Annotated in this window: 70 protein-coding genes, 1 tRNA gene and 2 other annotated features (2 of these 73 only partly in view); of the genes, 15 read left to right on the top strand and 56 right to left on the bottom strand. The window is 43.1% G+C overall.

Going from position 1 to position 55502, the window contains the following annotated elements:
• The 48 genes from secY to ACPUYX_RS07975 form a co-directional block, all read right to left on the bottom strand.
• Window positions 1–470, bottom strand: the 5' portion of a protein-coding gene (secY, locus tag ACPUYX_RS08210) for a preprotein translocase subunit SecY (protein WP_426379210.1). The gene continues 817 nt to the left of window position 1, outside the view; the window shows 470 of its 1287 coding nt (coding positions 1–470); it begins with the start codon at window positions 468–470; the stop codon falls past the left edge of the window.
• Window position 471: 1 nt separating this feature from the next.
• Window positions 472–912, bottom strand: a complete 441-nt coding sequence (rplO, locus tag ACPUYX_RS08205; RefSeq protein ID WP_088228143.1) for a 50S ribosomal protein L15 — start codon at window positions 910–912, stop codon at window positions 472–474.
• Between the two features lie 18 nt (window positions 913–930).
• Window positions 931–1110, bottom strand: a complete 180-nt coding sequence (gene rpmD / locus ACPUYX_RS08200) for a 50S ribosomal protein L30 (protein WP_426379209.1) — start codon at window positions 1108–1110, stop codon at window positions 931–933.
• 12 nt (window positions 1111–1122) lie between these two features.
• Window positions 1123–1623 carry a 30S ribosomal protein S5 gene (gene rpsE / locus ACPUYX_RS08195; RefSeq protein WP_426379208.1) on the bottom strand — a complete coding sequence of 167 codons (501 nt, stop codon included), beginning with the start codon at window positions 1621–1623 and terminating at the stop codon, window positions 1123–1125.
• A gap of 27 nt (window positions 1624–1650) precedes the next feature.
• A complete protein-coding gene (gene rplR, locus ACPUYX_RS08190) occupies window positions 1651–2019 on the bottom strand; it encodes a 50S ribosomal protein L18 (RefSeq protein ID WP_088228145.1) in 369 nt (122 codons plus the stop codon).
• Window positions 2020–2072: 53 nt separating this feature from the next.
• Window positions 2073–2630, bottom strand: coding sequence for a 50S ribosomal protein L6 (gene rplF / locus ACPUYX_RS08185; RefSeq protein ID WP_047808640.1), 558 nt, complete (start codon window positions 2628–2630; stop codon window positions 2073–2075).
• Between the two features lie 24 nt (window positions 2631–2654).
• Window positions 2655–3053: a 30S ribosomal protein S8 gene (rpsH, locus tag ACPUYX_RS08180; RefSeq protein ID WP_047808639.1), complete on the bottom strand. Its 399-nt coding sequence runs from the start codon at window positions 3051–3053 to the stop codon at window positions 2655–2657.
• 29 nt (window positions 3054–3082) lie between these two features.
• The gene (locus tag ACPUYX_RS08175; RefSeq protein ID WP_083995860.1) at window positions 3083–3268 is read right to left on the bottom strand and encodes a type Z 30S ribosomal protein S14; all 186 of its coding nucleotides are present in this window, start codon (window positions 3266–3268) and stop codon (window positions 3083–3085) included.
• A gap of 20 nt (window positions 3269–3288) precedes the next feature.
• Window positions 3289–3828 (bottom strand): 50S ribosomal protein L5, encoded by a 540-nt coding sequence (gene rplE / locus ACPUYX_RS08170; RefSeq protein WP_426379207.1) that lies wholly within the window; start codon window positions 3826–3828, stop codon window positions 3289–3291.
• 20 nt (window positions 3829–3848) lie between these two features.
• Complete coding sequence (gene rplX, locus ACPUYX_RS08165) at window positions 3849–4217, bottom strand: 50S ribosomal protein L24 (protein ID WP_088228147.1); 369 nt, start codon at window positions 4215–4217, stop codon at window positions 3849–3851.
• Between the two features lie 13 nt (window positions 4218–4230).
• Window positions 4231–4596 carry a 50S ribosomal protein L14 gene (rplN, locus tag ACPUYX_RS08160; RefSeq protein ID WP_088228148.1) on the bottom strand — a complete coding sequence of 122 codons (366 nt, stop codon included), beginning with the start codon at window positions 4594–4596 and terminating at the stop codon, window positions 4231–4233.
• A 36-nt stretch (window positions 4597–4632) separates the two neighbouring features.
• Window positions 4633–4893, bottom strand: coding sequence for a 30S ribosomal protein S17 (gene rpsQ, locus ACPUYX_RS08155; protein WP_053006266.1), 261 nt, complete (start codon window positions 4891–4893; stop codon window positions 4633–4635).
• A gap of 23 nt (window positions 4894–4916) precedes the next feature.
• The gene (gene rpmC / locus ACPUYX_RS08150) at window positions 4917–5120 is read right to left on the bottom strand and encodes a 50S ribosomal protein L29 (RefSeq protein ID WP_426379206.1); all 204 of its coding nucleotides are present in this window, start codon (window positions 5118–5120) and stop codon (window positions 4917–4919) included.
• On the bottom strand, window positions 5110–5547 hold the full coding sequence (rplP, locus tag ACPUYX_RS08145) for a 50S ribosomal protein L16 (RefSeq protein ID WP_088187400.1): 438 nt from the start codon (window positions 5545–5547) through the stop codon (window positions 5110–5112). The genes rpmC and rplP overlap by 11 nt, the downstream gene beginning before the upstream one ends.
• Window positions 5548–6210 (bottom strand): 30S ribosomal protein S3, encoded by a 663-nt coding sequence (rpsC, locus tag ACPUYX_RS08140; protein WP_088228151.1) that lies wholly within the window; start codon window positions 6208–6210, stop codon window positions 5548–5550.
• A gap of 4 nt (window positions 6211–6214) precedes the next feature.
• Window positions 6215–6556 (bottom strand): 50S ribosomal protein L22, encoded by a 342-nt coding sequence (rplV, locus tag ACPUYX_RS08135; RefSeq protein WP_047808632.1) that lies wholly within the window; start codon window positions 6554–6556, stop codon window positions 6215–6217.
• 22 nt (window positions 6557–6578) lie between these two features.
• Window positions 6579–6860 (bottom strand): 30S ribosomal protein S19, encoded by a 282-nt coding sequence (gene rpsS, locus ACPUYX_RS08130; RefSeq protein WP_047808631.1) that lies wholly within the window; start codon window positions 6858–6860, stop codon window positions 6579–6581.
• An 18-nt stretch (window positions 6861–6878) separates the two neighbouring features.
• A complete protein-coding gene (gene rplB / locus ACPUYX_RS08125; RefSeq protein ID WP_426379205.1) occupies window positions 6879–7706 on the bottom strand; it encodes a 50S ribosomal protein L2 in 828 nt (275 codons plus the stop codon).
• 30 nt (window positions 7707–7736) lie between these two features.
• Window positions 7737–8024 (bottom strand): 50S ribosomal protein L23, encoded by a 288-nt coding sequence (locus tag ACPUYX_RS08120; RefSeq protein WP_088228153.1) that lies wholly within the window; start codon window positions 8022–8024, stop codon window positions 7737–7739.
• The gene (gene rplD, locus ACPUYX_RS08115) at window positions 8024–8647 is read right to left on the bottom strand and encodes a 50S ribosomal protein L4 (protein WP_426379204.1); all 624 of its coding nucleotides are present in this window, start codon (window positions 8645–8647) and stop codon (window positions 8024–8026) included. The genes ACPUYX_RS08120 and rplD overlap by 1 nt, the downstream gene beginning before the upstream one ends.
• A gap of 23 nt (window positions 8648–8670) precedes the next feature.
• Window positions 8671–9309, bottom strand: coding sequence for a 50S ribosomal protein L3 (gene rplC / locus ACPUYX_RS08110; RefSeq protein WP_426379203.1), 639 nt, complete (start codon window positions 9307–9309; stop codon window positions 8671–8673).
• A gap of 180 nt (window positions 9310–9489) precedes the next feature.
• A complete protein-coding gene (gene rpsJ / locus ACPUYX_RS08105; RefSeq protein ID WP_047808626.1) occupies window positions 9490–9795 on the bottom strand; it encodes a 30S ribosomal protein S10 in 306 nt (101 codons plus the stop codon).
• A 229-nt stretch (window positions 9796–10024) separates the two neighbouring features.
• The gene (tuf, locus tag ACPUYX_RS08100) at window positions 10025–11227 is read right to left on the bottom strand and encodes an elongation factor Tu (protein ID WP_047808625.1); all 1203 of its coding nucleotides are present in this window, start codon (window positions 11225–11227) and stop codon (window positions 10025–10027) included.
• A gap of 107 nt (window positions 11228–11334) precedes the next feature.
• Window positions 11335–13413, bottom strand: a complete 2079-nt coding sequence (fusA, locus tag ACPUYX_RS08095) for an elongation factor G (RefSeq protein WP_426379202.1) — start codon at window positions 13411–13413, stop codon at window positions 11335–11337.
• 39 nt (window positions 13414–13452) lie between these two features.
• Window positions 13453–13923 (bottom strand): 30S ribosomal protein S7, encoded by a 471-nt coding sequence (gene rpsG / locus ACPUYX_RS08090; RefSeq protein ID WP_426379201.1) that lies wholly within the window; start codon window positions 13921–13923, stop codon window positions 13453–13455.
• Window positions 13924–13966: 43 nt separating this feature from the next.
• The gene (gene rpsL / locus ACPUYX_RS08085; RefSeq protein WP_047808622.1) at window positions 13967–14386 is read right to left on the bottom strand and encodes a 30S ribosomal protein S12; all 420 of its coding nucleotides are present in this window, start codon (window positions 14384–14386) and stop codon (window positions 13967–13969) included.
• An 89-nt stretch (window positions 14387–14475) separates the two neighbouring features.
• Complete coding sequence (locus ACPUYX_RS08080) at window positions 14476–14727, bottom strand: L7Ae/L30e/S12e/Gadd45 family ribosomal protein (protein WP_426379289.1); 252 nt, start codon at window positions 14725–14727, stop codon at window positions 14476–14478.
• Window positions 14728–14795: 68 nt separating this feature from the next.
• A complete protein-coding gene (gene rpoC / locus ACPUYX_RS08075; RefSeq protein WP_426379200.1) occupies window positions 14796–18230 on the bottom strand; it encodes a DNA-directed RNA polymerase subunit beta' in 3435 nt (1144 codons plus the stop codon).
• 27 nt (window positions 18231–18257) lie between these two features.
• Window positions 18258–21632 carry a DNA-directed RNA polymerase subunit beta gene (gene rpoB / locus ACPUYX_RS08070; RefSeq protein ID WP_088187395.1) on the bottom strand — a complete coding sequence of 1125 codons (3375 nt, stop codon included), beginning with the start codon at window positions 21630–21632 and terminating at the stop codon, window positions 18258–18260.
• 474 nt (window positions 21633–22106) lie between these two features.
• Window positions 22107–22487: a 50S ribosomal protein L7/L12 gene (rplL, locus tag ACPUYX_RS08065; RefSeq protein WP_047808619.1), complete on the bottom strand. Its 381-nt coding sequence runs from the start codon at window positions 22485–22487 to the stop codon at window positions 22107–22109.
• A gap of 51 nt (window positions 22488–22538) precedes the next feature.
• Window positions 22539–23066, bottom strand: a complete 528-nt coding sequence (rplJ, locus tag ACPUYX_RS08060) for a 50S ribosomal protein L10 (protein WP_088187394.1) — start codon at window positions 23064–23066, stop codon at window positions 22539–22541.
• 24 nt (window positions 23067–23090) lie between these two features.
• Window positions 23091–23221, bottom strand: a sequence feature (ribosomal protein L10 leader region).
• A gap of 38 nt (window positions 23222–23259) precedes the next feature.
• Window positions 23260–23952 carry a 50S ribosomal protein L1 gene (gene rplA / locus ACPUYX_RS08055; RefSeq protein ID WP_426379199.1) on the bottom strand — a complete coding sequence of 231 codons (693 nt, stop codon included), beginning with the start codon at window positions 23950–23952 and terminating at the stop codon, window positions 23260–23262.
• A 49-nt stretch (window positions 23953–24001) separates the two neighbouring features.
• Window positions 24002–24430: a 50S ribosomal protein L11 gene (rplK, locus tag ACPUYX_RS08050; protein ID WP_088228164.1), complete on the bottom strand. Its 429-nt coding sequence runs from the start codon at window positions 24428–24430 to the stop codon at window positions 24002–24004.
• 34 nt (window positions 24431–24464) lie between these two features.
• Entirely contained in the window at window positions 24465–24992 is a 528-nt protein-coding gene (nusG, locus tag ACPUYX_RS08045; RefSeq protein WP_426379198.1) for a transcription termination/antitermination protein NusG, read from the bottom strand.
• A 42-nt stretch (window positions 24993–25034) separates the two neighbouring features.
• The gene (gene secE / locus ACPUYX_RS08040; RefSeq protein ID WP_047808614.1) at window positions 25035–25256 is read right to left on the bottom strand and encodes a preprotein translocase subunit SecE; all 222 of its coding nucleotides are present in this window, start codon (window positions 25254–25256) and stop codon (window positions 25035–25037) included.
• Between the two features lie 85 nt (window positions 25257–25341).
• Window positions 25342–25491: a 50S ribosomal protein L33 gene (rpmG, locus tag ACPUYX_RS08035; RefSeq protein ID WP_014825554.1), complete on the bottom strand. Its 150-nt coding sequence runs from the start codon at window positions 25489–25491 to the stop codon at window positions 25342–25344.
• A 170-nt stretch (window positions 25492–25661) separates the two neighbouring features.
• Window positions 25662–25737: transfer RNA gene (locus ACPUYX_RS08030), tRNA-Thr, on the bottom strand.
• Window positions 25738–25835: 98 nt separating this feature from the next.
• Complete coding sequence (gene sigH, locus ACPUYX_RS08025) at window positions 25836–26486, bottom strand: RNA polymerase sporulation sigma factor SigH (RefSeq protein WP_047808613.1); 651 nt, start codon at window positions 26484–26486, stop codon at window positions 25836–25838.
• Window positions 26487–26824: 338 nt separating this feature from the next.
• On the bottom strand, window positions 26825–27574 hold the full coding sequence (gene rlmB / locus ACPUYX_RS08020; protein ID WP_242976052.1) for a 23S rRNA (guanosine(2251)-2'-O)-methyltransferase RlmB: 750 nt from the start codon (window positions 27572–27574) through the stop codon (window positions 26825–26827).
• The gene (gene thyX, locus ACPUYX_RS08015; protein ID WP_426379197.1) at window positions 27571–28251 is read right to left on the bottom strand and encodes an FAD-dependent thymidylate synthase; all 681 of its coding nucleotides are present in this window, start codon (window positions 28249–28251) and stop codon (window positions 27571–27573) included. Before thyX ends, rlmB begins: the two co-directional genes overlap by 4 nt.
• A gap of 24 nt (window positions 28252–28275) precedes the next feature.
• A complete protein-coding gene (locus ACPUYX_RS08010; RefSeq protein WP_426379288.1) occupies window positions 28276–28680 on the bottom strand; it encodes a Mini-ribonuclease 3 in 405 nt (134 codons plus the stop codon).
• Window positions 28681–28697: 17 nt separating this feature from the next.
• Window positions 28698–30128 carry a cysteine--tRNA ligase gene (cysS, locus tag ACPUYX_RS08005; protein ID WP_426379196.1) on the bottom strand — a complete coding sequence of 477 codons (1431 nt, stop codon included), beginning with the start codon at window positions 30126–30128 and terminating at the stop codon, window positions 28698–28700.
• A complete protein-coding gene (cysE, locus tag ACPUYX_RS08000; RefSeq protein WP_426379287.1) occupies window positions 30025–30771 on the bottom strand; it encodes a serine O-acetyltransferase in 747 nt (248 codons plus the stop codon). The genes cysS and cysE overlap by 104 nt, the downstream gene beginning before the upstream one ends.
• A gap of 78 nt (window positions 30772–30849) precedes the next feature.
• Window positions 30850–31061: a binding site (T-box leader), on the bottom strand.
• 84 nt (window positions 31062–31145) lie between these two features.
• On the bottom strand, window positions 31146–32594 hold the full coding sequence (gene gltX / locus ACPUYX_RS07995) for a glutamate--tRNA ligase (protein WP_426379195.1): 1449 nt from the start codon (window positions 32592–32594) through the stop codon (window positions 31146–31148).
• Between the two features lie 22 nt (window positions 32595–32616).
• Window positions 32617–33102, bottom strand: coding sequence for a 2-C-methyl-D-erythritol 2,4-cyclodiphosphate synthase (ispF, locus tag ACPUYX_RS07990; protein ID WP_426379194.1), 486 nt, complete (start codon window positions 33100–33102; stop codon window positions 32617–32619).
• 10 nt (window positions 33103–33112) lie between these two features.
• Window positions 33113–33805: a 2-C-methyl-D-erythritol 4-phosphate cytidylyltransferase gene (gene ispD, locus ACPUYX_RS07985; RefSeq protein ID WP_426379193.1), complete on the bottom strand. Its 693-nt coding sequence runs from the start codon at window positions 33803–33805 to the stop codon at window positions 33113–33115.
• On the bottom strand, window positions 33798–34973 hold the full coding sequence (locus ACPUYX_RS07980; protein WP_426379286.1) for a PIN/TRAM domain-containing protein: 1176 nt from the start codon (window positions 34971–34973) through the stop codon (window positions 33798–33800). The genes ispD and ACPUYX_RS07980 overlap by 8 nt, the downstream gene beginning before the upstream one ends.
• 96 nt (window positions 34974–35069) lie before the next feature.
• Complete coding sequence (locus tag ACPUYX_RS07975; RefSeq protein ID WP_426379192.1) at window positions 35070–35546, bottom strand: CarD family transcriptional regulator; 477 nt, start codon at window positions 35544–35546, stop codon at window positions 35070–35072.
• 180 nt (window positions 35547–35726) lie between these two features.
• Here ACPUYX_RS07975 and ACPUYX_RS07970 point away from each other — a divergent pair, with 180 nt between their 5' ends.
• The 9 genes from ACPUYX_RS07970 (at window position 35727) to ACPUYX_RS07930 (ending at window position 40884) form a co-directional block, all read left to right on the top strand.
• A complete protein-coding gene (locus tag ACPUYX_RS07970; RefSeq protein ID WP_088228172.1) occupies window positions 35727–36119 on the top strand; it encodes a DUF1573 domain-containing protein in 393 nt (130 codons plus the stop codon).
• Between the two features lie 146 nt (window positions 36120–36265).
• Entirely contained in the window at window positions 36266–37015 is a 750-nt protein-coding gene (sigK, locus tag ACPUYX_RS07965; protein WP_426379191.1) for an RNA polymerase sporulation sigma factor SigK, read from the top strand.
• Between the two features lie 175 nt (window positions 37016–37190).
• The gene (locus tag ACPUYX_RS07960) at window positions 37191–37346 is read left to right on the top strand and encodes a hypothetical protein (RefSeq protein ID WP_426379190.1); all 156 of its coding nucleotides are present in this window, start codon (window positions 37191–37193) and stop codon (window positions 37344–37346) included.
• 303 nt (window positions 37347–37649) lie between these two features.
• On the top strand, window positions 37650–37856 hold the full coding sequence (locus tag ACPUYX_RS07955) for a DUF1657 domain-containing protein (protein ID WP_088228174.1): 207 nt from the start codon (window positions 37650–37652) through the stop codon (window positions 37854–37856).
• Between the two features lie 15 nt (window positions 37857–37871).
• Window positions 37872–38729, top strand: a complete 858-nt coding sequence (locus tag ACPUYX_RS07950) for a DUF421 domain-containing protein (protein ID WP_426379189.1) — start codon at window positions 37872–37874, stop codon at window positions 38727–38729.
• 11 nt (window positions 38730–38740) lie between these two features.
• Window positions 38741–39220 (top strand): stage V sporulation protein AC, encoded by a 480-nt coding sequence (spoVAC, locus tag ACPUYX_RS07945; RefSeq protein WP_426379188.1) that lies wholly within the window; start codon window positions 38741–38743, stop codon window positions 39218–39220.
• Window positions 39221–40225 (top strand): stage V sporulation protein AD, encoded by a 1005-nt coding sequence (spoVAD, locus tag ACPUYX_RS07940; RefSeq protein ID WP_426379187.1) that lies wholly within the window; start codon window positions 39221–39223, stop codon window positions 40223–40225.
• A 13-nt stretch (window positions 40226–40238) separates the two neighbouring features.
• Entirely contained in the window at window positions 40239–40592 is a 354-nt protein-coding gene (gene spoVAE / locus ACPUYX_RS07935; protein WP_047808600.1) for a stage V sporulation protein AE, read from the top strand.
• A gap of 88 nt (window positions 40593–40680) precedes the next feature.
• Window positions 40681–40884, top strand: a complete 204-nt coding sequence (locus tag ACPUYX_RS07930; RefSeq protein WP_088228179.1) for a DUF1657 domain-containing protein — start codon at window positions 40681–40683, stop codon at window positions 40882–40884.
• 169 nt (window positions 40885–41053) lie between these two features.
• On the opposite strand, the gene mutT is transcribed toward ACPUYX_RS07930, so the two are convergent.
• The 3 genes from mutT to acs all read right to left on the bottom strand — a co-directional run bounded on the left by mutT (window position 41054) and on the right by acs (window position 45035).
• Window positions 41054–41455 (bottom strand): 8-oxo-dGTP diphosphatase MutT, encoded by a 402-nt coding sequence (mutT, locus tag ACPUYX_RS07925; protein WP_426379186.1) that lies wholly within the window; start codon window positions 41453–41455, stop codon window positions 41054–41056.
• 27 nt (window positions 41456–41482) lie between these two features.
• Window positions 41483–42520, bottom strand: coding sequence for a threonine aldolase family protein (locus tag ACPUYX_RS07920; protein ID WP_426379185.1), 1038 nt, complete (start codon window positions 42518–42520; stop codon window positions 41483–41485).
• A gap of 205 nt (window positions 42521–42725) precedes the next feature.
• Window positions 42726–45035 (bottom strand): acetate--CoA ligase, encoded by a 2310-nt coding sequence (gene acs, locus ACPUYX_RS07915; protein ID WP_426379184.1) that lies wholly within the window; start codon window positions 45033–45035, stop codon window positions 42726–42728.
• Between the two features lie 298 nt (window positions 45036–45333).
• Here acs and ACPUYX_RS07910 point away from each other — a divergent pair, with 298 nt between their 5' ends.
• On the top strand, window positions 45334–46278 hold the full coding sequence (locus ACPUYX_RS07910) for a DUF4474 domain-containing protein (RefSeq protein ID WP_426379183.1): 945 nt from the start codon (window positions 45334–45336) through the stop codon (window positions 46276–46278).
• Window positions 46279–46341: 63 nt separating this feature from the next.
• On the opposite strand, the gene ACPUYX_RS07905 is transcribed toward ACPUYX_RS07910, so the two are convergent.
• Both ACPUYX_RS07905 and ACPUYX_RS07900 read right to left on the bottom strand, forming a co-directional pair.
• Window positions 46342–47412, bottom strand: a complete 1071-nt coding sequence (locus ACPUYX_RS07905; RefSeq protein WP_426379182.1) for an HD-GYP domain-containing protein — start codon at window positions 47410–47412, stop codon at window positions 46342–46344.
• A gap of 258 nt (window positions 47413–47670) precedes the next feature.
• Window positions 47671–48336 (bottom strand): HD domain-containing protein, encoded by a 666-nt coding sequence (locus tag ACPUYX_RS07900; protein ID WP_426379181.1) that lies wholly within the window; start codon window positions 48334–48336, stop codon window positions 47671–47673.
• A 200-nt stretch (window positions 48337–48536) separates the two neighbouring features.
• On the opposite strand from ACPUYX_RS07900, the gene ACPUYX_RS07895 reads away from it, so the two are divergent.
• The 3 genes from ACPUYX_RS07895 (at window position 48537) to ACPUYX_RS07885 (ending at window position 51607) form a co-directional block, all read left to right on the top strand.
• A complete protein-coding gene (locus ACPUYX_RS07895; RefSeq protein WP_426379180.1) occupies window positions 48537–49478 on the top strand; it encodes a LysR substrate-binding domain-containing protein in 942 nt (313 codons plus the stop codon).
• 55 nt (window positions 49479–49533) lie between these two features.
• Window positions 49534–50286, top strand: coding sequence for an alpha/beta fold hydrolase (locus ACPUYX_RS07890; protein ID WP_426379179.1), 753 nt, complete (start codon window positions 49534–49536; stop codon window positions 50284–50286).
• 157 nt (window positions 50287–50443) lie between these two features.
• Complete coding sequence (locus ACPUYX_RS07885; protein ID WP_426379178.1) at window positions 50444–51607, top strand: iron-containing alcohol dehydrogenase; 1164 nt, start codon at window positions 50444–50446, stop codon at window positions 51605–51607.
• 114 nt (window positions 51608–51721) lie between these two features.
• Here the strand turns inward: ACPUYX_RS07885 and ACPUYX_RS07880 are convergent, their stop codons facing one another.
• A complete protein-coding gene (locus tag ACPUYX_RS07880) occupies window positions 51722–51907 on the bottom strand; it encodes a DUF362 domain-containing protein (RefSeq protein WP_426379177.1) in 186 nt (61 codons plus the stop codon).
• Between the two features lie 262 nt (window positions 51908–52169).
• Between ACPUYX_RS07880 and ACPUYX_RS07875 the strand changes: the two genes are divergently transcribed.
• Complete coding sequence (locus ACPUYX_RS07875; RefSeq protein ID WP_426379176.1) at window positions 52170–52742, top strand: xanthine phosphoribosyltransferase; 573 nt, start codon at window positions 52170–52172, stop codon at window positions 52740–52742.
• 61 nt (window positions 52743–52803) lie between these two features.
• Here ACPUYX_RS07875 and ACPUYX_RS07870 read toward each other — a convergent pair whose 3' ends face one another.
• Window positions 52804–53469, bottom strand: a complete 666-nt coding sequence (locus ACPUYX_RS07870) for a hypothetical protein (protein WP_426379175.1) — start codon at window positions 53467–53469, stop codon at window positions 52804–52806.
• Between the two features lie 352 nt (window positions 53470–53821).
• Window positions 53822–54433 carry a DUF3786 domain-containing protein gene (locus ACPUYX_RS07865; protein WP_426379174.1) on the bottom strand — a complete coding sequence of 204 codons (612 nt, stop codon included), beginning with the start codon at window positions 54431–54433 and terminating at the stop codon, window positions 53822–53824.
• A gap of 462 nt (window positions 54434–54895) precedes the next feature.
• Here ACPUYX_RS07865 and ACPUYX_RS07860 point away from each other — a divergent pair, with 462 nt between their 5' ends.
• Window positions 54896–55502, top strand: the 5' end (the start) of a protein-coding gene (locus tag ACPUYX_RS07860) for a methyl-accepting chemotaxis protein (RefSeq protein WP_426379173.1). 1379 nt of this gene lie beyond the right edge of the window; only the first 607 of its 1986 coding nucleotides appear in the window; its start codon is at window positions 54896–54898; its stop codon lies beyond the right edge, outside the window.

Genomic DNA, 55502 nt, shown 5'->3' with positions numbered 1-55502 from the left:
GTTAAGACGAGAGCCACCAAAATGTAAATTGCCCACTTCCAAGAGGAGTTGGGAATCATTAAGGCGCTGCGAATCCCAAAGGTAAGACCAAAGGCCTGAACAAAACCCAAAGCAACGGTAGAATATCGTGTATATTGGGTAATTTTTTTGTGGCCATAATCGCCTTCTTTAGAGAGTCTTTCTAAAGATGGGATTACTATCGTCAGCAACTGTAAAATGATAGAAGCTGTAACATAAGGAGTAATGCTTAAGGCAAATACTGTCAGTCTTTTGAAGGAACCCCCTGAGAGCGTGTCCATAAAATCGAACATGCCCCCAGTTCCAAGCATATTCTTTAAAACTTCATGATTAACATACGGAATGGGAATATGTGCTCCGATACGGAAGATCAGGAACATAAGAAGAGTGTAACCGATTTTCTTCCTGAGATCCGCTACATTCCACGCATTCTTCAGGGAATCGAAAATCATACTACTCCACCTCTACTTTGCCACCAGCTGCAACTATCTTTTCTGCCGCGGCAGGGCTGACTTTGTCAATCTTGACGGTCAGAGCTTTGGTTAATTCCCCCGTTGCTAAAATCTTTACACCATCTTTTACAGCCTTAATCAGACCACTCTCTAAGAGGCTTTCAAGGGTGATTACCGTCCCGTTTTCAAAACGTTCTAGATCGCGTACATTCAGAGCAACAATTTCTTTTCTGGAAATATTTTTAAAGCCACGTTTCGGCATTCTGCGGTAAAGTGGATTTTGTCCGCCTTCAAAACCAGGACGGACACCTCCGCCTGCACGGGCATTTTGTCCTTTATGCCCTTTGCCGGCTGTTTTGCCATTACCCGATCCTATTCCACGCCCGAGACGTTTCGGGGCATGAGTTGATCCTTCAGCAGGCTTAAGATCATGCAGTTTCATACTCGCCCACACCTCCTTCTATTGAACTTGTTCGACTGTTACTAAATGCATACATTTATGAATCATCCCTAAAATGCCTGGGGAGTCTTCATGAACAGCACTTGAGCCAACTTTTCCCAGTCCAAGTGCTTGCAAAACTTTATGCTGCGCCTTTGAATAACCAATCGGACTCTTCGTCAGCGTCACTTTAATTTTCATGACCAACCCTCCTTAACCTAGAATTTCTTCTACGTTTTTACCTCGGAGTTTGGCAATCTCATCTGGACGCTTAAGAGATTTTAACGCAGCCATTGTCGCATTGACCATATTATGCGCGTTTGCCGAACCCAAAGACTTTGCTAAGATATCATGCACGCCTGCAGCTTCAAGAACCGCACGAACTGCGCCTCCTGCAATAACACCAGTTCCTTTGGAAGCTGGCTTTAACAAAACTTGTCCTGCGCCGAATATTCCTACAATAGGATGAGTAATGGTCGTACCATGCATAGGAATAGAAAGAAGGTTCTTCTTCGCATCTTCGACTCCCTTGCGGATAGCCTCAGGAACTTCACCAGCTTTGCCTAATCCTGCTCCTACACGTCCATGACCATCACCAACAACAACGAGGGCACTGAAACTAAAGCGGCGTCCGCCCTTTACAACTTTAGCAACACGGGCTATATGAACGACCCTCTCATTCAACTCCGACTTGTTTGCTTCGAATTTCGCCAATTTGATTTTTCCCTCCTTTACCCTAGCTTAAAAGCTGAGTCCAGCTTCACGTGCTGATTCTGCTAATGCAGAGATTCGGCCATGATAGAGATTGCCTCCACGATCGAAAACAACCTGCGTAATCCCTTTTTCAAGAGCTTTCTTTGCGATCATTTCGCCGACTTTTTGAGCCCCAGAAGTATTTCCACCGGACAGGTTTGCTGCTTTAAATTCCGGATCAAGGGAAGAAGCAGCTGCCAGTGTCACACCAAGCTCATCATTGATCACTTGAGCGTAGATATGATTCAAGCTTCGAAATACTGCCAAACGCGGACGATCTGCGACGCCGGTTATTGCTTTGCGGATACTCTTATGCTTTTTAATGCGAAGAGCCTTTCGATCAATGCGCTTAATCAAAGGGTACACACTCCTTTCAGAACTGCAAGAGATTTGGCCCTTGCTATTTTGGATTATTTCTTAGCGCCGCCCTTTTTACCGCCGGTCTTACCAACTTTACGACGTACAACTTCAGTTTCATACTTAATTCCTTTGCCTTTATAAGGCTCAGGCAGTCGTTCTGAGCGGACAACAGCCGCAAAAGCTCCGACAAGCTCCTTATCCATTCCTTTAATTAGGATCTTATTGGGAGCTGGAACTTCGAAATCAATACCTTCAAAAGGCACTAATTCCACAGGGTGGGATTTACCAACCGTTAAAACAAGCTTGTTACCTTGCTTAGCTGCACGGTAGCCAACACCAACCATATCAAGTCCTTTTGTGAACCCGTTTGTCACACCTTCTACCATATTGGCAATCAAAGTGCGAGACAACCCATGTAAGGATCGGCTCAAAGGTTCATCATCGGCTCGAGTGACAGTGACCTGTGAATTTTCTACTGTGACCGTCATTAATGAATGAATTTGTCTGCTCAGGGTACCTTTAGGACCCTTTACAGTGACCAAGTTATCCTCTATTTTGATGTCGACACCATTGGGGATTCCAATGGGACGCTTACCAATTCTGGACATTCACTGCACCTCCCATTGTGATAATTACCAAATATAGGAGATTACTTCTCCTCCAAGGCCCTCTTTACGGGCTTTCCTATCCGTCATAATCCCCTTTGAAGTTGAGATAATGGCAACTCCGAGGCCTCCGAGGACTTTGGGAATTTCATCCTTTTTCGCATAGACACGCAATCCTGGACGGCTTATTCGCTTAAGCCCAGTAATAACGCGTTCACGATTGGGACCATATTTCAAATACATCCGGATAACACCTTGTTTGTCGTCCGCAATATACTCTACGTCTTTAATATAGCCTTCGGCTTTAAGCAACTCCGCAAGCTCCCGTTTAATCCGTGATGATGGTACCTCAACCTTGTCGTGATAAACCATCCCAGCGTTGCGGATACGTGTTAGAAAATCTGCAATCGGATCTGACATTGACACTTCAGTCGTCCCCCTTCCTTACAATAGTTTTACCAACTGGCCTTCGTGACCCCAGGAAGTTCACCTTTGTGAGCCAACTCCCGGAAGCAAACCCGGCATATACCAAACTTCCGAATATAAGCATGGGGACGTCCACAAAGCTTACAACGGTTATGCGAACGTACGGCGAACTTTTGCCCGCGATTTTGGCGGACAACCATCGATGTTTTAGCCACGCTCTTGAACCTCCCTTTCTTTAATCACGATACGGCATTCCGAATCCGCGAAGCAACTCACGCGCTTCTTCATCGGTCTTTGCCGTCGTTACGAAAACTACATCCATGCCGCGGAGCTTATCGATCTTGTCATACTCAATTTCTGGGAAAATCAATTGCTCCTTGATCCCTAAAGTGTAGTTTCCACGTCCGTCAAATGCCTTACCTGAGATTCCGTGGAAATCACGAACGCGGGGTAATGCCACACTTAAGAGGCGATCCATAAATTCATACATTCTTTCACCGCGAAGAGTTACCTTGCATCCGATGGGCATACCTTCACGAAGTTTAAAAGCTGCAATTGATTTTTTAGCTCTGGTCACAATGGGTTTTTGCCCTGTGATAATCATAAGATCTCCTACAGCAGAATCAATCGCTTTGGAGTTTTGAACAGCTTCTCCCACACCCATGTTGACCACAATCTTTTCAAGTTTAGGGATTTGCATAACATTTTTATAAGCAAACTTCTGCTGCAGCGCAGGAGCTATTTCACTAATGTATCTGTCTCTTAGACGAGCCACTGGGGTCCCTCCTTTCGCGATTAGTGTTTATCGGGTAGATTCACTCCGCAATGTTTGCAGACGCGAACTTTTCCGTTATCCGTTAACTTGAAGCTTACACGAGTCACGGAATTACACTCTTGGCAATATAGCATAACGTTAGAACTGGCCATCGGAGCTTCCTTGGAAATAATACCGCCTTGAGGCATTGCTTGAGAGGGTTTTGTGTGACGTTTAACAATATTAGCCTTTTCTACGACAACGCGGCCCTTTTTCGGGAATACTTCGATTACATTACCTTTTTTACCGGCATCTTTACCGCTGATGACCATGACATAATCGCCTTTTTTAACGTGTAGTTTATTAGGTTGTACTTTATGCTTAGTAGCAGTCACTTTCTTCACCTCCATCTATCATGGGGTCTTAGATAACTTCCGGTGCCAGGGAAATAATTTTCATATAATTATCACGCAGTTCACGTGCAACAGGTCCAAAAATACGTGTTCCACGAGGACTCTTGTCATCTCTGATAATGACGGCAGCATTCTCGCTGAAACGGATATATGAACCGTCTGTACGTCGAATTTCTTTCTTGGTGCGGACAACAACTGCCTTAACAACGTCACCCTTTTTAACAACGCCCCCTGGCGTTGCCTCTTTAACAGAAGCTACGATAATATCTCCAATTGATGCATACCGACGCATTGAGCCCCCGAGCACCCGAATACACATCAATTCTTTTGCACCAGAGTTGTCTCCAACCCGAAGCCTAGTTTGTACCTGGATCATTCCCTTTGACCCCCTTCCGAACTAAATATCAGTAAATTAGAGCGCAATAGCCCTTTCCAGAACTTTAACCATGCGCCAGCATTTATCCTTGCTTAAACGGCGAGTTTCCATGATTGTAACAGTATCGCCGATATGAGCTTCATTATTCTCGTCATGAGCTTTAAATTTCTTCGTGCGAGTAAATGTCTTTTTATATAGAGGGTGGCTTTCAGTAATTTCTACAGAGACAACAATGGTTTTATCCATTTTATCGCTGACTACTTTGCCGATCCGAACTTTACGCTGGGCTCTTTCCACGCTAAAAAGCCTCCTTTCTCAACTTAAGAACGTTCAATCTTTAATTCACGTTCGCGCAAAATCGTCTTGCCACGAGCAATTCCTTTGCGGATTTCACGGATTCGCATCGGGTTATCAAGTTGTCCCGTTGCCAATTGGAAACGCAAATTAAACAGTTCGGTTTTGTAATCGTCAATCTGCTTAACGACTTCATCATCTGTCAGATCACGGTAATCCTTAGTTTTCATTTGCGTCACCTCCTAGTAAATCTGCACGGGAAGCGATCTTACATTTGATCGGGAGTTTATGCATTGCTAAACGAAGAGCCTCACGAGCGACGTCCTCAGCAACACCGTCGAGTTCAAACATGACACGACCTGGTTTGACAACGGCTACCCAATATTCCGGGGAACCTTTACCACTACCCATACGAGTTTCAGCAGGTTTAGCCGTAATTGGCTTATCCGGGAAAATCTTTATCCATACTTGACCGCCCCGTTTAATATATCGAGTCATAGCAATACGTGCAGCTTCAATCTGACGATTGGTAATCCAGCCGCTTTCCAGGGCTACAAGACCGTATTGACCAAAGGTAATCGTGGTACCGCGAGTTGCTTTACCAGTCAGCCGACCACGATGCTGTTTTCTATGTTTCACTCTGGTTGGGACTAACATTTAGTTTCCTCCTTCCACCTGAGCGACGACCTTCTTCGCTGGAAGAACCTCACCTTTATAAATCCAAACTTTGATACCAATTTTACCGTACGTGGTATTAGCTTCGGCAAATCCGTAGTCAATATCAGCACGCAAGGTGTGAAGGGGCACTTTACCTTCATGATACCATTCTGTTCGGGCGATTTCGGCTCCAGCCAGACGACCGCTGCATTGAATTTTAATTCCCAATGAACCTTGACGCATGGTCCTGCCAACCGTTTGTTTCATGGCACGACGGAAGGATACACGCTTTTCCAGTTGTTGGGCTATATTTTCGGCAACTAATTGCGCATCCAACTCAGGCTTTTTAACTTCAACAATGTTAACAGCAACTTGCTTGCCAGTCATGGCTTCGAGCTGCTTTCGCAAATTTTCAACTTCTGCACCACCGCGACCGATAACAATCCCTGGTTTAGCAGCATAAACTGATATCTTGATACGGCTAGCCGCACGTTCAATCTCAACTTTGGGACAACCAGCTTGTTTAAGCTTGTTTTTAACGAATTCACGAATTTTTAGATCTTCGTGAAGAAGTTCTACGTAGTTTTTATCTGCATACCATCGGCTTTCCCAATCACGGATTATCCCGATGCGGAGGCCTTTGGGATTAACCTTTTGACCCACAGCTTTAGTCCTCCTTCTTCTCGCCGACAACCACGGTAATGTGACTGGTCCGTTTCCGGATTTGATCAGCACGTCCCATAGCTCTTGGCTTAATGCGTTTTAAAGTTGGTCCTTCATCCACACAAATTTGAGTGATGATAAGTTCATCCGTATCCATGTCATAATTATGCTCTGCATTTGCAACTGCTGATTTGAGCACCTTTGTAACATCAGCACTTGATCCCTTAGCAGTAAATTGTAGAATGGCGAACGCATCACTAACCTTTTTGCCGCGGATCAAATTTACAACTTGGCGCACCTTACGAGGAGAGATACGTACGTATTTTGCCACTGCTTTTGCTTGCATGTGTCTTTAGCCTCCTCTCGAATTATCGTAGACCGCTGGACTTTTCACTGCCAGCATGGCCCTTATAGGTGCGAGTCGGCGCGAACTCGCCAAGTTTATGCCCTACCATATCTTCGGTAATATAGATAGGGACATGTTTCCGTCCATCATGAACTGCAATAGTAAAACCAATCATTTGCGGGAAAATTGTTGAGCGTCTGGACCATGTCTTGACAACGCGCTTGTCACCGGATTCGTTCATCGCGTCAACACGTGCGAGGAGACGAGCTTCGACGAAAGGTCCTTTTTTTACAGATCTGCTCATTCATGGGCCTCCTTTCGACTACTTACTGCGCCGTTTCACAATAAAGCGATTCGACAAATTCTTTTTCTTCCGAGTCTTTGCACCAAGAGCTGGTTTTCCCCAAGGTGTAACAGGGTTACGACCGATCGAGTTACGACCTTCACCACCGCCGTGAGGGTGATCGCAAGGGTTCATAACAGAACCACGGACCGTCGGGCGTATTCCCAGCCAGCGCGAACGTCCAGCCTTACCAATGTTAATGTTTTCATGGTCTAAATTCCCGACCTGTCCAATGGTAGCGCGGCATTCGAGCCGAATCATGCGCATTTCGCCGGAAGGGAGACGTAATGTGGCATAAGCGCCCTCTTTAGCCATTAATTGAGCCGAAGCTCCAGCTGTTCGAACTATTTGGGCTCCTTTGCCGGGTTTCATCTCAATGTTATGCAATAAAGTACCAACCGGTATATTTTGCAGAGGCAGTGCATTTCCCACTTTGATATCCGCCTCCGGTCCGGATACGATCATTTGATCGATTTCCAATCCATTGGGGGCAAGGATATAAGCTTTAAATCCATCTTTGTAATTGAGCAGTGCAATATTAGCAGATCGGTTAGGATCATATTCAATACTGGCCACCCGAGCCGGAATACCATCTTTATTCCGCTTAAAATCAATTTCGCGATACATTCTCTTATGTCCGCCGCCTTTATGGCGTACGCTTAGATGACCTTCGCTATTACGACCGGCTTTCTTGCGCAACGGCTTTAACAAGGAACGTTCCGGCTCAGTTCTAGTGATTTCCTCAAACGTCGAAACAGTCATTTGACGTCGACTGGCTGACGTTGGTTTAAATGACTTCAGTGCCATAGGTTTCTTTCCTCCTTTGCTTTAAGCTGCTTACAGGCCTGCGAAGTTTTCAATTCTATCTCCAGCTTTAAGCGTAGCAATCGCTTTTTTTCGGTTCGGGGTCTTTCCGGCATACTTGCCTACCCGTTTCATTTTTCCACGAACATTGATCGTGCGAATTTCAACCACTGAAACCTTGAACATTTTTTCCACTGCAGCTTTAATTTCGATTTTGTTGGCAGCCGGATTTACCCAGAAGGAGTATTTGTTTTCCTCAACAAGACCAACGGATTTTTCAGAAATAACCGGGTTTTTGAGGACCTCACGTGCGTCGCGCATTACGCAAACACCTCCTCTGTTTTTGATACAGCAGCCTTAGTCATCACTAGGACATCATGATTGAGCAAGTCTACAACATTCATTCCGGCAACATCCATTGAGATTACACCCTCTATGTTGCGAGCCGAACGAAATACTGCATCGTCAGCCTCATCCGTGACAATCATGGCCTTCTTGTTAACTTGAAGAGCCTTAAGGAGCTTGACGATTTCACGAGTCTTAACCTCTGCGAGGTTCAGATCATCCAAAACAATGAGCTGTTGCTCTATAACCTTCGAAGAGAGTGCCGAATGCAAAGCCAAACGACGAACTTTCTTCGGTAATTTAAATCCATATTTCCGTGGTTTCGGCGCGAATATAACACCGCCGCCTCTCCAAACCGGGGAGCGTGAGCTTCCAGAACGCGCACGGCCAGTTCCCTTTTGACGCCAAGGTTTACGTCCGCCTCCGCGTACTTCACCACGCAGCAGAGCAGATTGTGTTCCCTGCCGAAGAGAAGCTAATTGGGAAACTACAGCCGAATGAAGAACATGAACATTTGGTACTATTCCAAAGACATTATCACTAAGTTCAATTTCACCAACGGGTGCGCCTTGCATATTTACTACTTGAACTTTAGGCATTGCTTATTCCTCCTTTCTCAGTGCTACTTCGCCTTGTTCGCCTTGACAGAAGGCTTCAGAATGAGCAATGATTTTTTCGCTCCCGGGACAGCCCCTTTGATCAAGATCAAATTTTTATCTAAGTCAACTCGGATAATCTCCAAGTTTTGTACTGTTACACGTTCGCCGCCCATTCGGCCTGGCAAAACACGTCCTTTAAATACTCGAGCCGGACCCTTCGCGCCAAGGGAACCTGAACGGCGATGATACTTAGATCCATGAGCCATCGGTCCGCGACTGGCACTATTGCGTTTGATCATGCCTTGAAAACCTTTACCTCTTGAGGTACCAACGACATCCACTTTATCGCCGACTGCAAAAAGATCTACATTAACTTCTTGGCCGATTTCATAATTGTCGATGTCATTAACTTTAAATTCCCGGACATACCGCATAGGCTTTAAACTTGCCTTTTGAAAATGCCCTTGGCGAGGCTTGTTTGCCAGGCTTTCACGAAGTACGGAGAAACCCAATTGGATAGCATTATATCCATCTGAGGCAACCGTTTTCTTTTGAACCACCGGGCAAGGACCTGCTTCCACGACTGTGACCGGAATAACTTTACCCTCACTTGTGAAGACTTGAGTCATCCCTATTTTTTTACCTAGAATTCCTTTTGACACGAATGCCACCTCCTAGACGCTTTGAAGTGCGCCAGAATACTCTGGTGCACGAGAGCGTCACCTTATTTATCTTACCGCGATATTTTTACACGCTACCGGGTGTTTCTCGCGACAAGCACATCCTATTATATCATAAGTTTTTTTATTAAGCTACAAAAACTTATGATTTTTAAGCTTTATTTAAAGCTTAATTTCAATGTCTACCCCTGCAGGCAGATCTAAACGCATTAATGCATCCACAGTTTTAGATGTTGGTTCAAGGATATCGATTAAACGTTTATGGGTCCGCATCTCGAATTGTTCTCTTGAGTCCTTATTAACGTGGGGCGAACGCAAAATCGTGTAAACATTCTTCTCAGTCGGGAGCGGAATCGGGCCACTGACCTGAGCTCCGGTACGTTTTGCTGTGTCTACAATACGTTCTGCAGATTGATCTAACGTTTTGTGATCGAAAGCTTTCAAGCGAATTCTAATCTTTTGACTCATGTTTCTTCTACCTCCTTAATTCCCGTTACACGGGTCGAGCGCAAAAATTCCCTAGACAAGCGGAGTCACTTGCCCAGCAACCTTTTACGCCATTCCAGATATCAGCGGTCAGATGCCGGAGATCTGATAGACGAGTATGACCACAGCTATCGACATTCCTTTACCTGACCTTCGCAATTAGAGAGGAAGAATCTCTTCCTCTCTAAATCTCGTGCCTTGAATGCATTAATTAGGCGTAAATCTTGGCAACGATTCCTGAACCAACTGTACGTCCGCCTTCACGGATAGCGAAGCGAAGTCCTTCTTCCATAGCAATTGGAGTGATGAGCTCAACATCTATCGTTACACGGTCTCCAGGCATAACCATTTCGGTTCCTTCAGGAAGGTTGATAACACCGGTTACATCCGTTGTACGGAAATAGAATTGGGGACGATAGTTGTTAAAGAAAGGAGTATGACGTCCGCCTTCTTCTTTATTCAGGATGTAAACCTCGCCGGAAAATTTGGTGTGAGGCTTAATGGAACCGGTTTTAGCTAAAACTTGACCGCGTTCAATGTCTTTACGCTCAACACCACGGAGAAGTGCACCAATGTTATCGCCGGCTTGGGCTTGGTCTAAGAGTTTGCGGAACATTTCAACACCGGTTACAACTGTCTTACGAGCAGCAGCGCTTAAGCCAACAATCTCAACTTCGTCTCCGACTTTAACTGCACCACGCTCAACACGGCCGGTAGCAACAGTACCACGACCGGTAATCGTGAAAACGTCCTCAACAGGCATCAAGAAAGGCTTATCGGTATCGCGTTCTGGAGTAGGGATGTAGGAATCAACGGCATCCATCAGATTCCAGATCTTTCCGCACCACTCGCACTCACGTTTACCGCAGCCACATTGAAGGGCTTTAAGTCCAGAACCGGGAATGATGGGGATATTGTCGCCATCAAATTCATAAGAGCTTAAGAGTTCACGGATTTCCATTTCAACAAGCTCTAAGAGTTCAGCGTCATCAACCATATCAGCTTTATTAAGCCAAACAACAATACTGGGAACACCAACTTGGCGAGCCAAGAGGATATGTTCACGAGTTTGCGGCATCGGGCCGTCAGCAGCTGATACAACGAGGATAGCGCCGTCCATTTGAGCAGCACCGGTGATCATGTTCTTAACATAGTCAGCGTGCCCTGGGCAGTCAACGTGTGCATAGTGACGAGTTTCTGTCTCATACTCAACGTGAGCTGTAGAAATGGTAATACCACGTTCGCGCTCTTCTGGAGCCTTGTCAATTTGGTCGAATGCGGTAGCAATAGCACCGCCGACTTTAGAAAGAACAATTGTGATTGCAGCAGTAGTGGTAGTTTTGCCATGGTCTACGTGTCCGATGGTTCCAACGTTAACGTGAGGTTTTGTACGTTCATATTTCGCTTTTCCCATGTTTTTCACTCCTTTAAATTATTTCAGGGATTTATAATTCAGTGAGGTGCCGAGGTTGTGATCATAACTTATCAGCTTGAATCGCAGCCTCGGACTTCAAACCTCGCTTACGAACCTTGACGTTTAGCAATAATTCCATCAGCGATGGTCTTTGGAACTTCTTCGTAATGGTCAAATTGCATCACGTAAACACCGCGGCCTTGAGTGGCTGAACGCAAATCAGTCGAATAGCCAAACATTTCGGCAAGAGGAACAAAACCGCGAACAACCTGAGAATTTCCGCGAGCTTCCATACCTTCAATACGTCCGCGGCGGGAACTGATATCACCAATAACATCGCCCATGTATTCCTCAGGGACCGTTACTTCAACTTTCATTACAGGTTCCATAATTACCGGATCAGCTTTTAGGGCACCGGCTTTGAAAGCCATCGAACCGGCAATCTTAAAGGCCATTTCCGAAGAGTCAACATCATGATAGGAACCGTCAACGACTGTAGCCCGAATATCAAGAGCAGGATATCCTGCGAGGATACCGTTTTGCATAGCTTCTTCGATACCATCACCGATTGGGTTGATATATTCGCGAGGAATAACCCCTCCAACGATCTTGTTAACAAACTCAAATCCAGATCCGGGTTCCAGAGGTTCAAATTCGACCCAGCAGTGTCCATATTGTCCACGTCCGCCCGACTGCCTTACAAATTTACCTTCAGCTTTAACTGCTTTGCGAATGGTCTCTTTATAAGCAACTTGCGGACGTCCAACATCACATTGAACTTTAAATTCACGCTGCAGACGGTCAACAATAATCTCCAGGTGGAGCTCGCCCATTCCGGCAATAATTGTTTGTCCGGTCTCTACATCAGTACGCATTCTGAACGTCGGGTCTTCTTCAGCCAAACGTGAAAGCGCGCCGCCCATCTTTTCCTGGTCGGCTTTTGTTTTCGGCTCAATAGCAACGTCAATAACCGGTTCAGGGAAGACCATTTTTTCAAGGATAATCGGTATTTTTTCGTCACAAAGAGTATCTCCAGTAGTCGTTTCTTTCAAACCGACTGCAGCGGCGATATCCCCTGAACGAACCTCAGGAATATCTTCACGGTGGTTAGCATGCATTTGGAGAATACGTCCGATACGTTCCTTCTTGCCTTTTGTCGAGTTAAAGACATAGGAACCTGCACTTAGTACACCGGAATAAACACGGAAGAAAGCCAGCTTTCCGACAAAGGGGTCTGCCATGATCTTAAAGGCCAAAGCAGAGAATGGTTCCTCATCGGATGCGGTTCGATGATCCTCTTCGCCTGTATCCGGATGAACCCCTTTAATGGGGGGGACATCCAAAGGAGACGGCATATAGTCTACGACTGCATCCAAAAGAGGCTGAACGCCTTTATTTTTAAAAGCGGAACCACACAATACCGGAATAAAGGTATTGCTGATAACTCCTTTGCGTATACCGGTTCGTATTTCTTCTTCCGTTAATTCTTCACCTTCGAGGTACTTCATCATGAGCTCTTCGTCGGTCTCTGCAACTGCTTCAACAAGCTTCTCGCGATACTCATTTGATATTTCCTGTAACTCTTCAGGAATCGCGTTATGCTCCGCGGTTGTACCTAAGTCATCCGTGTAAATGATCGCAGTCATTGTTACCAAATCCACGACACCTTTAAAGTTGTCTTCCACTCCGATAGGCACCTGAATTGGTACAGGCTTAGCACCCAATCTATCCGCGATCATAGAAACACCACGGAAGAAGTCGGCTCCCATCCGGTCCATTTTATTAATATATGCAATACGCGGAACTTTGTATTTGTCCGCTTGACGCCAGACGGTTTCAGACTGCGGTTCGACTCCGCCAACTGAGCAGAATACTGCTACAGCACCATCAAGTACCCGCAGAGAACGTTCAACTTCGACGGTGAAATCCACGTGCCCTGGTGTGTCAATGATGTTAATCCTATTATTTCTCCATTGACAGGTCGTTGCTGCTGAAGTAATCGTGATGCCGCGTTCTTGCTCCTGAACCATCCAGTCCATTGTTGCTGCGCCATCATGTACTTCACCAATTTTATGCACGCGTCCTGTATAGAATAGAATACGTTCTGTCACCGTTGTTTTTCCAGCATCAATATGGGCCATAATCCCAATATTACGCGTATTTTCAAGCGAGTTTTGTCTTGCCACTGCGATTCCCCCTTTCTGTCAAAATCAGTGTGCCTCAAACTACCATTTGTAATGCGCAAAAGCTTTATTCGCTTCAGCCATTTTATGCATATCTTCCTTCTTTTTGACAGCACCGCCGGTATTATTAGCGGCATCGAGCAACTCAGCAGCAATTTTCTCCTGCATCGTTTTCTCGCCCCGCTTGCGAGCCATTGAGACAATCCAGCGGAGTGCGAGAGTCGATCGTCGTTCTGCACGTACTTCGATAGGAACTTGATAGTTGGCTCCACCGACACGACGGGCCTTAACTTCTAAAACGGGCATGACATTTTTCATAGCATTATTGAAGACTTCCAACGGATCTTTGCCGACTTTTTCTTGAATCATATCAAAGGCACTATAGCAAATAGCTTCAGCCGTCCCCTTTTTGCCATCTAACATAATTTGGTTGATAAACTTAGTGACCGTCTGATTTTTATAAATCGGATCGGGCAGAACTTCTCGTTTCGCAATATATCCCTTACGTGGCATTAGTTTCCCTCCTTTATAGCGTACTCAAGCACTCAAAGCAAAATTAGGCTTTTTTCGGACGTTTTGCCCCGTATTTCGAGCGGCCTTGTGCACGTTTTTGCACAGCCGTTGTATCAAGGGCGCCGCGAATTACGTGATAACGTACGCCTGGCAGATCCTTAACACGACCTCCACGGAGAAGAACCACGGAGTGCTCTTGAAGGTTGTGACCAATACCCGGAATATATGCAGTAACTTCCAGTTGATTTGTCAAACGAACACGGGCAACCTTACGAAGCGCAGAGTTAGGCTTTTTAGGAGTGGTGGTATAAACCCTCGTGCAAACCCCTCTCTTTTGTGAAGAGCCGCCAGACGGGAATTGTTTGCGTTTTAAAGAGTTATAGCCCCACTGTAATGCCGGAGCTGTCGACTTTTTCTCAACTGAAGTACGACCTTTACGAATGAGTTGGTTAATTGTCGGCATGTCTTTACCTCCTTTCTGATCAAATCAATATACAAGGAATTGCTTGCTTCAGCATTTAGCAAGCAATTCCAAAACCAGCAGTAAATAAATCAGTCCTTCAAAACAGCCGCCACAGCTGTTCCTACTTCAATCCCGCAGGCTTTGCCAAGATCCTTCATTGTAGGCACCTCTTGATGTTCAACATCATGGGTGCGGCACCATTCAATAATCGGGCGCAAAACATGGGACTCTGCATCTTTAGCAACATATACGCACCGTACAAGTCCTTTTTCCAAGGCGCGTTGAGTCTGCTTTAAGCCAACGGTTTTATTTTTAGCCTGTTTAAAGGTTTCATCAAGCAACAATATGCTTTCCTCCCTTAGCACACACTATAGTAGTTTAGCATTTGCATTCAAAGGTGTCAATAATTTCAAACCAGATTTGTTTCAGAGGTTTTGATATTGCGGTAACGAGCCATCCCCGTGCCTGCAGGAATGAGCTTGCCAATGATGACATTCTCTTTGAGTCCCAAGAGAGGATCCACCTTTCCTTTAATGGCTGCCTCAGTAAGGACTCGAGTCGTTTCCTGGAAGGAAGCCGCAGACAGGAAGGAGTCTGTTGCCAAAGAAGCCTTGGTAATTCCCAGCAGAACGGCATGTGCGACAGCCGGTTCTCCTCCATTGGCGATCGCTGTAGCGTTTTCATCTTGGAAATCAAATATATCTATGAGACCGCCCGGAAGCAGGCTTGTGTCCCCAGCATCATCTATTTTCACCTTACGAAGCATCTGGCGAACCATGACCTCAATATGTTTATCGTTAATGTCAACCCCCTGAAGGCGATAAACACGCTGAACTTCACCTACGAGATAAACCTGAACCCCTCTCAGGCCCTTTACCTTCAGCATATCGTGAGGGTTAATACTTCCTTCTGTCAGTTCATCCCCTGCTTCAACCATCTGCCCGTCCCGCACTCTGAGACGTGATCCATAAGGTATTGTATAAGTCACATGTTCATCGGATTCGGTAGTGATCTCCACTTCCCGGCGTCCCTTAACTTCACTGACCGCTACTTTTCCTTTGACTTCAGATATTATCGCTTGGCCTTTTGGTTTACGGGCTTCGAAAAGCTCTTCTACCCGCGGAAGACCTTGAGTAATATCGTCACCGGCTACACCACCGGTATGGAATGTCCTCATTGTCAACTGCGTACCCGGTTCACCGATAGACTGTGCCGCGATAATCCCCACTGCTTCGCCCATTTCAACCGGACGTCCTGTAGCTAGGTTTCGTCCATAACATTTCTTGCAAACGCCATAACGGGAAGTACAGGCCAGAACGGAGCGAATAACCACCGAATCAAATATCGAGGCGATTTCTTTAGCTTGCTCTTCCGTCATTTCCTTATCCGGAGCAGCAAGGAGTTTTCCTGTTGTAGGATGGTATAACTCTTCCAGCAGGAAACGGCCCACTAGTCGTTCTTCCAAGGACTCAATGATTTCCGGACCATCCTTGATATCTTCGACTATGATACCAGTCGTTGTTCCGCAGTCCTCCTCACGTACAATAACATCTTGAGAAACATCGACCAGACGACGGGTCAGATACCCTGAGTCTGCCGTCCTTAGAGCTGTATCAGCCAGACCTTTCCGGGCACCGTGGGAGGAAATGAAGTATTCCAAAACCGTCAGTCCTTCACGGAAATTGGCCTTAATCGGCAATTCAATGGTACGTCCGGATGGATCAGCCATAAGACCCCGCATTCCGGCCAGCTGCCGGAGCTGTTGAATATTACCCCGTGCTCCTGAAGTTGCCATCATATAGACAGGATTGAACTGATTTAAGCTTTCCATCAAGGCATCGGTGACTGTCTTAGTCGCTTTAGCCCAAGTATCAATAACTAAATTATAACGCTCTTCATCGGTAATTAAACCTCGGCGATACTGCAATTCTGTTTTGGCAACGGCCTGGTCGGCGTTGGAGAGAATTTCCGTTTTCGCTTCAGGAACGGTGATATCCATTAGACCAACGGTCATCCCTGCACGGGTCGAGAACTTAAATCCTTGACTTTTCAGTCCGTCCAGCAGTGCGGCGGTTGCTTCATAGCCGGCAATTCTGTAGGTCTTGGCCACAATCTCACCTAGACCCTTTTTGCCGACAACTTCATTGAAGTAGCCGATCTCTTTAGGGATTACAGAATTGAAGATCAGACGACCGACTGTTGTCTCCAAAAGTCCATCATCACGGCGAACCTGAATCTTTGCTTGTAAATGAACTTCACCCGAATCATAGGCTAAAACTGCTTCATCAAAGTCTTTGAATATTTTTCCTTCGCCAAAAGCCCCCGGTCGTTCCATCGTTAAGTAATAGGAACCTAAGACCATATCCTGGGTAGGAGTTTGTACAGGCCGGCCATCCTTAGGATTTAAGATGTTATGAGAGGCCAGCATCAACAAACGTGCTTCGGACTGAGCTTCTGCAGACAATGGGACGTGAACAGCCATTTGGTCTCCGTCGAAGTCAGCATTATAGGCTGTGCAGACGAGAGGGTGAATCTGTAAGGCACGTCCTTCAACTAAGCTAGGCTCAAAAGCCTGAATTCCCAAACGGTGAAGGGTTGGAGCACGATTCAAGAGGACCGGATGATCGGTAATAACCTCCTCCAAAACGTCCCAAACTTCAGGGCGTACGCGCTCAACCATTCGTTTAGCGCTTTTAATATTATGGGCATGCCCTTCATTAACGAGCTTCTTCATAACAAAGGGTTTAAAGAGTTCTAAGGCCATTTCCTTAGGAAGGCCGCATTGGTGCAATTTAAGGTTCGGCCCGACCACAATAACGGAACGTCCCGAATAGTCTACGCGTTTTCCTAAAAGGTTTTGACGGAAACGCCCTTGTTTTCCTTTCAGCATATCGCTCAGAGACTTCAGCGGACGGTTCCCCGGACCTGTCACTGGACGGCCACGCCGTCCATTGTCAATCAGAGCATCAACCGCTTCTTGGAGCATTCGTTTCTCATTGCGAACGATGATATCCGGTGCCCCTAAATCCAAAAGGCGTTTCAGTCGATTGTTACGGTTGATCACCCGTCTGTAAAGGTCATTAAGGTCTGACGTAGCAAATCTGCCGCCGTCCAATTGAACCATAGGACGCAGTTCAGGCGGGATTACCGGTACGACATCCATAATCATCCATTCCGGACGATTACCTGATTGCTTAAAGGCTTCAACGACTTCTAAGCGACGAATAGCGCGAATTTTTCGTTGCCCGGAAACTTCTTTCAGTTCGCCGCGCAGTTCATCATTGAGTTTATCCAAATCCATTTCTGCGAGCAGAAGTTTGATGGCTTCAGCGCCCATACTTGCTTGAAAACGGTCATCATACTTCTCACGGTATTCACGATATTCTGTTTCAGTCAAAAGCTGCTTCTTCATAAGGGAAGTATCCCCTGGATCGGTAACAATGTAGGAAACAAAATAGAGGACTTTTTCCAAAGCACGGGGTGACATATCCAAAAGCAGACCCATGCGGCTTGGAATCCCTTTAAAATACCAAATATGGGAAACGGGAGCAGCCAGAACAATATGCCCCATCCGCTCACGGCGAACCTTCGATCGAGTTACTTCAACTCCGCAGCGATCGCAGACAATACCTTTGTAGCGGACCCGTTTATATTTTCCGCAATGACATTCCCAATCCCTTGTCGGACCAAAGATCTTTTCACAAAACAATCCTTCCCGTTCCGGCTTTAAGGTCCGATAGTTAATGGTTTCAGGCTTCTTTACTTCTCCATAGGACCAATCTCGGATCATATCCGGGGAAGCTAAGCCGATACGCATACGGTCGAAGTTATTGACGTCTAGCAATCCTTATCGCTCCTTTCCTCCGGGGGACTATTTGAGATCGTCGAAATCTATTTCCTCTTCTTCGAGGACTTCTTCATTCAGATCTTCAAGAGGGTCTTCTTCATCCACAGTTTCTTCTTCATCCTCATCTTCGGTTTCTACGAGACGAGGGCCTGGGGCCGGAAGTTCCTCATGCAGATCGATACCAAGTTCTTTAGCAGTTTCCGCGATATCCTCATCAGTATCATGAATCTCAATTTCCTGATCATCTGAGGAGAGCACTCGAACATCCAATCCCAAACTCTGCATTTCTTTAATCAATACTTTAAAGGACTCAGGAATTCCCGGTTCGGGGATATTTTCCCCTTTTACAATAGCTTCGTAGGTCTTGACGCGGCCGACAACATCGTCAGATTTAACGGTTAGAATTTCTTGGAGAGTATAAGATGCTCCATAGGCTTCCAGAGCCCAAACCTCCATTTCTCCAAATCGCTGTCCGCCGAATTGCGCTTTCCCTCCTAAGGGTTGTTGCGTTACCAGGGAATACGGACCTGTCGAACGGGCATGGATTTTATCATCAACCAAATGGTGCAGCTTGAGGACATACATATAGCCTACAGTAATCTTACTGTCAAAAGGCACTCCCGTACGTCCGTCGTACAACATCGTCTTGCCGTCTTTGGGAAGCCCGGCCTTTTCCAAAGTTTCAAATATATCCTCTTCCCGCGCACCATCAAAAACCGGAGTAGCAATGCGAATACCCAGAGCTTTGGCCGCCCAGCCTAAGTGAGTTTCCAAGACCTGACCGATATTCATCCGCGAAGGAACACCCAGAGGATTCAAAACAACCTCGATCGGTGTGCCATCCGGCATGAAGGGCATATCCTCCTGACGCATAATCCGGGAAATGACCCCTTTGTTTCCGTGCCGGCCTGCCACCTTGTCGCCAACAGAGATTTTACGTTTCTGAGCGATATAGACACGTACCAGCTGGTTAACGCCCGGTGACAATTCATCTCCGTTTTCCCGGGTAAAGACCTTGACATCAACAATTTTTCCGGCTTCACCATGAGGAACCCGTAAAGAAGTATCCCGAACCTCGCGGGCCTTTTCGCCGAAAATAGCACGCAGCAAGCGTTCTTCAGCTGTTAGCTCCGTTTCTCCCTTGGGAGTAACTTTACCGACTAAAATATCCCCAGGACGAACTTCCGCACCAATGCGAATGATTCCACGTTCATCAAGATCCTTCAAGACATCTTCTCCGACGTTAGGAATATCCCGAGTAATTTCTTCAGGCCCCAGCTTTGTATCCCGGGCATCGGATTCATATTCCTCAATATGAATTGACGTATAATAATCTTCTCGGACAAGCTTTTCATTAATCAGAATAGCGTCCTCATAGTTATACCCTTCCCAAGTCATGAAGGCCACTAAGACATTTCGTCCCAGAGCAAGTTCACCATAGTCAGTGGAGGGTCCGTCAGCAACAATCTGACTCGCCTCAACTTTCTCGCCCTTCTTGACGATCGGTCTCTGGTTAATACATGTTCCTTGGTTCGAGCGCAAGTACTTAAGCAGTTTATGCCGTTCCGTAGTGCCATCGTCATGAAGGACTACGATCTCATCCGCTGTTGCCCGTTCGACAACCCCAGCTTGTTTGGTGATCGCACAAACTCCTGAATCTTTAGCAGTCTTATATTCCATCCCAGTTCCCACATAAGGAGAGTCTGTGCGCAAGAGGGGAACGGCTTGGCGCTGCATGTTTGAGCCCATTAGTGCCCGGTTAGCATCATCATGCTCCAAAAACGGAATCAAAGCGGTAGCAATTGAAACCATTTGCTTCGGAGATACATCCATATAGTCCACTTGGCTCGGTGAAACATGCACGAAATCAGGACCGTGGCGCCCGTCAATTTTATCTAAGAGGAAATTGCCACTTTCATCAAGAGGCGCATTAGCCTGAGCAACAACGTACTTTTCTTCCTCATCGGCCGTTAAATAGTGAATCTCATCGAGAACTCTGCCGTTTTCTTTATCCACCTTACGATATGGAGCCTCTATAAACCCGTAAGGATTGATGCGGGCAAAGGTACTTAAGGAACCGATCAAGCCAATGTTCGGACCTTCAGGGGTTTCTACAGGACACATCCGCCCATAATGGGAGTGATGAACGTCACGAACTTCAAAACCAGCCCGTTCACGGCTCAAGCCACCCGGTCCCAAAGCACTTAAACGCCTTTTATGAGTTAACTCAGCTAAGGGATTCGTTTGATCCATGAACTGTGACAATTGGCTGCTGCCGAAGAATTCCTTAATCGCCGCCACAACAGGACGGATATTTATTAAAACTTGTGGAGTTATGACTTCGACGTCCTGAATAGTCATTCGTTCACGGACAACACGTTCCATTCGCGATAAACCAATGCGAAATTGATTTTGGAGCAGTTCTCCTACCGAACGCAAGCGGCGATTCCCTAAGTGGTCGATGTCATCCTTAAATCCTCCGCCTTCCATCAGGTCCAACATTCGTTGGATGCTCGCCACGATATCCCCGCGGGTCAGATGACGAACCTCCATGGGAATGTCTAAACCTAACTTCTTATTAAGCTTGTAACGGCCAACCTTTGCCAGATCGTAACGCTTAGCATCAAAAAATAAGGCTTCTAACAGCGAGCGGGCACTGTCGACAGTTGGAGGTTCACCTGGTCGTAATCGTTTATAGATTTCAACGAGAGCTTCTTCGGTAGATTCCGAATTGTCTCTTTCCAGGGTAGCACGAATATATTCGTTATCATTGAACAATTCCAGAATCTGTCCATTGCTGGAATATCCCAAAGCACGGATGAGTACTGTGCCCGGAAGCTTACGTGTACGGTCAACCCTTACAAAAATATTATCATTAATATCCGATTCAAATTCCAACCACGCTCCACGGTTTGGAATCACCGTAGCCCCATAAAGTTTCTTACCACTCGGATCAATTTGTTCCGCATAGTAAACACCCGGTGAACGAACAAGCTGACTGACTATAACACGCTCAGCACCATTGATAATAAAGGTGCCTTTGTCTGTCATTAGCGGGAAATCGCCCATGAAGACTTCTTGTTCCTTAACTTCCCCGGTTTCTTTGTTAATAAGGCGTACTTTTACCCGCAAAGGAGCCGCAAACGTTACATCTCGCTCTTTACACTCCTCAACCTGGTACTTGGGTTCTCCTAAGCTGTAATCGATAAATTCCAAAACAAGGTTGCCCGTAAAGTCTTGAATCGGGGAAATATCGCGAAACATATCGCGCAATCCTTCATCAAGAAACCATCGATAGGAGTTCTGCTGGATTTCAATTAGATTTGGCATGTCAAGGACTTCCCGAATTCTGGAATAACTCCAGCGCTCCCGTACCCCGACCTTAACAGGATAGAACATTAACGCTTCACCCCTCAGTGCGCATTTCTCTCATTGAGGTATAATATATTGACATAGACAGCCAAAAGCAAGGCCTTTAAATAAAACCTCGCTTAACTATCTATGGTATTCCGCATCATCGTGACAATTCCAAACTACTATCTCCTTATTATCCAATGCTTTCTAGTAATTGCCATAGCATGGAAGAATCAAGCAAATACCTTCATCTATGTATAGTAACAGTTATAAATTATACCAAATCCATCATACAGTGTCAAGAAAATCTTCAAAGTTAGAGGAATAAATAATGAAGATATGACACTAATAATGGCGTTGGCGGTGAAGATTGCCGCCTAGCGGCATGAAAATATAAATATTCATGAATATTTTCGGTTCAAGGAGTAGGAGGGAAATGTATTTTCGCAAGACAACTATCTTGCCTGTAATTAAAGAAGGCACTCTCTACTTAGAGAGCGCCTTCTTATATTCTCTAAACTATTTAACTTCGACAGTTGCGCCAGCTTCAGTTAATTTAGTTTTTACAGCTTCAGCCTCATCTTTAGCAACCTTTTCTTTAATAGGTTTCGGAGCATTATCTACGAGATCTTTAGCTTCTTTTAAGCCTAAACCAGTTACTTCGCGAACAACTTTAATAACATTGATTTTGGATGCACCGCAGTTGGTAAGGATAACATCAAACTCAGTTTTTTCTTCAGCTGCTTCACCTGCAGGTGCGGCAGCTCCGCCAACAGCTGCGACAGCTACTGGAGCTGCAGCACTGACACCGAATTCGGTTTCAAAAGCTTTTACGAGTTCAGAGAGTTCGAGGACAGTTAAACCTTTAACTGCTTCGAGAATTTCATTAACTTTAGACATTTTTTATTTCCTCCTTAAACTATGAAACATTTTATGTTTCTGACATTAAAATTATTGAGCTTCTTTAAGCTTACGCACTTCTTCGAGAGCGTAACCCATTTTGCGAATAGGCCCTTGAAGAACATTGGCCATACCTGCCAAAGGCGCTTGCATACCGCGCAGAACCATGGCCAGCAATACTTCCCGTGACGGTAGATCAGCAAGATTTTTAACTCCGTCAGGTCCGATTACTTTGCCTTCTAAAACTCCAGCCTTAATGGCAAAGCTCTTAAGCTTATTTGCTTTGGCAAAATCCAATAAGATTTTAGCAGGAGCAACCGGATCTTTACTAAAAGCAAGCGCTGTTGGTCCTTCTAAATAGGACTCAAGTCCTTCGACTCCTACTTCTTGAGCTGCTCGTCGTACAAGGGTGTTTTTTAACACCTTATACTCCACGCCAGCTTGACGAAGCTGCGCCCGTAATTGAGTCACTTGAGCTACTGTGAGTCCACGGTAATCAGCTAAAACAACCCCTGAAGATTGTTGAAACTTCTCTTTAATTTCTGAGACAACCTGGCTTTTTTCCTCGATATTAGGCATTCTGTGTACCTCCTTCCTATAGGGCAACTCAGCAAAAAACCTCCGCAGCTGCAGAGGTTAAGAATGCCAAGTATATCTATCGGCACGTTTTCCAACCTCGGCAGGACATTAAGCTCAATGGCACCTGCTATCTACAGCGGATATTTAATTCCTGATAAGTGTACCCTCATTGTAGAATACTGTCAAGAGAACTTTAGAGAGCCTTCACCGGATTAATTCTTACGCCGGGACCCATCGTCGAACTAACCGTTATGCTGCGGATATATTGACCTTTAGCAGCAGCAGGTTTTGCTTTAGCAATGGTTTCCCCTAACGTACGATAGTTCTCTAACAGCTGTTCTGCACTGAAAGATGCTTTGCCAATAGGAGCATGGATAATTCCAGCCTTTTCGGCACGATATTCAATCTTACCAGCTTTGATTTCCTTGATGGCACGAGTTACATCCGGGGTAACGGTTCCAGTCTTAGGGTTTGGCATTAAGCCTTTAGGTCCGAGTACACGGCCTAATCTACCGACCATTCCCATCATATCCGGAGTAGCTACTACGACATCAAATCCGAACCAGCCTTGTTCAATCTTAGCGATCATGTCTTCAGCACCCACAAAATCTGCGCCTGCTGCTTCTGCTTCTTTCGCTTTGTCTCCCTTGGCGAAGACCAAAACAGAACGAGTTTTTCCGGTTCCGTTAGGGAGCACAAGAGCACCGCGAATTTGTTGGTCTGCATGACGGGTGTCAATTCCTAATTTAAAAGCAACTTCGATCGTCTCATCAAATTTTGCTTTGGCATTAGCCTTCACGAGCGTTAATGCTTCAAGGGGTTCGAAATATCCTGTGCGATCAAAGGTCTTTACGGCCTCTTGATATCTTTTTCCAACCTTAGCCATTCTTTTACCTCCTTGTGGTTATGCGGGCAAAACCCTCCCACAATTCATTTTAGCCTTCAACAACATCGATACCCATGCTTCGGGCTGTACCTTCAACCATCCGCATTGCTGCCTCTATACTTGCTGCATTCAGATCCTTCATCTTCATATCCGCAATTTCGCGAACTTTAGATTTAGGGATCGTGGCAACCTTCTTGCGATTGGGTTCAGATGAGCCGGAATTAATATTGGTCATCTTTTTAAGTAGGACAGACGCAGGCGGAGTTTTGGTAATAAAGGTAAAGGAGCGATCTTCATAGACCGTGATTTCCACCGGAATAATAAGCCCAGCTTGATCCTTTGTGCGCTCATTGTACTCTTTACAGAAGGCCATAATATTGACCCCATGTTGACCAAGAGCCGGACCAACCGGAGGTGCCGGTGTAGCTTTACCTGCAGTGATTGCTAATTTGACCAAACCAATTACTTTCTTTGCCATAGTTTAACACCTCCTTGATAGAATAATCCCTATTTTAGTCGAGTTTTTGAACCTGTCCGAAATCTAATTCCACAGGCGTCTCTCTTCCAAACATCGATACTTCCACACGCAACTTGCCCTTATCAGGGAATATTTCTCGAACCACTCCGACAAAGTCTTTAAATGGCCCAGCTATAACCTGAACCGTTTGATTAACCTCGAAATCAATTTTAGCACGCAGATCATCCATTCCCATTTGCTGGAGAATCTGGATTACCTCTTCTTCAAGGAGTGGAATCGGTTTAGTTCCTGTACCCACAAAACCCGTTACTCCCGGTGTATTGCGAACAACATACCATGAGTCATCGGTCATTTCCATTTCAACAAGAACATATCCCGGATAAACCTTACGCTTCGTTACTTTTTCCTTCCCATTTTTGAACTCAACCTCGTCTTCCATGGGAACAAGAACGCGAAAGATCTTCTCCTCCATATTCATGGATTCTACGCGTTTTTCGAGATTCATTTTAACTTTATTTTCATAACCCGAGTACGTATGAATAACAAACCAGTCTTTAGCCATTTCTCAGGGACCTCCTCAGACACTGCCGCAGAAACTCGCAGTTTAGGGCACTAGCTTGGTTAAGGCAATACTTAAACCGCCGTCCACAGCCCACATGAGAACAGAAACAATCCCCACCGCAACAAATACTACACCCGTGTAGGCAAGCAATTGTTTACGACTTGGCCAGTGAACTTTTTTTAATTCACTCAGAACTCCGCGAAAGTAGTCCTTCGTCTTATCCGCTTGCTTCTGAGTATTAGCTGGTTTTTTCAACGCGCCCATCACTTCACATCCTTAAACGACATCGGTGTCCTCGACATTGTGACAACGCTTCCTGGCGTACAGTTTAAAACGTCACAAAAAAAAATTACTTGGTTTCTTTATGGAGAGTATGGCTTTTGCAGAACTTACAATACTTTTGGACTTCTAAACGATCAGGATTATTCTTCTTGTTCTTCATCGTAGCATAGTTACGGTGCTTGCAATCCGTACACGCTAAAATAATGCCCACACGCACTCACGAACACCTCCCAGACAACAGTAGGACGCTGCATTTATTCCATTACTCAAGTACTGTATCACAAGATGATTACCCTGTCAAGAAAATACGGGATGAAGTAACTTGGCCAGCGTTCGTAGTGAATAAAACAAAAAGACAGCAGCGCTGCCTTTCAACTTCAAAATAAATGGAGCCAACGATGGGACTCGAACCCGCAACCTGCTGATTACAAATCAGCTGCTCTACCAATTGAGCTACGTTGGCATTTTGTTTAGCACCTCTCTTGTTGAGTGGCACTCATATAATCTAGCACTTTTTATAAAAAAATGCAAGCATTTTTCTTTCCAGGAATTTATGTAAAATTACCCATCCCGACGTTCAAGATAGCGTTCAAGTTTCCTCTTCACTCTCTGCAACGCGTTATCGATTGATTTCACATGTCTTTTCAAGTCAACAGCAATTTCCTGGTAGGACTTCCCTTCCAAGTAGGACATCAGTACCTTCCATTCTAAGGAACTGAGAATCTCACCCATCTTTTCCTCAATGTCATCGAATTCCTCTCGGCTGATGATCAGTTCCTCCGGATCCGTAATACGAGTTCCTGAGATAACATCAAGCAATGTCCGATCAGAATCTTCGTCATATATTGGCTTATTGAGTGAGACATACGAGTTAAGGGGAATGTGTTTCTGCCTTGTAGCTGTTTTAATAGCAGTAATAATCTGGCGGGTTATACATAACTCCGCAAATGCCCTGAACGATGAGAGCTTATCGCCGCGAAAGTCTCTTATGGCCTTATAGAGTCCAATCATTCCTTCTTGAATAATATCTTCGCGATCCGCACCTATGAGAAAATAGGAACGAGCCTTTGCCCTAACGAAGTTCTTGTATTTGTTGATTAGATACTCTAGTGCTGTAGCGTCGCCTTCCTTGGCAAGCTCAACCATCTCTTCATCTACGATAATGTCGATGATTTCGCACTCTGGTAGTTCTGGTTGGGCTTGAAAAGTCAAGTTGATCCCCCCTACAATGTCGTCATGAAGAAGACGCAATCTCGCCTAGCCCTTGTCCATGGGAACATTCTCATTATACCCGACCCCTAAGAAAAGCGTCAAGGCGAAGTTTTGGTTGTTCTGTCGCATGGGCGTCATTTGAGTCCTGATATTCAATCTCCGAAGTTCAATATTGAGTGAAAGCTACTCTTTTAGAAGTATCATAACCAGTGACGTCCAATCTTTCAAGTCTAATTTTTATCCAATCGTGCTTTCTTCGATAGGGGACTCCGCCCCCCACTGAAGTTTCGATGTTCAGCTTCAGCCAAACGATTTCACATTTCTACACCGTCTCTAGTTTATGGCTTTATAGATCTTTGCCTTAAGACCTCATAGAGCATGACTGATCCTGCGACACTGGCGTTAAGCGAAGTCACCTTGCCTTTCATAGGCAAGCTGACAATTTCGTCGCAATTCTCCCTTAAGAGACGGCTAATTCCCTTGCCTTCACTGCCAATGACGATAACTCGCGGGCCTGTGAGATCTGCTGTAAATACATGGCCTCCTCCGGCTTCCGCTCCGGACACCCAGCAGCCTTTCTTTTTCAAATCCTTAATGGTTTGAACTAAATTACTTACACGAGCAACCAGAACATGCTCAACCGCTCCGGCCGATGTTTTAGCAACAGTTCCGGTCAACGAAACACTGCGGCGTTTCGGAATAATAACCCCATGGGCCCCGACAGCATCAACGGTTCTCAGCAAGGCACCCAAATTATGCGGGTCTTCAATTTCGTCCAGCATCAGAATAAAGGGATCTTCCTGCCGTTCTTCAGCCAGTGCCAGAATATCCTCCACTTCAGCGTATTCTCTGGCAGCAACATAAGCTAAAATACCTTGATGGCTTTCCTTCTGCACTAAACGGTCAAGAACCTGTCGTTTTACAAACTGATAGGGAATGTTCCGTTCTTGCAGCAGAGAAAGGATTTCATGATTCCTCTCGCTGGTATTCTCCGAAACCATAAGTACTTTATTGACAGGTTTACCGCTTCTCAGCAGTTCAATAACCGGATTTTTACCATAAACGATTTCATCGTTCAACTTGTTCACGTCTTCTTTCCTTTAAGGGTTTGTAATCTTCCACAACTATAAGTGCCCTGATGACATACTCCCTGAGTCACACAGGTCGGTCCCGCTTCGCTGAAAAGGTTTGGAGCCGGGCCCCGTACCAGGTTCAGCATCTTCTCTGCCAAAGCGCGAATTTCCCATTGAGCCCTCATGCAGGTTCGATGTTCAAAGAAATTTAATAAGGAGCGAGCGTTAAAGGTAGCCATTAAAGAGGTGGTACAGGCGTTGGGCAGAACAAAACGAGCATCTTCCGCAGGCACCATAGCCTGAAGGGCTTGATATTCTTCTTGAAGGTTTGCCATAACCTTTGCAAAACGCTCCATAGCCTCAGGGCTGCGCTGAATGCTTGGGGGAACGACATAGTCAAAGCCATTCTCTTTGACATAACGCTGAGAGCGCTGAGAGTAGCTGGCAATTCTATGACGCACTAATTGATGGGACAAGACCCGCGAGACACCATCGATTGAAAACTGGAAGCTCACATGTTCAAAGGGGGATAAATGTCCCATATCACGCAGTTTACGCACAAAGCGCGCCACCGTCTCATCCTCTAAGCGATCCAAAAGTTCAGGCACAGGATCTGCCGAATAACACAACCGAGCAGCAGCGGCCACCACCTTTTCCGGATCTGGCGTGTATTGAATTAGATCCACTCTCATCTCGACGGCCTTCTTTCCTCTTCATCATTCTTCTAAACCGATTCCGCTGGGTCCTTTGCCAATAATTCCATCAACTTGACTAAAGGCCCACTGCATACGCTGAGCTTGTCCGCTTAATTGCCAATATCCAACTAAACTTTCAAAAGCCGTAGCATAACGATAGGTTACCACGTCAACATTTTTCGGGTACCCGCCTTTAGCATTTCTTCCACGTAAAACAACCTTCCGTTCAACATCATCAAGTTCCGGAAAAAGGGCTTGTAAAATCTGCGCTTGAGCCCCCGCCCGAACATAATTAATTGCTTGTTTGTGAAGTTCCTTAACTTTTTCATTCCCTAACTCCAGCAAATGGGTTCGAACCCATAATTCGTAGACAGCATCCCCCAAATACGCCAGGGTTAAAGGATTCATCTCTTGCCAACTGCGCATACGGTCACCTTTCAAACCTATTTAATCTTCCACCTCGCACCTTGTGGAGTATCCTCAATTACAATTCCCTGAGCCTTAAAGGCATCCCGGATAAAGTCCGACATTTCCCAGTCTTTTTTCTGTCGGGCTTTAGAGCGGATCTGCAGAACAAGATCCATTACCTTAGAGAGCATCTCTTCATTTTCTACCTGAACTTGAGCCGGATGCAGAAAATCGAAGCCTAATATTTCTCCCAGTTCAATGAGAGTTTTTTGAGCTTTAGCCAGACCTTCTGAAAAAGCAGGATGTTCTTGAACAGATCCGTTCATCGTCTTGGCTAATTCAAAAAGCGCCGCATAAGCCAAAGCTGAATTAAAATCGTCATCCATCGCCTTTTCAAAGGCCTGGCGTGCTTCTTCTGCAACCTTGATTAATCCCTGCTCAGCCTGCTCATTTTTAGCGGATTCAGTCCTTTCCAGGGCTTGCTGGGCTAAACGAACGCTTGTCTGTAATCGTTCAAGCCCTTTTTGGGCCATTCCCAAATTCTCGTCGTTAAAATCCAACGGACTGCGATAATGAGTTCCAAGTAAATAAAAGCGAATCACTTCTCCGGAATTTTTGGCCAACAGTTCCCTGGTCGTAAAGAAATTTCCTAAGGACTTAGACATCTTTTCCTGATTAATCGTCAAGAAAGCATTGTGCATCCAATAATGAGCAAAGGTTTGGCCATCTAAATAACCTTCCGTCTGGGCGATTTCATTTTCATGATGCGGAAAAACCAAATCTCCGCCCCCGCCATGAATGTCGAAGCCCGCTCCTAAGTATTTCAAAGACATAGCCGTACATTCAATATGCCATCCGGGACGTCCCATACCCCAGGGACTTTCCCAGGCCGGTTCTCCCGGTTTGGCCTTTTTCCAGAGAGCAAAGTCCATAGGATGGTGTTTGCGTTCATCCACTTCAACCCTTGCACCGGCCTTCATATCCTCTAATGTTCTGCCCGAGAGCTTTCCATAACCAGGAAATTGATCTACAGCAAAATATACATCTCCATCGACATCATAGGCAAGGCCTTTTTTAATCAACCCCTGGATAATTTCGAGCATTTCCGGTATATGTTCCGTAGCTTTGGGATGAACCGTAGCCGGAAGAATGTTAAGAGCTTTAGCATCTTTAAAATACTCATCGATATACTTTTGCGCTAAAGCCAAAGGGTCCATTCCTTCCACATTGCCCCTCTGAATAATTTTGTCATCAACATCCGTAAAATTTTGTACGTAGCGGACCTCATATCCTTTATACATGAAGTAACGCCTTATCATGTCAAAAACAACAAACATTCGTGCATTTCCCGCATGAAAGTAATTATACGTCGTCGGACCGCAGACATACATCGCAACTTTCCCGCTCTTCCGGGGTTTGAACTCCTCTTTCTGCCGGGTCATGGTGTTGAATAATTTTAAAGACATTGTATCGACTCTCCTCTTCTTTTAAACGTTTTTCCAAATATTCAACTCGCTGCATTAAACATCGAAGCATTTCATTGACCGGGTCCGGAAGATCGTCATGCCTCAAATCAGGATCTTTAATTGGAACCCCATGATGAAGGACAATCTTGCCTGGTATGCCTACGACAGTTGTATCACTGGGAACAGACTTATTTACAACAGAGCCCGCTCCTATTTTAACATTATCTCCAACTTTAAATGAACCTAAAATCTTAGCTCCCGCCCCAATAACAACATTATTGCCAATAGTCGGGTGCCGTTTGCCTTTTTCTTTTCCGGTTCCCCCAAGAGTAACCCCTTGATACAACGTAACATTATCACCAACTTCTGCAGTTTCGCCAATCACCACGCCGCTGCCATGATCAATAAAAAATCCTTGCCCGATTGTAGCGCCCGGATGAATCTCAATTCCCGTGAGAAACCTTGAAAATTGAGAGATCATCCTCGGTAACAGTACAAAATTATGTTTATATAACCAATGAGCTAGGCGATGAAAAAGCACCGCATGAAAACCCGGGTAACAAAAGATAACCTCTAGTATACTTTTAGCAGCAGGATCCCGTTCGAAAATAACGCGAATATCGCGTCGAAGTTGCCCAAACATCATCGCTGGCAGACACCCCTTTCCTTTTTCATCGTATTCTCTTAGCCAAAAATCGGACACAAAAAAGCAGAATCTCCGTCCAGAGACGAAAGATTCCGCGGTTCCACTCTGATTGAACGACCCAAGTCATTCCAACTCAAAACTTTAACGCAGTTAACACGGAAAGGCATACTTTAATTCTGCCCTTCAGCTCAGAGATGCACTTCCAAAAATTCCTGCCGATGGCTTACACCAATTCCATCTTCGCTAAGGGCAATCCTTTTTGTACTCTTTCTCATCATAGCCTTAATTATTAATTAATGTCCAATTATAGGACAGATCCCTGCCGCTGTCAATAAAGTGTCATACCATTTCCGGGTACTATTCCAGTTAAGTTATACTGATAATTTACTGATCCCAATGTCCAGTCTGCGCAGAGTTTCTGTTTTACCTAATATTTCAGCCAATTCAACACCACCGCCAGGACTTGACTCCTTGCCGGAAAGAGCGGTTCTAAGAGGCCAGAGAACTTGTCCATTTTTGACTCCAAGTTGTGAAATGACGTTGGCCAAAGTTTTCTCCAGTTCACTCAGGTCCCAGTTTTCCAAAGCAGTTAAAGCCTCACGGGCCGCCTTTAAATTACTTAAGGAATTAACAGCGTCTGTTTTCATCTTCTTATGGACAAATAGGTTAATATCATAATCCGGGAGGCTCTTGAAGAAATCAATCTTCTCCGGAATTTCATTGAGAATTTCTATTCTCTTTTGTAATAGGGCACTGACCTTTTGGGCATCGATGCCTGCACCAAGAGCATCTTGGTAATAAGGCAGGGCTAAAGCATTAAATTCTTCCAGACTTAATCTTCGCAGGTATTCGCCGTTCATCCACTTTAATTTATTAACATCAAAGATTGCCGGAGACTTGCTTAAACCTTCAACATTAAATAGTTTCTCAAGCTCCTGGAGCGTAAAGAATTCTTCATTAGTCCCCGGATTCCATCCCAACAAAACAATATAATTTACAATAGCTTCGGGTAGATACCCTTGAGAAATAAAATCTTCAAAGGAAGCATCGCCTTCACGTTTGCTTAATTTCTTTTCGGCCGTTTTCATAATTGGCGGTAAATGAATATACTCCGGAATGTCCCAGTCAAAAGACTTATAAAGCAAATTATATTTCGGTGTGGAGGAGAGGTATTCCGATCCGCGCACAACATGGGTGATTTCCATCAAATGATCGTCAACTACATTGGCAAAATTATAGGTTGGCAATCCATCAGACTTTAAAAGCACTCCCTCATCGAGTTCTGAATTAGCGACGGAAACCGTACCGTAGACAAGATCATGAAACTCTGTTATACCTTCCTCAGGTATCCATTGCCGCACAACACAAGATTCATTATTGCTTAGCTTTTCCGAGATTTCCGCTGATTTTAAATGTTTACATTGACAATGATGCTTGATAGGAACAGCCCCAGATTGACTGTCGTTTCCTAAGCCCTCGCCTCGCTCTTTAGAGCAAAAGCAGTAATAAGCACCTTTTAATTCAACCAGCTTATCGGCATATTCCTTATAGATTGATTTCCTTTGACTTTGGACATAAGGCCCATAAGGTCCCCCGATATCAGGGCCTTCATCGTACTTTAGGCCAACAATATTCAGCGTTTTTAATATCACTTCAACAGCGCCCTCGACAAAACGGGCTTGATCTGTATCTTCTACTCTTAATAGAAATTTTCCGCTCTGAGATTTCGCAATTAAATATTCATAAATAGCAGTTCTTAAGTTGCCAATATGCATATAGCCTGTCGGGCTTGGAGCAAATCTCGTCCTAACTTCTTTCATAACAAACCACCTTAAAACATTTTTATCTCTTATCCTTTACGACATTAACAATAGCCTGGGCCCCAATGCCTTCACTTCGTCCTTCAAAGCCCAGTCGTTCCGTAGTTGTTGCTTTCACGGATACGCTTTCAAGGTCAACATTTAAAGCCCGAGCGAGATTTGCGCGCATCCGGGGTATGAAAGGAGCAAGCTTCGGACGCTCTGCCACAATAAGACTGTCAATATTTCCGACGCGGTAACCCTGCCCTTTAATCAGTTCGACAACTCGCTCCAACAAGAGAAGACTGGAAATTCCGGCATACCGAGGATCATGATCAGGAAAATGAGACCCTATATCTCCAAGTGCCAATGCCCCTAACAAGGCATCCATAAGGGCATGAATTAAAACATCCGCATCCGAATGTCCAAGCAAACCCCTTTCATAGGGAATCTCCACGCCACCCAAGATCAGAGGTCTCCCCTCAACCAAAGCATGAACATCATAACCTATTCCAACTCTAATTTTCAACACCCCAAATCTATGTTTCGCGCATTGTTAAAATGCGTTCCGCTAACCAAAGGTCCTCCGGCGTAGTAACCTTGATATTCTCCTGAGAGCCCTCAATTACCTGAACCGGATACCCCATCCATTCTAACAAAGATGCGTCATCTGTGCCATAGTACCCGTTAGAAGCGGCACGAAGATGTGCTGCCTCTAACGTCTGACGTTCAAAAATTTGAGGTGTTTGTACTGCCCGTAAACGTTCTCTGGGCAGGGTATCTGTTACACATCCGAAATCATTAATCTGCTTAATGGTATCTTTGACCTGAATCCCCATGGTCGCTGCCGTAAACCCTTCGGCGGCTTGCAAAAAGCGATGAAAATCCTTCAATGTCAAAAGGGGCCTAGCCCCATCATGAACCACTACTCGTTGAATAGTGGAACTGAGCGCTAGTACCCCTAAGCGAACGGAATCTTGACGTTGGACTCCACCTTGGCAAATCCTTGCTACTTTATCTAACTTATACCGAATAACAAGGTCTTTGATCAAAGCAAGGTCATTTTCTGCCCCAACAATCACTATTTCCGAGACGCAGTCGGACATTTGAAATACTCTTACCGTATGGACTAAAATAGGTTGTCCCCTTAAGCTAAGAAATTGTTTATTGCCTTCGGCCCCCATCCGTTTACCTTGACCCGCTGCAGGAATAACGATGCCTAATTCAGCCAATCGCATTCACCTCATCCGTTGGACGAAGACCCATCGACTTTTTTTCCAGAGAACTTTTAGGTTTTGCAAAAATCATGCGGCCGGCAGCTGTCTGCAGAACACTGGTTACTAATACGGTAATATTTTGTCCCATATAACGACGACCCGTATCCACGACAATCATCGTTCCGTCATCCAGATATGCCACACCCTGACCCGGTTCCTTTCCTTCTTTCATGACTTGAACCAGCATCTCTTCCCCAGGGAGAACAATTGGTTTCAGGGAATTGGCTAATTCATTAATATTCAAAACCTTGACGCCCTGAAGTTCAGCGACTTTGTTTAAATTATAGTCATTGGTTAAAAGAGGCGAATCCAAAACTTGACCCAAACGAACCAGTTTACTGTCGACCTCGTTAACATCTTCGAAATCCTGCTCGTGTATATGAACCCTAATGGCTGTTTCCTTAGAGATCTGATTAAGAATATCCAGCCCTCGGCGTCCTCGATTTCGTTTCAACAGATCAGAAGAATCTGCGATATGGCGAAGCTCTTCTAATACAAAGCTTGGAATAAGTAAGGTTCCCTCAATAAACCCTGTTTTGACAATATCAGCAATTCTGCCGTCTATAATTACGCTTGTGTCAAGAATTTTATAGTGAGGGCCCTCAACAGCAATACTCTCCCCAGTCCCCAAAATCTGATCGGCCTTTACTTCCTTCTGTTTTTCTCCGCGATCCCTGAATTTAGGTATGAAATTAAGGAATCCCAAAACATCCTCTTTGCGTTTCATACCTATTGTAACGCCAAGATAACCTAAGAAAAGACTTAAAAGTACCGCAAGCAGCGGACCAAAAAAGGTGATACTAATAAATGAATTACTAAATAAACTTGAAATAATAAGTCCAATAATTCCACCAATAGCCCCACCCATCAAATCATGAGTCGGGACTCTGGTTAAGCGGGAATCCAGCCACCGCATCAGTTTAAGAACAGAACGAATAGTCACAGGTGCCACTAGAAAACCCAGACAAGCAAAGAGGAAAATCATAGCAACATAGGTCCAAACAGGGGAAAAATTCCATTTAAACGATTGTAAAAGATTAAGACGCAATAATAGGTAATCTACATAAAATCCCAATGCACCAAATAATAGGGTGATGATCCCGCGAATTAAATTGCGAATCATCATTTCACCTCCTTTTCTTTTATCATAGTTTGACTAAAAGTCTTTCCAATTATACAGTTAATTCCATTTATTTTCAAGCAAAGGGAATATAATCCTTTAAGCCAAGGCTTTAGAAACCCATTGCCTTACCGCATCCTCTTCAGATCCTTCCGTCAGAACAAGCTCGCTAATCAAGATCTGACAAGCGTTTTCAAACATCTTCTTTTCCCCGGTTGAAAGTCCTTTTTCATTTTCCCTTTGAGCAAGGCTGCGTACTACATTAGCAACTTCAAAAATATTGCCGCTCTTTATCTTTTCCAGGTTGGCACGATAACGTCGATTCCAGGCCAGGGTCGTCGCCGTGTCTTTTGTCTTTAATACCTCTAAGACGTCTTTAACCATGGACGGTGATATAACTTGCCGCAAGCCCAAGTTTTCAACATTTTTCAAAGGTATAAATAACTTCATATTACCCACAGGCAAATGCATGACATAATATTGGCTTATTTCGCCGAGAACTTCCCGTTCCTCAATGGATTCAATGATCCCGGCACCATGCATTGGATAAACAACTTTATCACCAACATTAAACATTCAGCCACCCCCTTCTTACCATTATAACAAGTTACAATGTCCGGGTCAAAATTTTAAAATTATATCACACAAGTCTTAAGCCTGTCAATTTCCCTTTTTGTTCTCTTACGCTCCCGAAAATTGACAACGACCTAACCATCTCGTTATAATAGAAATGGCAGAAAGGAGTGAGGATACTCGGTGGAACAACTCACTGACCAATTCCAAAATATCGTGAAGTCTCTGTTAATCCGACACCAAAGTATTTTGGACATCCTGTCCAAAGGCCAAGAAACTTCAGCACGCGTTAACAGGGCCGTTGTCAAATCGGTAACCAATTGCGGTTGTCATTCAGTGAATGCGCACAAGAAGTCAATCCCCCCCGATGCAAGCCTTGCCGATTTAAAAGACCTCTTAGACAGCCAACTCGAAGGGGATCTCTGCGATAACTGCAGAGACATTATAGAGGCGGAAATGGGCAAACAACTCTTTTACATAGCTGCCTTAGCTAATGCTTTGAACATTTCCCTGTCGGATGTCCTCAACCTGGAATGCAAGAAATTACAAACCCTTACCATTTTTAATCTAACCTAAAAACAGCATTCATTAAGCTCCTGCTTAGCAGGAGCTTTTATATTTTGCTTCTAAACACTAAACAAAAAATAATGCTGCCTGACTCTTTAAATCACAAGTTTTGTTCCTTTCACATAGGATAACTTGATGTGAAAGGAGTGAAACGGATGTTTCTACAGGCTCTTCTAGTCAGTTTTGCCCTCTCTGTCCTAAAAGGCGCCAGTCTGCTCGTTTCCTATGTTAACAATAACGCATTCCCACATCCTCTTAACAAAGACGAAGAATTACACTACCTACAATTATTAGAAACAAGTCGCGCAAACCCTTCTCCTGAAGACACCGCTCTCAGCAGGAACATTGAAACTGCTCGCAATAAATTGATCGAGCACAATTTACGTTTAGTCGCTCATGTTGTTAAAAAATATGAAGGTCCTGAAGAAAGAACCGAGGATTTGTTTTCCATCGGTATTGTTGGCTTAGTTAAAGCGATTAATACTTTTAATCTAAAAAAAGGGGCAAAGTTAAGCACCTATGCAGCCCGCTGCATTAATAACGAAATCCTGATGCACTTTCGCATCTTAAAAAAGCGCCGCGGCGAAATGTCCATCTATACACCCATTGGTCAAGATACCGGTGATGGCGAATTGAGTATTTTAGAAAGCCTTTCAGCCGATACTACCCCCATACCTGAACTAATCGCTGACGAAGAAGATCAGCGTCTATTACTGGAAAATGTTAAAAAACTCCCGCCTCTTGACCGTCAAGTTCTTCATTTAAGATTTGGCTTATTGGAAGAGAACGAACATTCACAACAAGAAATAGCCGATATTCTCGGGATATCCCGTTCTTACGTATCGCGAATTGAAAAGAGGGCTATTCAGACCTTAACTCTGGAAATGAAAGACAGCCTCCCCTAGTTTATCTGAATCACTAACGGTTATTGGTTACTTTAAGTAACGGTAAAACTTGAAAAAGATTTTACCGTTACTTACATAATTGGATCAATCTAGAACCATACTTACCTATATTAGGTTAAAATCATTTGGCTATAAGCTGTCAAACACACAAATTCCAAAAAGGAGGAACTATAAATTGAATCAAAATTGGAATAAAGTGTCCCAGCAAAGGACTAATAACCCCACCTCTATGCAAAATTCTAAAAACTCACCCTCTAATACCAACGAAAAAGAGAGAGACACCCTAAACCCAACAAAAGACAAAAGTCCGGATGATTTGGAAATAGTTTAAGCTATAAACCATAACCAATAACCTAAATCAAGGCCAGCTTCAGCTTCAGCCTTGTTTTTTTATCCTTATAGTTTGGACAAGGGCTCAAGTATCTATGCTCCTATATTCGACAAGAATTCCACAAAACCTTTAGTCATTTGATTAATTCACAAAGTTATCACACAATTTCCAACAGTAATTACTTCTTGTTCATTGGTCTTGTCACTCTAATTTGATTTTTATACGAACTGCCTTCACTTTCCAGTTTTGTTAAGGCATTAAAAAATAGCCAAGAGAGATAATAACTCTCGGGAGGTGATAATTATGACGGTTGCTTCTCAGGTAAAGCAAACCTTAGCAACCTTAAAAGGAGTTCAAGGAACATTAAGAACCTATAACGTTCAAGCAAAGGATGAAAACGCTCAGTCCGTTTATAATAATTCCTTAGAAATTACCAATGTGATCATTAAAGATTTGGAAGATCGAATCAAGGTTCTTGAATTTGAAGAGCCACAATACAAAGGCAATTAAAAAGGCGGGTACGGTATGCAGGAAACTCTTTATTTAATTTTAAAATCCCTCGCGTTATTTTGTATAGCTTGGTTATCTATGCGGCTCATTGGCAAACGGAACATTACTAAAGTAAAACCTTTTAATTTTCTATCCTATATCATTATAGCCGTTGTAGTAACATTAATGTCCTTAAACCTTATAAACCTGAGCTCGGGATTTGTCGTTTTAATAACCTGGGTTGTTCTTCCTCTGGCTCTCGATTTTCTGGGTATCAAGAGTCAGGTAATTCACCAGTTTATTAACGGAAGGGAAACTGTTTTAATTAAACACGGAAAAATTATGGAAGAAAATCTTCTTCAAGTCCGCATGACAGGAGAGGACCTGTTGGCCGAACTGCGGTCAAAAAATATTTTCAACCTCACTGATGTTGAATTCGCTGTCATGGAATCTAACGGTGAAATTAATGCTTATTTAAAAGCAGACAAGAAGCCCATTACCGCCCATGATGTCGGACAGAAGGTGTCCCCGCAAGCTGAACCTCAAACCGTTATTATGGACGGAAATATTCTTGCCGAGCCCCTTTCCTCCCTGGGACTTAATCAGGACTGGCTAAAAACTGAACTTGACAAAATGGGAGTGGCTCTTGAGAACGTATTTATTTGCCAGGTTGATTCCTCCGGTGAATTATTCCTTGACCTCTTCAACGATGCTGTTGAAATTCCCCAGCCTAAAGTTAGGGAATTACTCTATGCCAACCTGGAAAAAATTCAGGCAGACCTCTTAGCCTTTTCTTTGCAAACGGAAAACAAAAGCGCTAAAGGTATGTATCTCCGCAATTCTCAAAAGCTTGATCATCTTATTAATAAATTACGTCCTTACTTATTACATTAAGAGGTGTTACCATGTCCGATAAAAAGAAGAAAAAATTATCTCCCACTCAACAGGAGTATCAGAAATTCGCCCAAGACAGAGAGCCTAAGAGGCCTATTTTTCTTAACTGCGTAAGGGCTTTCTTCGTAGGAGGTCTGATTTGCGTCATTGCTCAGGGGATACAAATGTTTTTTATAACCTATTATCATTTTTCCCAAGAGAATGCCGGAAATCCCACTGGGGCAGTTATCATTATAATCACAGTCTTACTTACCGGTTTTGGCGTTTTTGATCATATCGCTCAATGGGCAGGAGCCGGCACCATAATTCCCGTGACCGGTTTTGCCAATACCATCGCTTCGGCTTCTATTGAACACCGAAGTGAGGGGTTTGTTCTTGGAGTAGGCGGCAATATGTTTAAACTCGCTGGTCCTGTTATTGTCTATGGTGTTTTTTCCGCCTTTGTAGTCTCATTAGTCGTCATAACGTTAAGAGCATTGGGTGTGATGTAAATGTTGTATGGTCATCAGTCATGGATTTTTGATTCGAAACCCACCATAATTGCTTCAGCTGCTGTCGGCGGGCCTCATGAAGCCCGCGGATCATTAGCTGACGATTTCGATCTTCTTCACGAAGATATATGGCTGGGGCAAGACAGCTTTGAAAAGGCTGAGCGAAAACTGCAGGAACAGGCTGCTGAATTGGCAATCAAAAAAGCAGCGCTAAAAAAGGAAGACGTTCAGTTTTTACTAAGCGGAGACTTAATCAATCAAACAGTTCCCAGCAGTTTTGCTGCGCGCACTCTCGGAATTCCTTTTCTCGGGCTTTATGGCGCCTGCTCTACCTCAATGGAGGGCTTAGCCCTTGCCTCTCAGCTTATCGACAGCAAATTTGCCAAACATGTTCTTGTTTGTACTTCGAGCCATAATGCTGCCTCAGAAAAACAATACCGATACCCCACAGAATACGGGGCTCAAAAGCCTCCTACAGCACAATGGACCGTTACAGGGGCCGGAGCGGCCTTGGTATCCGATCAAGGAGAAGGCCCAAAAGTTACGTCAGCAACCATTGGCAGAGTTATCGATATGGGATTGTCCGACCCCTTTAATATGGGGGCTGCCATGGCACCGGCAGCAGTAGATACAATTGAAGCTCACTTTAGAGACTTAAACAGAGAACCATCCTATTATGATGTCATCGCTACAGGTGACCTGGGCAGAGTAGGACATAGGATCGCCGGGGACTTATTAAAAAAACACGGTTTAGAAATACCGAAAGAAATTTTTACAGACTGCGGAATTCTAATCTATAAAGAAGACCAGCCTGTCGTTTTAGCAGGAGGAAGCGGATGTGCCTGTGCGGCAACAACAACCTTTGGGCATTTCTTAAAGCGAATGAGAAAAGGAGACTTGAAGAAGCTTTTGGTTGTTGCTACAGGAGCCTTATTATCCCCTATGTCCTTTCAGCAAAAGGAAAGTATTCCTTGTGTTGCTCACGCGGTAAGTATTGAACTATAAGGAGCGCGGTACAATGGAAAAATTTCTCTGGGCTTTTTTGATCGGCGGAGGCATTTGTGTCATCGGACAACTCTTATTAGATGGGCTTAAACTAACCCCTGCTCATACAACATGTGCTTTAGTTGTAGTTGGAGCAATACTTGGAGGGCTGGGTCTTTACGATCCTCTGATTAAATTTGCCGGTGCCGGAGCATCTATTCCTATCAGCAGTTTTGGAAATTCCCTGGTCAAAGGAGCCTTGAATGAATATGCGGGAGTAGGTCCCATCGGAGTCCTTACGGGCATTTTTGAAGTCACGAGTGCAGGAATATCGGCAGCGATCATCTTTGGCTTCATGGGAGCACTTATTTTTAGGCCTAAAGGATAAGAACTAAAGTATCTAAGATTTTTGTCTAAAACTCCGTTGGACCTTAGTTATTCAGCCTTTCGATATTTTATAAGGAGGTGATTGAGAAATGACCGTTGGAACACAAATGACACAAGCAATTGCTACAGTTCAAAGCGCCGCAGCAACCATGAAAACATTTGCTTTAGAAACCCAGGACCAGGAAGCAAAAAAGACCTTTGAACAACTTGCCCAAACCTTTGATTCTGCTCTTAACGTTTTAAAAGGCAGAGAGCAATACATCCAACAACAAGAACCTCAATATAAACAATAGTCGTGTATTCATTAAACAAGACCCTGCATAATAGTGGTTTAAATCCTCCACTGATATGCAGGGTTTATTTATAAACGGATAATATTCAATGCCCAAAAATTAATTTTCTTTGAGACTGCACTCATATAATCTTCAATGGTCATAGACAGTATCCAAAAGCAACACCGCGTTATGCTTTTACAATCTGTGACTTTAGCTTTTCTGCCAAAGGGATATCTGCCGGAGCAAAATCATAGTTGTCTAATTCGTCATACCTAACCCAGGCAATCTGGCTATGGACATTTAGCGTAAAAATACCCGAAAGCCATTGGCACCTGAACGCAAGCAGTTTGATAGTGCCCTGAGGATAATCATAAATACTTTCTCCGAAAAAATCCAGGACTTTGATCTCTACCTCAAATTCTTCCCGGATTTCACGTTTTAAACAATCTTGCGGAGTTTCGCCGGGTTCAATCTTCCCCCCTGGGAACTCCCATTTTCCCTCTAAATTCTCACCCAATGCCCGTTGAGCGATCAAAATGTTCTTATCACTGATAATGATAGCAGCGCCTACTTCTACCGTAGTCTTCATCCTGGTTTCACCTTCCTATCCGTCTGATTAGGGCAAAACTTGCAGCGCAGCATTTAAATCCTTGATAAAAGCTAACACTTCTTCTTCTTTGGTTGCCCAAGAAGTAACGAGACGAACCGCCGAATGATTGATGTCAACCTTTGACCAAACATAAAACGCGTAGTTCTTTTGTAATTCAGAGATTATTATATCCGGAAAGATAGGAAAAATTTGATTCGAAGGTGAATGTACCAAAACGTTAAAGCCGGCTTTCGTTATTTCATCCCGAAGCAAACCGGCCATTTTATTAGCATGTCTGGCCATATCAAAGTATAAATCATCTCGGAAAAGCTCAAGAAATTGAATACCCAGGATCTTACCTTTAGCAAGCATAGCTCCTTTCTGCTTCATATGGAATCTAAAATCTTCCTTAAGTGATTCGCGACAAATTACAAGAGCTTCTCCTAAAAGTGCGCCATTTTTAGTTCCGCCGATATAAAAAGCATCTACGAGATCTGCCAAGACGGAGAGCTCCAGATCATTTTCATCCGAACACAGGGCTGAGCCCAGTCTTGCTCCATCCATATATAGAAATAGATTATTGTCGTGACAACAGCCACTGATCTCTTCAAGTTCCTTCTTTGTATAGATCGAACCAATTTCTGTTGGATTTGAAATATAAACCAATTTTGGTTTTACCATATGTTCATCTGTATGTAAATCAAGAGCACCTTTGATATGCAAAGGATTTAGTTTTCCATCCCCTACTTCAACGGAAATGATTTTATGTCCCGTTGCTTCAATGGCTCCCGTTTCGTGAACCAATATGTGTCCGGTGTTGGCCGCAATGATTGCTTCATGAGGTCTTAAGAAGGCTGAAATGGCGGTAAGGTTTGTTTGTGTCCCCCCCGAAAGCAGGTGAATGTCAATGTCATCTCTCCCTATTGTTTGCTTTAACAATTGAACCGCTTTTTGTGAATAGAGATCTTCCCCGTAGCCTTCAACCTGTTCAAAATTTGTTTCACCCAAAGCTTTTAATAATCTTGGATGAGCACCTTCACTATAGTCGTTTTTAAAACTGTACATTGCTAAGACTCCTTTATATATTCTTTGGAAGGTATGGGCTTAACATCGTAATTATTGCTAGTATATACCTGCAGGATATTTAATATCTTAACCCTCTAAGCAAACGAATTCAACGGCTGGTTGAAAAACAATGAAGCCCGTTCTTCGCATCGCAAAAAACAGACTTCATTATTAAGGGATTTTAGGAATGCTTAGCTACACCTTCTTAACCCGCTGAGCCACAGAAGCAAATTTGCCCTTCTTCAGATAAGTCATCCTTAATATTCCCCTCATTGATAAGTGCATTGCTAAAATCCGGTTCCCCGTTACCAAATATTGCATCGCAGGCGCTAGTATTATTGATCATAATGTTGGAGATTGCCAGTGCCACTTCCGCCGGGAGGTTTAATCGTCCTATCCACTTAAAACAATAAAAGTTGGTAACTGGATGAAGTGAGCCATCTTTGGCAGGAGTTGAAAACCATACGGTATAACTATACCCATCATAGGACTCTTCTTGGCAATGGTTAAAGATAGCTGTATCAGGAATCAAAATTCTATTTCCTAATCTCATTGCAGCCTTACGAGCATCGCGAATCTTTTGGGCATCGATATTCTTTTTAAGGAAATTAATGACCGTAGCATCAGCCAGAGTCGTTGTATCACCCATGGTTCGACCCTCAGCAATATCTTTAAGAAGCCGTCTCATGATCTTTCCGCTTCGGGTCTTGGGTAATTCAGCTGTCAAAAAAATATCATCCGGTCGAGCTAACGAACCAATTTTCAGCACAACATGAGATTTAAGTTCATTAATAAGTTGATCTCCTATCTCAATTCCCTCTTTGATACTGACAAAGGCAAATACTGATTGACCTTTAATTTCGTGAGTTTTGCCTACACAAGCAGCTTCAGCAACTGATGGGTGATCAACCAAAGCACTTTCTACTTCAGCTGTTCCGATTCTATGCCCTGAAACATTAATAACGTCATCGGCACGCCCAATTATCCAGAAATATCCATCTTCATCCCACTTTGCTTCATCCCCGGTGAAATAAACACCTGGAATATCGCTCCAATAGGTATCTACATAACGTTTATCATTACCATAGACTGTTTTCAGCATTGCCGGCCATGGCTCACAAACTACTAAATACCCGCCCTCGCCTTTAGGAACCGGATTACCTGAGGGATCGACTATTTGAACACGAACACCCGGAAAGGGGGTTGTGCACGACCCCGGCTTTAAAGGAGTAATCCCAGGGACAGGTGTCATCATAATCATACCGGTTTCTGTCTGCCACCAGGTATCAACTATTGGGCAGCGCTCTCCCCCAATATGTTTGTAATACCACATCCAAGCTTCAGGATTAATCGGTTCTCCTACCGACCCTAAAAGCCGCAGGCTTGAGAGATCCCTGCCCGCAGGATAGTTTTCCCCCCATTTCATAAAGGTACGAATCGCAGTTGGTGCCGTATATAAAATGCTTACTCTGTATTTTTCAATGATTTCCCAATAACGGTCTTTCTCAGGGTAATCAGGTGCTCCTTCGTACATTACTACTGTTGCACCATTTGACAAAGGGCCATAAACCAAATAGCTATGCCCTGTTATCCAGCCGATATCAGCGGTACACCAATAAACATCTTCTTCCTTAATATCAAATACCCATTCGTGAGTTGTCGATACACCTACCATATAACCGCCGACTGTATGAACCACCCCTTTAGGCTTACCGGTCGTTCCACTGGTATAGAGAATAAAAAGCATATCATCGGCTTCCATGGGTTGTGCTGGACAAACATAAGGCATATTCCTGATGACTTCATGATACCACAAGTCTCTTTCAGCTTTCATGTCCACAGGGTGTCCCGTCCGCTGAATAACTACAACTTTTTCCACGCAATTAATACCACGTAACGCTTGATCCACATTTTCTTTTAAAGGTATAATATTTCCACGACGATAGCTTCCATCTGAGGTAACGACCACTTTTGCCTGAGCATCAAGAATTCTATCTTTTAAAGCATCAGAACTAAAGCCCCCAAAAACGACACAATGGGCAGCGCCGATTCGGGCACAAGAGAGCATCGCAATGACAGCCTCAGGTATCATCGGCATATAAATTGTCACACGGTCGCCCTTTTCTACCCCAAATGACTTTAGAACGTTAGCAAACTGAGATACCTCACGCTGAAGATCTTGATACGTTAAAACTCTCCGGTCACCCAATTCCCCTTCGAATATCAAGGCCGCTTTATTTCTGCGCGCACCCTCTAAATGCCGGTCCAGGCAATTATAAGCCGCATTTATTTTTCCGCCGACATACCACTTGGCAAAAGGAGGGTTCCATTCTAAAACTTTGTTCCAAGGTTGAAACCAGTCCAGCCTGTTCCCTTGTTCGCTCCAAAACTTCTCCCGATCATGGGCAAGTTCATGAACTTCCGAATTTTGAATAACGGCCTTTGAACGGAACTCTAAAGGAGGGAAAAACAACCGTTTTTCCTCCAATAATCCCTCACGGCGTTTCTCTTCCATAACTATATTCCTCCTATCGTTTATTTGTATATAATACACTATATTATTTAGAATGTTAAGAATATTTAGTTTATGGCTTAATAATAAGCACTTATCGTTATTTTCTTACAAACTACGTTCACTCGTCTCAATCTAACTTCACTTCTTTCTAGTCAAGGTCAACAAGAAAGAGGTGAAAAAAAGAAAAGAAATTAACAAATTCCTGCATTGATTCAACCAACTTACAAAAAAAACATATAATTTCTTGCAACTCTGATCCCCTAAGCCCGTACTATGATATAAAAGGGGGAATATCATTATGCCCGAACAGTTAACGCTATTTAACAGCGGAATTTTTTCAGGGGGAAGCTACGACAAATTAGCATCTCTTCCTGATGAGACAGGGAATAAAACACTTGATGAAATAATAGAGATTTCCGGTTATTCTTATGATCCTAACCAGGATATTTTTTATTCCAATATGGACCCCTGGCAAAGGAAGATCGGCTATTGTCATTTTTTCGATGTGGCAGCTGCACCCATGGGAATGATCATTGACTGCGAACCTATTTTCTTTGACTATAACGGCAAACAATGGATGATCGGCTTTTGGAAAGGTCAGTATGATTTAGTTTCCGGAGCAGAAATTGGGGTCTATAAAAGGACTCCGAATCGCAATCCCCTGAGTTATATGCTGGGTTCTTATTATAAAAGTGCTGACGACAATGAACTCTTGCAAATGTCCTTTACGTTAAGGAAGAACGGGAACGTGCTTTTTACCAGAAAAGACCGTCACTGGTGGTTAACAGGTTTCAAACTGGGCGAATTCTCTCAACCCTCGGAATTATCTATGGCCATCAATATTACTTTAGATAACACAATTATGCGTGATGCCTTTATTGATGGGCTGAGAAATGCCGGTTACTCCGATGAGGAATTTACTCATTTCGGAACAACCGTGAGTTTCAATTTTGACGTACCTCATACCCCCCAGCCGATTACCCGAAACAAAGTCCTTGAGTGGATTATTCAGTGGAAAAATGAGCAATTATGCAATGAATTCGAGGATATCACAGGTGATTCGAATACAGTACCGGAAAAATTGAAGGTTCTTGAAGAATTAGAGCCAGAACTTTACAAAAGAATCCTCCGAATGGGGAGATCAAAACCCTTATATAATTTGTTTCAAAGTGGTTTAACAGCAGCAATAGCCTTATTGGTAATCATTATCGGTACCGTTTTTTATAATATTGTTTTACTCTAGCCGACCAAAACACCCAAACGAATAACAAAGGAAGGCCTTGAACTCAGTCAAGGCCTTCCTTTGTTATTCGATAATGTACTCCACAAATAATGTTCGCTCTTCAACAAGATCGCGTTCAACAACCCGCACTTGCTTCAGGTTAACCTTTCCTTCAAAAACACGCACGATAGGACGAGTTGGCAAGCCTTTATTTTGTCCTACAATGACTCCGGTTTCTCCATTGTTAAGCTTCACCGTGTATCCGGTCGGGTAGGCTGCTATATGCCTTAAGAAAACATTTATCAATTCATGGCGAAAACGAACACCGGCGTTAGCCATCACTATTTCACAAGCCACATGGGGCAATACCCGTGGAATACCGGGAGAACCATGAATCAGACAATCATAGAAATCGGCAACGGCAATAATTTCCGCCAAGGGATGAATTGAGGTGCCTTTCAGCTGACGAGGATAACCTTTACCATTTGTCCATTCATGATGTTGATAAGCCATATGGGCGGTTATAATGCTGCTTTCAGGCCTTTTACGGATAAGTTCATACCCTTGAATTGTATGAGTCTGGTATATCTCTTGCTCTTCCTTTGTCAGGGGACCGCGTTTATTAATAATTTCTTTCGGCAAAGTGGTAATTCCCACATCGTGGAGAAGAGCACCTTGAGCAAGATCATTGAGCTTCTCCACCGGTAGACCGAGCCCTTTGCCCAAGACAGTAGCCAACACACAAACATTGACAGAATGGAAGTACACTCGATTATCCAAACTACGCATATCCATTAGGCTAATCATGATATCCTTTTGAAAGAGAATATCCTGTACGATATTACTTACAGATTCTTTGATATCTATTTCTTTATCTTTGTCTTTATTTTTATCACTTTGAATCGTTTTACAGGAGCTCTCGATTGCTTTCAAAGCATCGAAGCGGTGTTGATCAGAAATAACATCCTCTATGATAACATCATTTGTTAATTCATCTTCGATATATATGCTATAAATCCCCATATCTTTTAAGCGATCAATGTAGGGCTTTTTTAGCACGACACCTTTTCCAAGCAATATTTTGCCATAAGAAGTGTAAATTTCCTTTGCCAGAACATCACCATCATTAAGACGTTCAACACTTACTTCTCTCACGTTGTTTCCTCTCTTCTTTCCCACGTCCTAAATTTCGCAAGCCCCGATACAAACTATAACTAATCAGCGAAGTGAATACAAGCATGAGAAAACTCCAAATTGGATCTCCAAAGCCAAAACCTATGATCATTTTTGATCACCTCAATACAATCTTTATACATTTTACCATAGGTTTAAGCTTAGATATGTAAAAATTTACGTGAAGATTTTGCGAATCGACATTTAGAAGGTCTACTTTTCCAAGAGGTTTGCCCCAATTCAATCAATTTTATTAATAAAATCCTGAAAATTATCAGCATGAATTCCCGGATTTAAATAGTTACTGCAGTTCTCTAAAAATGCTATAATACTTTTTTCCTCTTCTAATTTTTTATCAGGGGTCATATTACCTCTTCCTAAACGATCACATAACCCTAAAAGAGCGATCTCATGGATAGAAACCTCTGACGACATCTTTCCTATATCGGCAAACGGCAATTTCTTGGTCACGAATAGAATTTGCATATGCCAACGTACCAATTTGGAAACCCGGCTTATAAAATCCCTATCATTTGTGAGCTCCTGAAGAAATTTTGCCGAAAGACTCTCTCCCAATTTATCATGGTCATAAGAAGTAATCCGCCCTTTTTTAAACTTGGTAGCAGGGGCTTTGCCTAAATCGTGGAGCAATGCTGCCCACATAAATGCCTTTGGATTTTGGCTTAGATCTTTTCTTTCCGCTGCATTGTCCAGAACCATCATTGTATGGTTCCAAACACTCCCTTCGGGATGATGTTTTGGTGATTGAGGCGTACTCATTAAGTCACCGAGCATTGTATAAGGGTATTCCTGAGAAAATATCCCTGTTCTGCTTAATTCATTAAAATAGTTGGAAGGTTTACGGTCATTTAACAAATGGTTCTCAAATTCAATAAACATTTGCATGGTTTTTTCTCCATCATAAATAGTTTACTTTATAGTTACCCGAATTCCTGGAATCTACTCTGTATATACTTAATACCACAGCCATAGCCTTCCGTTGCACTTCAGAGTAAAATGTAACTACTATGACATTGTTAAATGCTAGAAAAAGAAGTATTATAATTAGAATCTAATTCAGAATTCAATTGATAGAGGTGTAAACTATGATCAACGATCCCATAAAAACTTTCGTTACCGTAGTTGAACTCAAGAAATTCTCTCACACTGCTGAAGAACTTTATCTTTCCAATACCGGCGTAAATGCACAAATTGAATGTTTAGAGCAGGAACTTGAGACAAAACTTTTTATCAATTCTTCCGACTCCTCCAACCATCTGGAACTTACGCTGGCTGGTGAGATTTATTATAAATATGCCAAACAAATTATTAGTTTACAGGATAAGGCGCAAGAAGAAATTAAAAATTTGACCAACATGGTTACAGGCAGCCTGAGAGTTGGGGGAAGTTATACCATTGGTGAATACATTTTACCTTTTGCCGTCACTGAATTCGCCGCCCACTATCCAGGGGTAGAAATTGAAACTTCCATCGCCAATACGGAAGAAATTATTCAAGCAGTTCGAAGGAATCAATTAGACGTTGCTCTTGTGGAGGGAGAAGTCAATCATACGGACATTCAAATCCATTCTATTATGGAGGATGAAATTATCCTAGTCGTTCCCAACCAACATCCCTTAGCCAAACTTCCTATTGCCACCTCTGAGCATCTCCAGGATCAAGTATGGATACTCCGGGAAAGCGGTTCGGGAACCCGCGCTTTTAGCGACAAACTTATTAAAGAATGGGGTATAAACGTCAGAAAAAGTTATGTTTTTGGAAGTGGTCAAGCAGTTAAACAAGCTGTTATTGCCGGTTTAGGCATTGCCCTTGTCTCGCGCTGGATCGTACGGAAAGAATTAAATGCTAAAGAATTAAAGTCTCTTAGAATTAAAGGAAAACGACTTACTCGTTCCTTTTACTTAATAGAACCAAAGAATCAAAATCAAGAGACAAATGAAGTAACGGAAGCGTTCACAGAACAGCTCCTCGGTCAAGATCTTATTACATCATGGAGAAAATTAACAAAAAAGGGAATTGATCTATAAATAAATTTTGCCAGAATACGCAGCATTATTATTTACTGGTTACAGGAGGAGAATTATGCCGTTTACTCTTAACAATGATATAAGAATCAATTATGAAATTGAGGGAACACCCCAGGGAGAGTGCCTGGTTCTTCAGCATGGCTTTTTTGGCGGTATAGAGGATTGGTATGACTATGGTTATGTTGAAAGGCTTAAGAAAACCTTTCAATTAATAGTAATTGATGCTAGAGGGCATGGCAAGAGCGATAAACCTCATCATTCAGAGCAATATTCTTTATATCTACGGGCCCAGGATGTAATTAAGGTACTTGATGCTGAGAAAATTGACAAATGTCATTACTTCGGATATTCAATGGGAGGCTGGATTTCTTTTGGATTAATGAAGTGGTTCCCATCGCGCTTTAAATCTTTTATTCTGGATGCCATCCACCCTTACGAAAATGATATGATTTCTTTACGTGACTCTGTCGTAAACCTTGAACATTGGGTCCCGAACCACAATGTCTCTGAAGAGCATAAACGACGGTTTTTATTAAATGATAGAATGGCGTTGCTAGCGGCAGTGGAAGAACCAAGAACTAATAACACTGAGCTCTTAAAAACTATCTCAGTACCATGCCTGATGCTGGCCGGAGAAAATGATCCTATTTATGGAAAAGTAAAAGAAAGCTCGAAATTATCCCCATTAATTGAATTTGCAACAATTCCTAAAGCCGATCATTGGTTTTCTTTGTACAAGAGCGGCTTCATCATTCCACAAATCGAAGAATTTATTGAGAAAGCGACTGAGAAATCCATAGGGAAATAACAGCTTTCTCAAATCTTAATATCTCAGTTTCTCTATTTTAGCTCAAAACAAACTAAACCCAAGCATATTAGAATCTCATTTTCGCAAAAACTTATATGTCACAGAATCAGCTAATCCAGAGTGTTGTTTCTGCAGAAATAAGAAAGGGGTCTAAACATTGCTAAACTTTGATTACTCAATCCCCACTAAAATTTTCTTTGGCAAAGACCAAATTCAGAAACTACCAGAACAAATTTTGGAATTTGGTTCACGGGTGCTTCTTATCTACGGCGGAGGAAGTATTAAAAAAATCGGATTATACGATCAGGCAATAAAGCTATTAAGGGAAACTAACATCCCCTTTTGGGAACTTTCCGGAGTCGATCCGAATCCAAAGATTGAGAGTGTTCGCCGCGGAGTTGACCTTTGCCATAACCATCAAATCGATTTCGTCTTAGCTATTGGAGGAGGAAGTACCATTGATTGCGCGAAACTCGTTGCCGCAGGTTATTATTATTCCGACGATCCTTGGGATTTGATGATTGGTAAGGGACATTTTGAGAATGCCCTGCCCATCGGTACAATTTTAACTCTAGCTGCGACAGGCTCCGAAATGGACCCTATCGCAGTCATCAGTAATCCTGAGACAAATCAAAAACTTGGAATGGGACATCCCCTAATGGCGCCTAAATTCTCAATCCTTGACCCAACTTACACCTATTCTGTCCCCAAAAGTCAAACTGCTGCAGGCATTGCCGACATTATGAGTCATGTTTTCGAAGCATATTTCAGCAATATAAAAAGTGCATATTTACAGAACCGATTAGCTGAAGCTATCTTGAAAACTTGTATTCATTATGGTCCCATTGCTCTCGAGGAACCCGATAATTATGAAGCTCGGGCTAACTTGATGTGGGCCTCCAGTTTAGCTATCAATGGGCTTCTGTCTTACGGGAAAATGCGAAAATGGAGCTGTCATCCTATCGAACACGAGCTGAGCGCTTATTATGATATCACTCATGGGGTGGGACTTGCCATTATCACACCGCATTGGATGGAACATGTCTTAGAAGATAGTACCGTTGAAGTCTTTAAGAACTACGGTATCAACGTTTGGGGCTTAAACCCTAATGAAGATAATTATACTATAGCGAGAACAGCCATCTCCAAAACGAAAGAATTCTTTGTCACCTTAGGACTTCCCACAACACTAAGATCAGTCAATATTGATGACGAAAAGCTTGAACTCATGGCCAACGCCGCCACAAAAAATGGGACTTTAGGTGAATTCCGCCCCATTAATAGTCAGGACGTCCTCCAAATCCTAAAGTCCGCTTTATAAGCCCACTTTAACCTTTATAAAGTATAACTAGTTTGGAAATCCCTTATTCGTAAGGGGTTTCCATTTTGTTTCGTTCCCACTTCTTCCAGTGGGAGTGGTTCCCATACCTTAAGTTCACTCGCTTACTTGAAAAGCTCCCATCGGACAATATTTCACACATTTTTTACACCTGATACATTTATCCTGATCAATCATTGGAGCATTAAAACCAATTTGTTCAATCGCCCCCACCGGACAGACCCTTATTGAAGGGCAAGGATGATTTTGAGGACATCTATCTTTGTTAATGGATACATTCATGAAAGCACCTTCCTTGCAATAAATAATAGCAACGGTTATATCCTTCTACGGTATACCCCTAGCAGGTATAAGTGTACTTGAATCATAGTATCCTGTCAAGAGGCTGGTCTCAATTCCAGCTGCCTCAATTCGATGTTTAATAATATAATTCACTGGAAAAAAACTTTATTTGATTTTTTGAGGCAATCAAGTTATTCTTGTTATTATTATATTTTCGTAAACTTACAAAGAGATTTTCATGGGAGGAGGGAGTATTGTCATTATGCAGCTTTTAAAAGATAAAATCAGAAACGACGCTAAAATCATTGAAAATCGCATTATTAAGGTTGATAACTTTTTAAATCACCAGTTAGATATTTCGTTATTCAATGAAATAGGTAAGGAATTCAAACACAGATTTGCAAATAAAGAGGTTACAAAAATAGTTACCATTGAAACCTCTGGTATTGCTATTGCAAGTATTGTTGCTCAATACTTTAACTTTGTACCCGTTGTATTTGCTAAAAAACATGCCGGTATTAACATGACGCAAGATGTTTACGAAGCAAAAATTTATTCCTATACCAAAGAACAGGAATATACGATAAAGATATCAAAGGAGTTCTTAACTCCTAATGACAAGGTATTAATTATTGATGATTTTTTAGCCAGTGGAAGTGCACTTATCGGATTGATTAACTTGCTGTCCCAGAGTGATGTGGAAATTGCCGGAGCAGGAGTCGTTATTGAAAAAACATTTCAAGAAGGCCGAAAACGCATCCTCGAAAAGGGTATTCAATTAGAATCTTTGGCCATCATCGACTCAATCGAAAATGGACAAGTTATCTTTAAGTGATAAATAGCTCAGATAAACCCTGCCAATAGAAAGAGACCACTCCTATGTGAGTGGCCTCTTTCTATTTTTGAGCTTTGGATAATAACTGAAATCGTTCAGCAGATTTAGCTTTTTCATATTCACTTTTTTCAGCATTAATAATATCGGTTGAAAGATGATTGGCAATTAGTTCGGCCTGCATGGCATCTAGAGTTCGGTAGAATTGATTGTCCACACTAGCCTCAAGCATGTTCCCGGCCTGAATATATTTTTCAGCAAGCGCAGAGCGATTTAATGTCCCAGATTTTTCACCTTGTTTATACTCTTGCACAGCTGCTGCGTACAAAGCGTTTAAGCGGCTCAAGGCAAGATTTTGCAGATAACTAAACTGCGGCGTATACTTTTTAATAATCTCATCTTGAGTAACCCCTTTGGCGCTCGTGGCTGCACTCGCAAACGTTGAGGTTAGTGATTTTTTATCTTGCTCAGCTGCCGTATGTGACTGAGAATTTTCTTCCCTTGTATCACTCTGTCTGGCCTGATCACTATCCGTTTTGCCATTATCAGCTGCATTTGAACCCGTTAACTCTTTGGGAAGGGCAATGTTAAAGAAATTAGTCCCAAACTGATTTTGCAGTTGTTTTTGAATTACAGGGTTGGGTCTGAAATATTTATTGTATCCCCATACTCCTCCAAAGGCTATTAATACGATCATAACCCCAGAGATTATCAAAAGCTTTTTTTTCATAACTTCTCCTAACAATTTGGACATATATACATATTCATTAAAAAGACCAGCTTCTCAGGTAAACAGGCTGATTTTCAACCAAAGAGTGTTCTTTAGCTGCAGTTTTTATCAAATTTTATGTTGTAACCTATTTTTAATATGATACCACAATTTGGTTAAATAGTATATATTTCCATGTTTGATCTAATAGAAAGAGGGGCCGTTGCATAATGAATATTGATACGTTTTTTATAAATAAAGCCCTGCCTATAAGCGGATGATTTAAAGGCTATTTATGCAGAGTTTTGTTTAATGAAGAGCGCTTATGCATTTTGTAACAGCCACTGGTTCCCATACCTTGCATCGGTGTAAATTATTTTTGCTTTACTAGTTTTTCGGAGAGATAACTACCAAGTCCAATGATACTCTCAATATGCAAAAAATCTTCAACAGAAGGATCGAATAGAATTGTGGCGTTGGCCTGAACTTCATCGTCCCCTTCCCAAACGATTACACACATAGGAATCTCGGGAAAGGCTTGAAAAATCACGGCTGCGTCACCTAAGTTTGTGGGTTTTCCATTCATGGTGGCAGCACTTCCTAACAACTTCGGAGATCGCTGGCCAAATGCCTTGATAAGGGGAATAATCGAGTTCTTATGAAATGCTGGATAAAACAATGCTCCGCCATTAGCAATTTCTTTAAGGCTAACCCACCTGTTTTCTTTTTTTCTAAATGGCCCTGCATAGGCTAAATAATTCAACATAATTATTGATCCTATAATATCGGGAACATACTTGTCTCCTTTACGACAAATCCTTTCACTGGGACAGTCTAAAACATAGGTCGAACCAAAAAAGCTCAGTTCAAATTGATGGTTGACGCTGTTAAATGTTACAGCACGATAGGCGGAAACCTCCTCAGGAAGCATCTTCTTTATGTCATTCCAATACTTGTCATAGGCAACTCGATAATTGGTTTCCAATTTGACCCCTCCTCAAAGTAGAATTTTTTTACTACTGGTATTAAGACTTGAACCTCCCCTACATTCGTTATCCTTAACCCCAACAAGAACGAATCAAGATTGAGTGTTCGGCAATAATTTGAGGGCGATGATTCATCTCAGCACCATGTTTAAATAAACATAAACTTATGATATTTGCATTGTATTCATGACAAAAGTACTATTCTAATTTAGTGAAACAAGCTAAAATAAAATAAAATACGCAAGAAATATAAGGAAAAACTTGCAAAGGGGACAAATATATTGGAAAATAAAGAATTAATTCAAAAATAAGGTAATTATTAGGGAAACAGATTCAATTTCATAACAGGAATAATTTTATTCTTATTCATATATAACATATACCTTTATATTTCTAAAAATACAACCTTATATTGCTTTGCGATTTGACGAATGAATATATAGAATAATTGGAGGCAAACCATGAAAAGGTCAATGCAACGAAAATTAGTTGTCTTAATTCTGATCTTATCCCTAGTGCCAACTTCAATTTTAGGTTTCTATAGTTATGAGAATGCTAATTCAGTTCTTGCTTCAGAGCTTAAAACCTCCACGTCTCAATCAGTCACTAAAGTCGAAGAAACAACGAACATGTTTATGAAGGGGATTGAGCAAGACGTCAACCGCTTAAGCAATGACCCCAGCGTTATGGGAATAACACCAGGGAGCAACGGATCTCAGGCCTTAGCCGTTTTTAAGGCCTACAAACAATCCAACAACGACGTCTTAAATGTTTATTTTGGTACTGCGGACAAACGTATGATTCTTTACCCGTCAACTCAACTCCCGAATGGTTATGATCCGACAACACGTCCCTGGTACACTCAAGCTGTGAAGGCAAAGGGGATTGTTTGGACTGATCCCTATGTCGATGCAGGAACTAACCAGCTGATCATTACTGTTGCCAAACCTGTTTACAATCCACAAACAAATAATCTTCTTGGAATTATGAGCATTGATATTTCCTTGAACTCACTCACTCAAATTATCTCACAGATGAAAATCGGTCAGCAAGGTTATTTAATTATGC

It is taken from the genome of Desulfosporosinus sp. SYSU MS00001, assembly GCF_049943955.1.
In the GTDB taxonomy this organism is placed as follows: domain Bacteria; phylum Bacillota; class Desulfitobacteriia; order Desulfitobacteriales; family Desulfitobacteriaceae; genus Desulfosporosinus.
The sequence above is the reverse complement of the archived record's forward strand: the minus strand, read 5'-3'. Positions and strand labels throughout refer to the sequence as shown.

What these genes read in the sequence shown, in the direction of transcription:
- rplN (WP_088228148.1), bottom strand. Translation starts at nt 4,596, where the DNA reads ATGATCCAGGTACAAACTAGGCTTCGGGTTGGAGACAACTCTGGTGCA.
- rplV (WP_047808632.1), bottom strand. Translation starts at nt 6,556, where the DNA reads ATGCAAGCAAAAGCAGTGGCAAAATACGTACGTATCTCTCCTCGTAAG.
- rplX (WP_088228147.1), bottom strand. Translation starts at nt 4,217, where the DNA reads ATGGAGGTGAAGAAAGTGACTGCTACTAAGCATAAAGTACAACCTAAT.
- ACPUYX_RS07930 (WP_088228179.1), top strand. Translation starts at nt 40,681, where the DNA reads ATGACCGTTGGAACACAAATGACACAAGCAATTGCTACAGTTCAAAGC.
- ACPUYX_RS07875 (WP_426379176.1), top strand. Translation starts at nt 52,170, where the DNA reads ATGCAGCTTTTAAAAGATAAAATCAGAAACGACGCTAAAATCATTGAA.
- ACPUYX_RS07900 (WP_426379181.1), bottom strand. Translation starts at nt 48,336, where the DNA reads ATGCAAATGTTTATTGAATTTGAGAACCATTTGTTAAATGACCGTAAA.
- rplA (WP_426379199.1), bottom strand. Translation starts at nt 23,952, where the DNA reads ATGGCTAAGGTTGGAAAAAGATATCAAGAGGCCGTAAAGACCTTTGAT.
- ACPUYX_RS07880 (WP_426379177.1), bottom strand. Translation starts at nt 51,907, where the DNA reads ATGAATGTATCCATTAACAAAGATAGATGTCCTCAAAATCATCCTTGC.
- ACPUYX_RS07895 (WP_426379180.1), top strand. Translation starts at nt 48,537, where the DNA reads ATGATCAACGATCCCATAAAAACTTTCGTTACCGTAGTTGAACTCAAG.
- rpsG (WP_426379201.1), bottom strand. Translation starts at nt 13,923, where the DNA reads ATGCCACGTAAGGGATATATTGCGAAACGAGAAGTTCTGCCCGATCCG.
- tuf (WP_047808625.1), bottom strand. Translation starts at nt 11,227, where the DNA reads ATGGGAAAAGCGAAATATGAACGTACAAAACCTCACGTTAACGTTGGA.
- rplF (WP_047808640.1), bottom strand. Translation starts at nt 2,630, where the DNA reads ATGTCCAGAATTGGTAAGCGTCCCATTGGAATCCCCAATGGTGTCGAC.
- rplD (WP_426379204.1), bottom strand. Translation starts at nt 8,647, where the DNA reads ATGCCTAAAGTTCAAGTAGTAAATATGCAAGGCGCACCCGTTGGTGAA.
- rplB (WP_426379205.1), bottom strand. Translation starts at nt 7,706, where the DNA reads ATGGCACTGAAGTCATTTAAACCAACGTCAGCCAGTCGACGTCAAATG.
- gltX (WP_426379195.1), bottom strand. Translation starts at nt 32,594, where the DNA reads ATGAAAGAAGTTAGGACGAGATTTGCTCCAAGCCCGACAGGCTATATG.
- ACPUYX_RS07910 (WP_426379183.1), top strand. Translation starts at nt 45,334, where the DNA reads ATGCCCGAACAGTTAACGCTATTTAACAGCGGAATTTTTTCAGGGGGA.
- acs (WP_426379184.1), bottom strand. Translation starts at nt 45,035, where the DNA reads ATGGAAGAGAAACGCCGTGAGGGATTATTGGAGGAAAAACGGTTGTTT.
- ACPUYX_RS07955 (WP_088228174.1), top strand. Translation starts at nt 37,650, where the DNA reads ATGACGGTTGCTTCTCAGGTAAAGCAAACCTTAGCAACCTTAAAAGGA.
- secE (WP_047808614.1), bottom strand. Translation starts at nt 25,256, where the DNA reads ATGGGCGCGTTGAAAAAACCAGCTAATACTCAGAAGCAAGCGGATAAG.
- rpmC (WP_426379206.1), bottom strand. Translation starts at nt 5,120, where the DNA reads ATGAAAACTAAGGATTACCGTGATCTGACAGATGATGAAGTCGTTAAG.
- cysE (WP_426379287.1), bottom strand. Translation starts at nt 30,771, where the DNA reads ATGTTTGGGCAACTTCGACGCGATATTCGCGTTATTTTCGAACGGGAT.
- rplL (WP_047808619.1), bottom strand. Translation starts at nt 22,487, where the DNA reads ATGTCTAAAGTTAATGAAATTCTCGAAGCAGTTAAAGGTTTAACTGTC.
- rplK (WP_088228164.1), bottom strand. Translation starts at nt 24,430, where the DNA reads ATGGCAAAGAAAGTAATTGGTTTGGTCAAATTAGCAATCACTGCAGGT.
- ACPUYX_RS07950 (WP_426379189.1), top strand. Translation starts at nt 37,872, where the DNA reads ATGCAGGAAACTCTTTATTTAATTTTAAAATCCCTCGCGTTATTTTGT.
- spoVAC (WP_426379188.1), top strand. Translation starts at nt 38,741, where the DNA reads ATGTCCGATAAAAAGAAGAAAAAATTATCTCCCACTCAACAGGAGTAT.
- ACPUYX_RS07920 (WP_426379185.1), bottom strand. Translation starts at nt 42,520, where the DNA reads ATGTACAGTTTTAAAAACGACTATAGTGAAGGTGCTCATCCAAGATTA.
- rpoB (WP_088187395.1), bottom strand. Translation starts at nt 21,632, where the DNA reads ATGTTCTATCCTGTTAAGGTCGGGGTACGGGAGCGCTGGAGTTATTCC.
- spoVAD (WP_426379187.1), top strand. Translation starts at nt 39,221, where the DNA reads ATGTTGTATGGTCATCAGTCATGGATTTTTGATTCGAAACCCACCATA.
- ACPUYX_RS07870 (WP_426379175.1), bottom strand. Translation starts at nt 53,469, where the DNA reads ATGAAAAAAAAGCTTTTGATAATCTCTGGGGTTATGATCGTATTAATA.
- spoVAE (WP_047808600.1), top strand. Translation starts at nt 40,239, where the DNA reads ATGGAAAAATTTCTCTGGGCTTTTTTGATCGGCGGAGGCATTTGTGTC.
- rplO (WP_088228143.1), bottom strand. Translation starts at nt 912, where the DNA reads ATGAAACTGCATGATCTTAAGCCTGCTGAAGGATCAACTCATGCCCCG.
- ACPUYX_RS08120 (WP_088228153.1), bottom strand. Translation starts at nt 8,024, where the DNA reads ATGCGCGACGCACGTGAGGTCCTCAAAAACCCGGTTATTTCTGAAAAA.
- ACPUYX_RS07980 (WP_426379286.1), bottom strand. Translation starts at nt 34,973, where the DNA reads ATGATTCGCAATTTAATTCGCGGGATCATCACCCTATTATTTGGTGCA.
- ACPUYX_RS07975 (WP_426379192.1), bottom strand. Translation starts at nt 35,546, where the DNA reads ATGTTTAATGTTGGTGATAAAGTTGTTTATCCAATGCATGGTGCCGGG.
- mutT (WP_426379186.1), bottom strand. Translation starts at nt 41,455, where the DNA reads ATGAAGACTACGGTAGAAGTAGGCGCTGCTATCATTATCAGTGATAAG.
- rplP (WP_088187400.1), bottom strand. Translation starts at nt 5,547, where the DNA reads ATGTTAGTCCCAACCAGAGTGAAACATAGAAAACAGCATCGTGGTCGG.
- cysS (WP_426379196.1), bottom strand. Translation starts at nt 30,128, where the DNA reads ATGTCTTTAAAATTATTCAACACCATGACCCGGCAGAAAGAGGAGTTC.
- nusG (WP_426379198.1), bottom strand. Translation starts at nt 24,992, where the DNA reads ATGGCTAAAGACTGGTTTGTTATTCATACGTACTCGGGTTATGAAAAT.
- rplJ (WP_088187394.1), bottom strand. Translation starts at nt 23,066, where the DNA reads ATGCCTAATATCGAGGAAAAAAGCCAGGTTGTCTCAGAAATTAAAGAG.
- rpsJ (WP_047808626.1), bottom strand. Translation starts at nt 9,795, where the DNA reads ATGAGTCAAAAGATTAGAATTCGCTTGAAAGCTTTCGATCACAAAACG.
- ACPUYX_RS07890 (WP_426379179.1), top strand. Translation starts at nt 49,534, where the DNA reads ATGCCGTTTACTCTTAACAATGATATAAGAATCAATTATGAAATTGAG.
- thyX (WP_426379197.1), bottom strand. Translation starts at nt 28,251, where the DNA reads ATGAGAGTGGATCTAATTCAATACACGCCAGATCCGGAAAAGGTGGTG.
- rpsS (WP_047808631.1), bottom strand. Translation starts at nt 6,860, where the DNA reads ATGAGCAGATCTGTAAAAAAAGGACCTTTCGTCGAAGCTCGTCTCCTC.
- rpmD (WP_426379209.1), bottom strand. Translation starts at nt 1,110, where the DNA reads ATGAAAATTAAAGTGACGCTGACGAAGAGTCCGATTGGTTATTCAAAG.
- sigK (WP_426379191.1), top strand. Translation starts at nt 36,266, where the DNA reads ATGTTTCTACAGGCTCTTCTAGTCAGTTTTGCCCTCTCTGTCCTAAAA.
- rpsL (WP_047808622.1), bottom strand. Translation starts at nt 14,386, where the DNA reads ATGCCGACAATTAACCAACTCATTCGTAAAGGTCGTACTTCAGTTGAG.
- ACPUYX_RS08010 (WP_426379288.1), bottom strand. Translation starts at nt 28,680, where the DNA reads ATGCGCAGTTGGCAAGAGATGAATCCTTTAACCCTGGCGTATTTGGGG.